51 protein-coding genes and 1 pseudogene (1 of these 52 running past the window's edge) are annotated in these 57,119 nt (G+C 65.1%); 18 read left to right on the forward strand and 34 right to left on the reverse strand.

The window, feature by feature from the left end:
• Positions 1-297 precede the first annotated feature (297 nt).
• Positions 298-1,287, reverse strand: coding sequence for a LysR family transcriptional regulator (locus HHL14_RS24800; RefSeq protein ID WP_169500336.1), 990 nt, complete (start codon positions 1,285-1,287; stop codon positions 298-300).
• 199 nt (positions 1,288-1,486) lie between these two features.
• Between HHL14_RS24800 and HHL14_RS24805 the strand changes: the two genes are divergently transcribed.
• The 3 genes from HHL14_RS24805 (at position 1,487) to HHL14_RS24815 (ending at position 5,760) form a co-directional block, all read left to right on the forward strand.
• On the forward strand, positions 1,487-3,685 hold the full coding sequence (locus tag HHL14_RS24805; protein WP_169500229.1) for an FUSC family protein: 2,199 nt from the start codon (positions 1,487-1,489) through the stop codon (positions 3,683-3,685).
• Positions 3,686-3,820: 135 nt separating this feature from the next.
• Positions 3,821-4,039, forward strand: coding sequence for a hypothetical protein (locus HHL14_RS24810; protein ID WP_169500230.1), 219 nt, complete (start codon positions 3,821-3,823; stop codon positions 4,037-4,039).
• 221 nt (positions 4,040-4,260) lie between these two features.
• Positions 4,261-5,760 carry an acetyl-CoA hydrolase/transferase family protein gene (locus HHL14_RS24815; protein ID WP_169500337.1) on the forward strand — a complete coding sequence of 500 codons (1,500 nt, stop codon included), beginning with the start codon at positions 4,261-4,263 and terminating at the stop codon, positions 5,758-5,760.
• A gap of 143 nt (positions 5,761-5,903) precedes the next feature.
• On the opposite strand, the gene HHL14_RS24820 is transcribed toward HHL14_RS24815, so the two are convergent.
• The 3 genes from HHL14_RS24820 to HHL14_RS24835 form a co-directional block, all read right to left on the reverse strand.
• Positions 5,904-6,158 (reverse strand): GlsB/YeaQ/YmgE family stress response membrane protein, encoded by a 255-nt coding sequence (locus tag HHL14_RS24820; RefSeq protein ID WP_169500231.1) that lies wholly within the window; start codon positions 6,156-6,158, stop codon positions 5,904-5,906.
• Between the two features lie 162 nt (positions 6,159-6,320).
• Entirely contained in the window at positions 6,321-7,028 is a 708-nt protein-coding gene (locus tag HHL14_RS24825) for an MgtC/SapB family protein (RefSeq protein WP_169500232.1), read from the reverse strand.
• Between the two features lie 674 nt (positions 7,029-7,702).
• Positions 7,703-8,866 (reverse strand): metallophosphoesterase, encoded by a 1,164-nt coding sequence (locus HHL14_RS24835; RefSeq protein ID WP_169500234.1) that lies wholly within the window; start codon positions 8,864-8,866, stop codon positions 7,703-7,705.
• A gap of 494 nt (positions 8,867-9,360) precedes the next feature.
• Here HHL14_RS24835 and HHL14_RS24840 point away from each other — a divergent pair, with 494 nt between their 5' ends.
• Positions 9,361-9,717 (forward strand): hypothetical protein, encoded by a 357-nt coding sequence (locus tag HHL14_RS24840; RefSeq protein ID WP_169500235.1) that lies wholly within the window; start codon positions 9,361-9,363, stop codon positions 9,715-9,717.
• 143 nt (positions 9,718-9,860) lie between these two features.
• Here the strand turns inward: HHL14_RS24840 and HHL14_RS24845 are convergent, their stop codons facing one another.
• On the reverse strand, positions 9,861-10,445 hold the full coding sequence (locus tag HHL14_RS24845) for a malonic semialdehyde reductase (RefSeq protein ID WP_169500236.1): 585 nt from the start codon (positions 10,443-10,445) through the stop codon (positions 9,861-9,863).
• Between the two features lie 163 nt (positions 10,446-10,608).
• Between HHL14_RS24845 and HHL14_RS24850 the strand changes: the two genes are divergently transcribed.
• From HHL14_RS24850 to yjfF, 5 genes are all read left to right on the forward strand, one after another.
• Positions 10,609-11,196: an alpha-ketoglutarate-dependent dioxygenase AlkB family protein gene (locus HHL14_RS24850; protein WP_169500237.1), complete on the forward strand. Its 588-nt coding sequence runs from the start codon at positions 10,609-10,611 to the stop codon at positions 11,194-11,196.
• 269 nt (positions 11,197-11,465) lie between these two features.
• Complete coding sequence (locus HHL14_RS24855) at positions 11,466-12,452, forward strand: ABC transporter substrate-binding protein (RefSeq protein ID WP_169500238.1); 987 nt, start codon at positions 11,466-11,468, stop codon at positions 12,450-12,452.
• 228 nt (positions 12,453-12,680) lie between these two features.
• Complete coding sequence (locus tag HHL14_RS24860; protein ID WP_169500239.1) at positions 12,681-14,312, forward strand: sugar ABC transporter ATP-binding protein; 1,632 nt, start codon at positions 12,681-12,683, stop codon at positions 14,310-14,312.
• Entirely contained in the window at positions 14,309-15,361 is a 1,053-nt protein-coding gene (locus HHL14_RS24865; RefSeq protein ID WP_169500240.1) for an ABC transporter permease, read from the forward strand. The genes HHL14_RS24860 and HHL14_RS24865 overlap by 4 nt, the downstream gene beginning before the upstream one ends.
• Positions 15,358-16,452, forward strand: a complete 1,095-nt coding sequence (gene yjfF, locus HHL14_RS24870; protein WP_169500241.1) for a galactofuranose ABC transporter, permease protein YjfF — start codon at positions 15,358-15,360, stop codon at positions 16,450-16,452. Before HHL14_RS24865 ends, yjfF begins: the two co-directional genes overlap by 4 nt.
• Positions 16,453-16,522: 70 nt before the next feature.
• On the opposite strand, the pseudogene HHL14_RS33305 reads toward yjfF, so the two are convergent.
• The 10 genes and pseudogenes from HHL14_RS33305 to HHL14_RS24910 all read right to left on the reverse strand — a co-directional run.
• Positions 16,523-17,425 (reverse strand): annotated as a pseudogene (locus HHL14_RS33305) (phosphatase PAP2 family protein); the annotation flags it as partial.
• A gap of 16 nt (positions 17,426-17,441) precedes the next feature.
• Complete coding sequence (locus HHL14_RS32895) at positions 17,442-17,708, reverse strand: hypothetical protein (RefSeq protein WP_206002498.1); 267 nt, start codon at positions 17,706-17,708, stop codon at positions 17,442-17,444.
• Positions 17,709-17,801: 93 nt separating this feature from the next.
• A complete protein-coding gene (gene mdcH / locus HHL14_RS24875) occupies positions 17,802-18,749 on the reverse strand; it encodes a malonate decarboxylase subunit epsilon (protein WP_169500242.1) in 948 nt (315 codons plus the stop codon).
• Positions 18,749-19,492: a malonate decarboxylase holo-ACP synthase gene (locus HHL14_RS24880; protein ID WP_169500243.1), complete on the reverse strand. Its 744-nt coding sequence runs from the start codon at positions 19,490-19,492 to the stop codon at positions 18,749-18,751. The genes mdcH and HHL14_RS24880 overlap by 1 nt, the downstream gene beginning before the upstream one ends.
• A complete protein-coding gene (mdcE, locus tag HHL14_RS24885) occupies positions 19,492-20,337 on the reverse strand; it encodes a biotin-independent malonate decarboxylase subunit gamma (RefSeq protein WP_169500244.1) in 846 nt (281 codons plus the stop codon). Before mdcE ends, HHL14_RS24880 begins: the two co-directional genes overlap by 1 nt.
• Positions 20,334-21,218 (reverse strand): biotin-independent malonate decarboxylase subunit beta, encoded by an 885-nt coding sequence (locus HHL14_RS24890; protein WP_169500245.1) that lies wholly within the window; start codon positions 21,216-21,218, stop codon positions 20,334-20,336. The genes mdcE and HHL14_RS24890 overlap by 4 nt, the downstream gene beginning before the upstream one ends.
• Positions 21,215-21,547 (reverse strand): malonate decarboxylase subunit delta, encoded by a 333-nt coding sequence (locus tag HHL14_RS24895; RefSeq protein ID WP_169500246.1) that lies wholly within the window; start codon positions 21,545-21,547, stop codon positions 21,215-21,217. Before HHL14_RS24895 ends, HHL14_RS24890 begins: the two co-directional genes overlap by 4 nt.
• Positions 21,535-22,584: a triphosphoribosyl-dephospho-CoA synthase gene (locus HHL14_RS24900; protein WP_169500247.1), complete on the reverse strand. Its 1,050-nt coding sequence runs from the start codon at positions 22,582-22,584 to the stop codon at positions 21,535-21,537. The genes HHL14_RS24895 and HHL14_RS24900 overlap by 13 nt, the downstream gene beginning before the upstream one ends.
• A gap of 2 nt (positions 22,585-22,586) precedes the next feature.
• Entirely contained in the window at positions 22,587-24,257 is a 1,671-nt protein-coding gene (mdcA, locus tag HHL14_RS24905; RefSeq protein ID WP_169500248.1) for a malonate decarboxylase subunit alpha, read from the reverse strand.
• Between the two features lie 4 nt (positions 24,258-24,261).
• On the reverse strand, positions 24,262-25,038 hold the full coding sequence (locus HHL14_RS24910) for a GntR family transcriptional regulator (RefSeq protein WP_169500249.1): 777 nt from the start codon (positions 25,036-25,038) through the stop codon (positions 24,262-24,264).
• A gap of 258 nt (positions 25,039-25,296) precedes the next feature.
• On the opposite strand from HHL14_RS24910, the gene HHL14_RS24915 reads away from it, so the two are divergent.
• Positions 25,297-26,595, forward strand: coding sequence for an MFS transporter (locus HHL14_RS24915; protein WP_206002503.1), 1,299 nt, complete (start codon positions 25,297-25,299; stop codon positions 26,593-26,595).
• A gap of 27 nt (positions 26,596-26,622) precedes the next feature.
• Here the strand turns inward: HHL14_RS24915 and HHL14_RS24920 are convergent, their stop codons facing one another.
• The gene (locus HHL14_RS24920; RefSeq protein ID WP_169500251.1) at positions 26,623-27,555 is read right to left on the reverse strand and encodes a DMT family transporter; all 933 of its coding nucleotides are present in this window, start codon (positions 27,553-27,555) and stop codon (positions 26,623-26,625) included.
• A 102-nt stretch (positions 27,556-27,657) separates the two neighbouring features.
• Here HHL14_RS24920 and HHL14_RS24925 point away from each other — a divergent pair, with 102 nt between their 5' ends.
• Positions 27,658-28,548 carry a LysR family transcriptional regulator gene (locus tag HHL14_RS24925; protein WP_169500252.1) on the forward strand — a complete coding sequence of 297 codons (891 nt, stop codon included), beginning with the start codon at positions 27,658-27,660 and terminating at the stop codon, positions 28,546-28,548.
• Positions 28,549-28,581: 33 nt separating this feature from the next.
• Here the strand turns inward: HHL14_RS24925 and HHL14_RS24930 are convergent, their stop codons facing one another.
• The 6 genes from HHL14_RS24930 to HHL14_RS24955 all read right to left on the reverse strand — a co-directional run bounded on the left by HHL14_RS24930 (position 28,582) and on the right by HHL14_RS24955 (position 36,602).
• Entirely contained in the window at positions 28,582-29,637 is a 1,056-nt protein-coding gene (locus HHL14_RS24930; protein WP_169500253.1) for an ABC transporter ATP-binding protein, read from the reverse strand.
• 54 nt (positions 29,638-29,691) lie between these two features.
• Positions 29,692-31,296, reverse strand: coding sequence for an ABC transporter permease (locus tag HHL14_RS24935; RefSeq protein ID WP_169500254.1), 1,605 nt, complete (start codon positions 31,294-31,296; stop codon positions 29,692-29,694).
• A complete protein-coding gene (locus tag HHL14_RS24940; RefSeq protein WP_169500255.1) occupies positions 31,297-32,328 on the reverse strand; it encodes an iron ABC transporter substrate-binding protein in 1,032 nt (343 codons plus the stop codon).
• 157 nt (positions 32,329-32,485) lie between these two features.
• On the reverse strand, positions 32,486-33,820 hold the full coding sequence (efeB, locus tag HHL14_RS24945; RefSeq protein ID WP_169500256.1) for an iron uptake transporter deferrochelatase/peroxidase subunit: 1,335 nt from the start codon (positions 33,818-33,820) through the stop codon (positions 32,486-32,488).
• A 36-nt stretch (positions 33,821-33,856) separates the two neighbouring features.
• Positions 33,857-35,008, reverse strand: coding sequence for a hypothetical protein (locus HHL14_RS24950; RefSeq protein WP_169500257.1), 1,152 nt, complete (start codon positions 35,006-35,008; stop codon positions 33,857-33,859).
• A gap of 229 nt (positions 35,009-35,237) precedes the next feature.
• Positions 35,238-36,602 (reverse strand): carbohydrate porin, encoded by a 1,365-nt coding sequence (locus tag HHL14_RS24955; RefSeq protein WP_407945303.1) that lies wholly within the window; start codon positions 36,600-36,602, stop codon positions 35,238-35,240.
• Here HHL14_RS24955 and HHL14_RS33310 point away from each other — a divergent pair.
• Both HHL14_RS33310 and HHL14_RS24960 read left to right on the forward strand, forming a co-directional pair.
• On the forward strand, positions 36,601-36,831 hold the full coding sequence (locus HHL14_RS33310) for a hypothetical protein (protein ID WP_230413186.1): 231 nt from the start codon (positions 36,601-36,603) through the stop codon (positions 36,829-36,831). The genes HHL14_RS24955 and HHL14_RS33310 overlap by 2 nt on opposite strands.
• A gap of 605 nt (positions 36,832-37,436) precedes the next feature.
• Positions 37,437-38,273, forward strand: a complete 837-nt coding sequence (locus tag HHL14_RS24960; RefSeq protein ID WP_169500259.1) for an arylamine N-acetyltransferase family protein — start codon at positions 37,437-37,439, stop codon at positions 38,271-38,273.
• A 37-nt stretch (positions 38,274-38,310) separates the two neighbouring features.
• Here HHL14_RS24960 and HHL14_RS24965 read toward each other — a convergent pair whose 3' ends face one another.
• Together HHL14_RS24965 and HHL14_RS24970 are read right to left on the reverse strand one after the other, a co-directional pair.
• Positions 38,311-38,565, reverse strand: a complete 255-nt coding sequence (locus HHL14_RS24965) for a hypothetical protein (protein WP_169500260.1) — start codon at positions 38,563-38,565, stop codon at positions 38,311-38,313.
• Positions 38,546-39,064, reverse strand: coding sequence for a DUF2778 domain-containing protein (locus HHL14_RS24970; RefSeq protein ID WP_169500338.1), 519 nt, complete (start codon positions 39,062-39,064; stop codon positions 38,546-38,548). Before HHL14_RS24970 ends, HHL14_RS24965 begins: the two co-directional genes overlap by 20 nt.
• A gap of 442 nt (positions 39,065-39,506) precedes the next feature.
• Here HHL14_RS24970 and HHL14_RS24975 point away from each other — a divergent pair, with 442 nt between their 5' ends.
• Positions 39,507-40,187, forward strand: a complete 681-nt coding sequence (locus tag HHL14_RS24975) for a methyltransferase family protein (RefSeq protein ID WP_169500261.1) — start codon at positions 39,507-39,509, stop codon at positions 40,185-40,187.
• A 261-nt stretch (positions 40,188-40,448) separates the two neighbouring features.
• Complete coding sequence (gene hutC / locus HHL14_RS24980; protein WP_407945304.1) at positions 40,449-41,303, forward strand: histidine utilization repressor; 855 nt, start codon at positions 40,449-40,451, stop codon at positions 41,301-41,303.
• Positions 41,304-41,354: 51 nt separating this feature from the next.
• Here hutC (HHL14_RS24980) and hutC (HHL14_RS24985) read toward each other — a convergent pair whose 3' ends face one another.
• The 5 genes from hutC (HHL14_RS24985) to HHL14_RS25005 all read right to left on the reverse strand — a co-directional run bounded on the left by hutC (HHL14_RS24985) (position 41,355) and on the right by HHL14_RS25005 (position 45,362).
• Complete coding sequence (gene hutC / locus HHL14_RS24985) at positions 41,355-42,206, reverse strand: histidine utilization repressor (protein WP_169500262.1); 852 nt, start codon at positions 42,204-42,206, stop codon at positions 41,355-41,357.
• Entirely contained in the window at positions 42,203-43,078 is an 876-nt protein-coding gene (locus tag HHL14_RS24990) for an amino acid ABC transporter ATP-binding protein (protein WP_169500263.1), read from the reverse strand. The genes hutC (HHL14_RS24985) and HHL14_RS24990 overlap by 4 nt, the downstream gene beginning before the upstream one ends.
• Before the next feature lie 13 nt (positions 43,079-43,091).
• Complete coding sequence (locus HHL14_RS24995) at positions 43,092-43,754, reverse strand: amino acid ABC transporter permease (protein ID WP_169500264.1); 663 nt, start codon at positions 43,752-43,754, stop codon at positions 43,092-43,094.
• Positions 43,755-43,785: 31 nt separating this feature from the next.
• Positions 43,786-44,436 (reverse strand): amino acid ABC transporter permease, encoded by a 651-nt coding sequence (locus tag HHL14_RS25000; RefSeq protein ID WP_169500265.1) that lies wholly within the window; start codon positions 44,434-44,436, stop codon positions 43,786-43,788.
• 98 nt (positions 44,437-44,534) lie between these two features.
• Positions 44,535-45,362 carry a transporter substrate-binding domain-containing protein gene (locus HHL14_RS25005; protein ID WP_169500266.1) on the reverse strand — a complete coding sequence of 276 codons (828 nt, stop codon included), beginning with the start codon at positions 45,360-45,362 and terminating at the stop codon, positions 44,535-44,537.
• A 311-nt stretch (positions 45,363-45,673) separates the two neighbouring features.
• Between HHL14_RS25005 and HHL14_RS25010 the strand changes: the two genes are divergently transcribed.
• The gene (locus HHL14_RS25010) at positions 45,674-46,672 is read left to right on the forward strand and encodes an isopenicillin N synthase family dioxygenase (RefSeq protein ID WP_169500267.1); all 999 of its coding nucleotides are present in this window, start codon (positions 45,674-45,676) and stop codon (positions 46,670-46,672) included.
• Positions 46,669-48,105, forward strand: coding sequence for an FAD-binding oxidoreductase (locus HHL14_RS25015; protein ID WP_169500268.1), 1,437 nt, complete (start codon positions 46,669-46,671; stop codon positions 48,103-48,105). Before HHL14_RS25010 ends, HHL14_RS25015 begins: the two co-directional genes overlap by 4 nt.
• Positions 48,106-48,188: 83 nt before the next feature.
• On the opposite strand, the gene HHL14_RS25020 is transcribed toward HHL14_RS25015, so the two are convergent.
• The 3 genes from HHL14_RS25020 to HHL14_RS25030 all read right to left on the reverse strand — a co-directional run bounded on the left by HHL14_RS25020 (position 48,189) and on the right by HHL14_RS25030 (position 53,653).
• A complete protein-coding gene (locus HHL14_RS25020) occupies positions 48,189-48,971 on the reverse strand; it encodes a substrate-binding domain-containing protein (protein ID WP_169500269.1) in 783 nt (260 codons plus the stop codon).
• Positions 48,972-49,158: 187 nt separating this feature from the next.
• Positions 49,159-52,584, reverse strand: coding sequence for an alpha/beta fold hydrolase (locus HHL14_RS25025; RefSeq protein WP_169500270.1), 3,426 nt, complete (start codon positions 52,582-52,584; stop codon positions 49,159-49,161).
• 277 nt (positions 52,585-52,861) lie between these two features.
• Positions 52,862-53,653, reverse strand: coding sequence for a hypothetical protein (locus HHL14_RS25030; protein WP_169500271.1), 792 nt, complete (start codon positions 53,651-53,653; stop codon positions 52,862-52,864).
• 451 nt (positions 53,654-54,104) lie between these two features.
• Between HHL14_RS25030 and HHL14_RS25035 the strand changes: the two genes are divergently transcribed.
• Positions 54,105-55,967, forward strand: a complete 1,863-nt coding sequence (locus HHL14_RS25035; protein ID WP_230413182.1) for an ATP-binding response regulator — start codon at positions 54,105-54,107, stop codon at positions 55,965-55,967.
• Positions 55,968-55,992: 25 nt separating this feature from the next.
• On the opposite strand, the gene HHL14_RS25040 is transcribed toward HHL14_RS25035, so the two are convergent.
• Positions 55,993-56,787, reverse strand: a complete 795-nt coding sequence (locus HHL14_RS25040) for a response regulator transcription factor (RefSeq protein ID WP_169500272.1) — start codon at positions 56,785-56,787, stop codon at positions 55,993-55,995.
• A 322-nt stretch (positions 56,788-57,109) separates the two neighbouring features.
• Positions 57,110-57,119, reverse strand: partial view of a hypothetical protein gene (locus HHL14_RS25045; protein ID WP_169500228.1) — the 3' portion only. 263 nt of this gene lie beyond the right edge of the window; only the last 10 of its 273 coding nucleotides appear in the window; its start codon lies off the right edge, out of view; its stop codon occupies positions 57,110-57,112.

The following is a 57,119-nucleotide window of genomic DNA, read 5'->3' on the forward strand; positions in this document are numbered from 1 at the left end:
GAACAGGACCGTGAAACGACTCTACGCCGATGATAGTGCGGATTGCCCGTGTGAAAGTAGGTAATCGTCAGGCTTCTCCTCAGTCAGAAACCCCACCCCGAAAAGGTGGGGTTTTTGCGTTTACGGCCGCCATAAAGCGGACGCTGAGCTGGCAACGACAACCCGACACCGTTGTGCCACAGCTCAAAAAGAGTGGCCGGCATGTGGCCGGCCATTTCGGGAATCGCCTGCTTGCACACTGTGCTATATGCACAAGCAAACAGGCCGAGGCAGAACATCCAACATCATCAACGACTACTACGCGGCAGTATTTCCGCCGTCACCGGTATCAGCCGACATCGGTCCTACAGAGTTCGTCTGCCCAACTTCCGCCAGCAATGCTTCATCGCGAGCAATGACTTTTGGCAGATGCGCGCGCAGGAATTCGACCCATGTCCGTGTCTTCGCATCGATGAACTTACGCGACGGATACAGCGCATAAACGTTCATTTTCTGCGCTGTATATTCCGGCAGCACGCGCACCAGCGTGCCATCGCGTAATCCGGAAATAGCTGAATAAAGCGGCACCATGCCGATTCCCATGCCTTCCCGAATCGCGACGATTAACGACTCCGCGATGTTCACGTGCACGGGACCATCCACTTCCATGATCTCGCTGCCGTTCGGGCCGTCGAGCGTCCATTCGTGCGGCGGAAATGCCGGCGTGTGCAGGATCAGACATTCGTGATGAGCGAGCTCGTCCGGCTTTTGCGGTGCACCATGCGCGCGGATATAAGCCGGCGATGCGCACAGGATGCTAAATGTCGCTCCCAGCGGAAACGACACGAGGTCGGAGTTCGGCAACGTTGACGCGCCGATCACCGCGACGTCGGCACTCCCTTCGAACAGATCCGGTATGCGTTGCGACAACGTCAGCTCGACGGTGACTTCGGGATAAAGCGTTCGATAACGCGAAATAGCCGGCAGGATGTAGTGCTGGCCGATACTCGCAAAGCTATGCATGCGCAAAGCGCCGGTCGGTCGCTCGTGCGCGCAACTGGCTTCTTCTTCGGCGATATCGACATCCGCGAGTATCTGCTGCGATCGCTTCAGATAACGTTCGCCCGCCGTGGTGAGCGCAAGCCGTCGTGTCGAGCGATTGAGCAGGCGAGTGCGCAGATGCGCCTCAAGTTCCGAGACCGCGCGCGACATCGCGCCGGTCGTTGAATTGAGCGACTGCGCGGCGGCGGTAAAGCTTCCCGCTTCGACCACCCGCACGAACACTCGCATATTTTGTAGCGTGTCCATCAAACCTTCTATTTCATGACCCAGGTCATATTCTCCGCCTGTCCCATAAACACATTGTTGTCCTTTCTGGAACAGATGTTCTGCACGCATCATCTTAATGCGCGTATCGCGGACTCCTACAATCGGCGCCTCGCCTATCGGTATCAGCGGTTTCAGCCGGTGGCTCTTTCAGCGACCAAGCGGGGCGCATTGTTTTCAGATGAAACGCGATCATGCGATCAAGCCGTCGACGGGATTCTTCCGCCCGCGCGGCCTTATGCGGCAACGATTCAACCGGCCTGTGTTCCATCAGGCCATGCGCGATTGGGCAAATAGCGACGGCCTGATCTGGCTGCATCTGCTGAAAACGGTGACCGCCGGCCTGCTGACGCTCGGCGTTGCGATGCTGCTCGATCTGCCGCAGCCGCGCATTGCCATGACCACCGTCTTCGTCCTGATGCAGCCGTTCAGCGGGATGGTTCTCGCGAAGAGCTTCTACCGGATTCTCGGCACGGCGGTGGGTACCGTGGCAGCCCTCCTGCTCGGCGGGCTGTTCGTGCAGCAGTCCGAACTGTACATGCTCGGCATGATCCTGTGGGTGAGCGCCTGTATCGCTGCTGCGGTCCGGTATCGGCATTTCAGGTGGTATGGCTTCGTGCTCGCGGGTTATACCGCTGCGTTGATCGGCATTCCAAACGTAATGGCGCCGCAGGGGCTGTTTCTCGCGGCGCTGACGCGCGCGGCGGAGGTCGCGGTCGGTATCGTGTGTTCGAGCGCGGTCAGCGCATTGATCCTGCCACAGCGCTCGAGCCTCGTACTGCGACGTACCCTGCGGAGTCGGTACGCGAATTTTAATGCGTTCGCTGCCGATGTGCTCGCACGCGGGCTCGAACGTAACCAGTTCGAGCGACGTTTCGCCAGCCTCATCGATGAAATCTCCGGCTTCGAGGCGACACGTACCTTCGTCGCGTTCGAAGATCCGACCTTGCGTTCGCGCGCCCAGCACCTTGCCCGCCTGAACAGCGGCTTCATGGATGCATGCGCGCGCCTGCACGCGCTGCATCAGCTGCTCAAGCGTCTGCGGTCGAGCGGTTCCGCATCGATACTCGCAGCAGTGGGGCCGTACTTCGACGAACTGGCCACGCTGTTGACCGCGCAAGCGCCGGAACGGCTTGATGCCTCCCGCATAGCCGCGGACCTGCGCCTCTTTCAGGCCAATCTGCCGCGCCGCATCCGCGAGACGAAACGGCCACTGGAGACCACCTCCGCCGACTCGCTCGCGGACTTCGATACGGCCGCGGAGTTGCTGTACCGCTTCGTCGCCGAGTGGATCAACTATTCCGACACCTACGTCTCCTTATCGTGGCGCAAGTCGGAAAGCTGGCCGCATGACGGCCGACGCGTCCCGTCTAAAAGCCGTCACCAGAGCCCAACCAACAACTTCTTCGTGCTGTTCGCGTTCGTGCGTTCGGCGATCGTCATCGGGATTGCCGGTTCGTTCTGGATCGCGACCAACTGGCCGAGCGGCGGCCTCGCGGTGATCGGCGCCACGCTGGTCTGCGCACTGACGTCGACCTCGCCCAATCCGACGAAGATGGCCACGCAGATGGGCCTCGGCGCGGTCGCGGCGACGCTGACCGGCTATCTGTTCATGTGCTACGTGTATCCGAACATCGACGGCTTTCCGCTGCTTTGCGCGGTACTCGCGCCGGTGCTCGCGCTCGGTGCGTTCATCGCGACCCGCCGGGGCGCGGCGGGCTATGGCATCGGCTTTTCGGTGTTCTTCTGCCTGCTGGCCGCACCGGACAACGTCGTCAACTACGCTCCCGATCTGCTGATCAATAACGGCATCGCGCTGACCGTCGCGATGCTGCTCGCAGCCGTTGTTTTTTCGGTGGTTTTTCCGGTCGATATGCCCTGGCTCACCGGCCGCATCATGGGCGATATGCGCGCCCAGGCGGTCGCCGCATGCAAGGACGCGTTGCCGGGTCTCAACCAGCGTTTCCAGTCGAACACGCACGACCTGATTTCCCAGTTGCGCATGCTGTTGACGCACCGCTCGCGACGCCGGCGCGACGCATTACGCTGGATGCTCGCGACGATCGAGGTCGGTCACGCAGTCATCGATCTGCGCAACGAAGCGGCGCGCGCGCAATACGTCGACACGCTTCAGCCGCGCTGGCGCGGCGTGATCGACCATACCTGCGACGATCTCGCCCGACTCTTCGAACGCCCCGAGCCACGCTCGCTCGAACGCGCGCAGAGCTCGGTACGCTCGGCCACGTGGCTCGCGCAGGACATCCTGCAAACGGTGCATGCGGATCGCGATAAACGTCACGATCTGCAACGTATTCTGAGCTGTCTGCACTTCATCCGTACCGCGTTGCTCGACAAGGACGCGCCGTTCAGGCCGCGCTAGCGATCCGCCGCGATCTTTCCTCCAGATGGAAAGATCCCTTCCGGACGGCCCCGTTTATCCATGTAGATGGCGGTCATATAGTTTCATCACTGCCTCGTAGTGATCGTCGCAGTCATCGTAAGTCTGGAGAACGAGATGAAAGTGTTGAAGATGGTTTTGATTGCCTGTTCCTTGTCCGCTACCGCCGCTGCCTATGCGCAAACGGCACCGGCCGCACCGGAACAACAGATTGCACAGGCCGCCAGCCCGCGCGCGAATAACGTCACGAAGCAACGCCACGTATGGGCGCCGAAGGCAAAAGCCGACGAGTGCGTCGGTCCGATGAGCTACTGCAACATCTACTTCGGTAGCTAAATCGCCGGCGAGGCTGCATCGTGCGTCATGCCCGCTTGCCTGCCTGCTGTGCAACTGATGTGCAACACCTGTCGCGAACCTTGTTACGCGACGAAACACCTGCTTGCGACGCCGTCCGATCGAGACGCCGCAGCGGGTGCGGCATCCGTCTTTCGAGCCAGGCACACCGCAGACGTGCGCACTCGTAGACGGAGTTGGTGACCATGGAGAGACTGAGTTTCATGTACGAAGACCGGATTCGTTGCGCCGCGCTGCGCGAAAAAATCACCACGGCCGCTGAGGCCGCGCTTCTGATTCAGGACGGCATGTGTGTCGGCGCCAGCGGCTTTACGCGCGCGGGCGACGCGAAGGCCGTGCCGGTCGCGCTCGCCGAGCGCGCGCGCCAGCAGGGCGAGCCGCTGCGCATCACGCTGATGACCGGCGCGTCGCTCGGTCACGATGTCGACCGTATGCTGACCGAAGCGCATGTGCTCGCTCGCCGTCTGCCGTTTCAGGTGGACAAGACGCTGCGCGACGCGATCAATCGCGGCGAGGTGATGTTTGTCGACCAGCATCTGTCCGAGACCGTCGAAATGCTGCGCGCGAACCAGCTCGGCAAGCTCGACGTCGCGATCATCGAGGCCGCTGCGATCACGGAGAGCGGCGGCATTGTGCCGACCACGTCGGTCGGCAATTCGGCGAGCTTCGCGATTCTCGCGGAGAAGGTCATCGTCGAGATCAATCTTGCGCAGCCGCTTGAGCTCGAAGGTCTGCACGACATCTGGATTCCCGGTCGCCGGCCGCATCGCGAGCCGCTGCCGATCGTGCGTCCGCGAGACCGTGTCGGCACGCCGACGATCGAGATTCCGCCTGAAAAAATCGCGGCGATCGTCATTACCAACATGGCCGACAGCTCGTCCACCGTGTTGCCGGCGGATCAGGAAACCGCGGCGATCGCCGGTCATCTGATCGAATTCTTCCAGCACGAAGTCGCGCACGGCCGCATGCCGAAGCAGTTGCCGCCGCTGCAGGCAGGCATCGGCACGATCGCCAACGCGGTGCTGGCAGGCTTCGTCGATTCACCGTTCGACGTGTTCGAAATCTATTCGGAAGTGCTGCAGGATTCGACCTTCGATCTGATGGATGCCGGCAAGGTCACGTTCGCTTCCGGCGCATCGATCACGCTGTCGGCCACGCGGCAGGCGCAGGTATTCGGCGAACTCGAACGGTATCGCGACCGCCTCGTGCTGCGGCCGCAGGAAGTCAGCAATCATCCGGAAGTGATTCGTCGCCTCGGTCTGATTGCGCTGAACACCGCGCTCGAATTCGACATCTATGGCAACGTGAATTCGACGCACGTGGGCGGCACGCACATGATGAACGGCATCGGCGGTTCGGGCGACTTCGCGCGCAACGCGTCGTGCGCGATCTTCGCGACCAAGTCGATTGCGAAGGACGGCCGCATTTCGAGTATCGTGCCGATGGTCCCGCATTGCGACCACAACGAACACGATGTCGACGTGGTGGTCACCGAGCAGGGCCTCGCCGATCTGCGCGGCCTCGCACCGCGCGAACGCGCTCAACTGATTATCGATCACTGCGTGCATCCGCTGTATCGCGATCTGCTGCGCGATTACTATCACGATGCGTTGCGCAGAGGCGGCCAGACGCCGCATTGTCTCGAACAGGCGTTCGCGTGGCATAGCCGGTTGCGCGAGACCGGTTCGATGCTGCCGGCCTGATTCGGCAGTACTGCCTGGTGGGCGAGCGCGCCCACCAGGTGCCCACTACGGCGCGCCCACCAAAGCGCGCCCACCAAAAGAAAAAAGCGCCAGCGGCATGCAGCCGGCTGGCGCTTCAGAACATCAGTACATCGGATGCGTGCTTAGGAACCTCGTCGCACGAGCCGGATGATAAACAGCAGAATGACCGCGCCGATCAATGCGGTGATGATCGAGCCGATCCAGCCGCCGCCGAGCGAAATGTGCAGCACGCCGGACAGCCAGCCGCCGATAAACGCGCCGACAATACCGACGATGATGTCGACGATCAGGCCGAAGCCGCCGCCTTTGACCAGCACACCCGCGAGCCAGCCCGCAACCGCGCCGATGATAAGCCATGCAATGATGCCGTGTTCCATATTCGAGACTCCATGGTTGAGTTTAAAAAAATCACGGTGATAGAGCTTAGTCGAAGGTCATGGGACAGTCCATTTTCAGGACGCGGAATTAACATTGTCTAAATTTGCTGCAAGCTAAGTGTAGACGATGCACACGAATAAAGTCGATTGGTGCCTCCTGCTTCACTCGGGCGTCGGCTCCGCTTCCCGCGCGCTCCAGCTGACGCTGGACACGCTTTTCTCCATGCTGAGGCGGCTCGCCATCTGTTCGAGCTTCGATTGATCCTTCGGATGCAGTTTCAGCGTCGCGGTGACGCGCATACGTCCGGGTTCGTTTTCGACGTCCTCGCTCGTCAGACTCTGAAACGACAGCGGTACCGAGTACATCGAGTTCGAGATCGCCGTGCGAATGTGGATCTCGTCGGCTTCGCGGCAGACGATCGTCAGCATGTACTCGCGCACGAGATCGGCATTGGAGACCGGCGTCGCATTGATCATGCGACTCACTTCGCGCAGCACCGTATTGGTCAATAGCACGATCGCCGTGCCCGCGAGCGCGGGTCCATAGTGTCCCGCGCCGCTCAGGACGCCGACCGCCGCCGAGCACCAGAGCGTCGCCGCGGTGTTGATCCCCTGGATCGAGCCTTTGTCGCGCATGATCACGCCGCCGCCGAGAAAGCCGACGCCCGACACCACGTAGGCGGCGATCTGCGTGATGCCGCTCACGCCGTTGCCGGTCAGTACACCGAGCGTGACGAACAGGCAGGCGCCGCTCGCGACGAGCGTAATCGTGCGCAGGCCGGCATTGCGTTGCCGCATCTGCCGCTCGAGGCCGATCGCGACGCCGCAGCCGAAAGCGGTCATAAGCCGCAGGAAAAATTCGAGTGTCATCGTTTAGAAAGGTTGGGGCGCGTGCTGTCGCAGTGTGAAGCCTACGCGTGACACCGTCGCGTCGTCCATCGTGTCGTGTGACGGCGAGGGACGGACGTGCGTCGTCAGGCACGACGCGGCATGCGGGCAACCGCGCGCTCGATGCGTGCGGAACCGGCATGGCGTCGAGCCACGCTGCGCTTTACTGGCAGTACGAAAACGTCAATGAAATGAGAACGACGTGCGCCATCGAGCCTGAAGGCAGGATGGCGACAGAAGAGGCTGACGCGGAAATCCTGCCGCTCAGGCAAGCGGGCAAATCGATACTCGGCGGCTACAACTGCTACTGTCCAAGATCGTGATTCCGGTTAAAAGAATTGGGCGCATTTTAGGCGGCTGCGTAAAGGCGAGTCAAGCCGCGATTCGATGAGCGTGCGTAACACGTATGCCGTGATGTAGCGATTGCTTTGCAGATTTCTTTGTCCTGCTTGCAAGATTAAAACGGACTCCGAATAGTATGGCGGTCGATTCGGCGCTCACTGCGGCGAGACTTTCATGATGGCTTGAATGGGCTTCCGCATGCGCGCGTCGTTTGCATATGGAAGTAAGGTTCAATGAATGTCTAAACGAATAGCCGACAATGACAATTCATTGACCTTGTCATGCCTGCTTCCGCTTTACTCCCTTTATTCCCTTTACTCAGGTTCACCCGGCACCAGTCGCAATCGCGTGATTTCCGATGGCGCGCCCAGACGCTTCGGCGGTCCCCAATAGCCGGTGCCTCGACTGGTGTAAACCCACAGTCCATTCAGACGCGCGAGACCCGCGGTAAAAGGCTGCTGAAGCCGCACGAAAAAATTCCACGGAAAGAACTGACCGCCGTGCGTATGTCCGGAAAGCTGCAGCGTGAATCCGGCCGCGGCGGCGGCTTCCGCCGAGCGCGGCTGATGCGCGAGCAGCACCTTGATCAGTACGTCGCCCGGTGCGCCCGCGAGTGCCGCAACCGGATCGCTGCGATGCGCCGGGTCGTGATGCCCGGCGGAATAATCGGTGACGCCGGCAATCACCGCGCGCGCGCCGTCATGATCGACGACGACGTGCTGGTTCAGCAGCACCCGCAATCCGAGTCGACGGAATTCGGCGATCCACGAGTTCGCGCCGGAGTAGTACTCGTGATTGCCGGTGACGAGGAACGCGCCATGCCGCGCGGCGAGTCGGGACAACGGCTGCGTGTGCCGGCTCAGTTGCGGCACGCTGCCGTCGACGACATCGCCCGTCACCGCGATCAGATCCGGCTTCAGACGATTCACCGCGTCGACAATCGCGTCGACGTAGCGGCCCTTGATCGTCGGGCCGACGTGGATGTCGCTGATCTGCACGATCGTGAAGCCGTCGAGCGCGGCGGGCAGATCGTCGATCGGTACTTCGATCGTCACGACGCGTGCGCGACGCCGCGCGTTGAAGAGGCCGATCAACGTCGACAGCAATGCGGCCAACGGTACCGCGATCGCCGAGCCAGTGCGCCAATGGGCCAGCGCGAGCGTGCGTGGCCAGATCGCATCGATCGTCAGCAGCGAAGCGAGCACGAGGTCGCGCACGAACGTCAGCACCAGCAACGACGAAAAGAAGCCCATCGCTAGCAGACCGACCCACGCGAGCCGGTCGCCGAGCGGCTGACGCTTGAAGCTGCGCGCCATCATGCCCAGAGGAATCAGGAAGATCGACAGCACGAGCCACAGCACGCAGAGCGCACGGCCGATGGCGTCGATCGGCATGTCGGGAATCAGGCGCAAGCCGACGTAGATATGCAGCAGGATGCCGATCGAAATGATGCGGACAAGGAACGATGAACGGCGCATAGAGTGGCTGGAAAAACGGGAAGGATGCGACGCGCCGACGTCAGCGAGGGCGCGCCGCCTGGTGAGCGGCAACGCATTGCGTGCACGACGCTTCACGAATGCGGCGAATCATTCTACCGAGATGTTCCGGCCCTTGCCGGAGCCGCAAAATTCGCGCCCCCGCACTGCACAATGCGTCGGATCCGGCGAGTGGAAGGAAGCCGCGACGCGTGCCAAGGCCAGCGGCACGCGCATCCGCGAACTCGGGCGTGATGACTGCCTGACGACGATACGGCAACGCCGAGCGGCTCGTATTTCACTGCCTATGCAAGTTAATTAAATGGGCTTTGAATTGTTTCGGAGCGTGGACTATGCTTGAACGAACCAGCTCGTTTTCGGGCCACTGCAGCATCCATGAGGGGCTGCGGCCGAGCGTGCCGCGTCAAGCCGCGCGGTTCGCACGACGGGTTATATCGCCGGCAAAGTACTCGGGCGAGGCAGAGGGGGAGGCACCTATGAAGCTGCTCAAATCGGGTCACCCGTGGCGCCATGCACATGATGTGCATGACGCGCCTCACCCTCATCATGCGCACCATGTCGGCCACGAGGGGAGCCACGTGATGCTGCCGCTCGTCGGCATCTCGCTGATGGCGATCGCGCTTTACGTCGGCGTGCGCAACATCGACTTCTCCGAGCTCGGCAGGAGCGCGCTATTCGACGTGGTGATGGTGTGCGTCGCGTTGGGTATCGCGGGATTATTCGGCGCGGTCGGCGCATGGCTGCGCTCGAATGGCGACGAGGCCGACGAAGGCTTCTGCTTCATCGGCGCATTGATCGGCACCGTGGTGTTTTATATCGCGCTGCTGACCTGACGTGGACGGGGCGAGTCGGGCGCGGTGCGTTTCAAGCCCTCGCGCCACGTTTCGAACCTGCGAATCGCACGCTGAAATCAGGCGCGCAATTATCAGACGCCACGCTCAATCACACGCCTGATCGCCTCTTCACCGCCGAACCGTCAAACGATTCGCGCCGCTTCGTCGAACGAAAAACGCGGGCTGCGCGGGAACAGCTTCGACGCGTCGCCATAGCCCAGATTGATCAGGAAATTCGACTTCACGGTCGTGCCCGCGAAAAACGCCGCGTCGACCTTGGCCGCGTCGAAGCCCGACATCGGTCCGGTATCGAGGCCGAGCGCGCGAGCGGCGAGAATCAGATAGCCGCCTTGCAGCGTCGAATTGCGAAACGCGGTGTCCGCGATCGCACGCTCGTTGTCGGCGAACCAGCTGCGCGCGTCCGCATGCGGAAACAGCTTCGGCAGATGCTCGTAAAACGCCATGTCCATCCCGACGATCACCGTGACCGGGGCGGCCATCGTTTTCTCGAGATTGCCCGCCGATAGCGCCGGGCGCAGCTTTTCCTTGCCCTCCGGCGTCTTCACGAACACGAAGCGGCCCGGGCTCGAATTGGCCGAGGTCGGGCCGAGCAGCACGAGTTCGGTCAGCTGTTTGAGGAGGGCGTCGTCGACCGGTTTGTTCTGCCAGCCGTTGTGGGTGCGCGCGTCGCGAAAGAGCTGGGCGAGCGCCTGATCGGAAAGAGTCATGAGGGTGGTCCGTGGCGGTAAGCTGAGAAAGAAACGCGCGGCGCGTATCGAATGACCGACATCGAATGACAAAGCAAGAGGCCCGCTTCGGCGGCCGCGCCGTTGCCGCCATAATAGCCGGGGTACTTACTCGTTCGCTCGTCGCCCGTATTCACGCCTCGCCATGACCGATCTTTTCAACGACCTGCCGATACCCGACGTCGACTGGTATCCCGACTGGCTCGCGCCGGCTGCGGCCGCGCAAATCCTTACGCGTCTGATCGACGAAGTGCAATGGCGTCAGGACATGATGGGCACGCCGGGCGGCCGTGTTGCACTGCCGCGTCTGACCGCCTGGCAGGGTGAAGCCGACGTGGTCTATATCTATTCGGGCATCCGCAACGTGCCGCAACCGTGGACGCCGGCCGTCGCCGAACTCAAGGCCGCCGCCGAAGCGACGAGCGGCGCGCGTTTTAACAGCGTGCTGCTGAATCGCTACCGCAGCGGCGCCGACAGCATGGGCTGGCATGCGGACCGCGAACCCGAACTCGGCAGGCAGCCGGTGATCGCGTCGGTGAGCCTCGGCGTCGCGCGCACGTTCGACTTGCGGCATAACCGCAGCGGCGTCGTGCAGTCGTTTTCGCTGAAGGGCGGCAGCCTGCTCGTGATGAAAGGCGATACCCAGGCCGAGTGGCGCCATCGGGTGCCGAAGGAGCCGCGCGTGAGCGGCGAGCGCATCAATCTGACCTTTCGCTGGGTTACACCGCGATAAGTCCGCGCTGATTCACGGCGAAATAAGGCCGGCCCATCCATCCGCAGGCGCCTGAAAAAAGCCACCCGAAGCCGCCGAAGCCCTCCGCAGCAATCCAAAACCCTCACTACGCCGACCCCGCGCGCTATATCAAAATTGGTATCGCCGTCGCGAATCATATGATTGGACGGTTAACGCGTCGCACAGTACGCTACATCACGATCCACGCACCGTGAGGGCCGCGAAGGCTGGCAGGTGGGTCGCTACACAACAACGATCAGGAGACAGTCATGGCGAATACACGACGTGCCGCGTGCCGCGCTCTGGGCGCGCTCGCGCTTTCCGCGAGTCTTGGCGTGCTGACGCTGGCCACGCCCGTCGCGCATGCCGAGGACAAGCAGATTACGCTAGGTTTTGCGCAGGTCGGCGCGGAGAGCGCATGGCGCACCGCGAATACCGAATCGGTGAAGTCGGCGGCGGCGGACGCCAAGATCAAGCTCAAATTCTCCGACGCCCAGCAGAAACAGGAAAACCAGATCAAGGCGATCCGCTCGTACATCGCGCAGAAGGTCGACGTGATTGCGTTCTCGCCGGTGGTCGAATCGGGCTGGGAGCCGGTGCTGCTCGAAGCAAAGGCCGCGAAGATTCCGGTGATCCTGACCGACCGCAACATCGACGTGAAGGACACCTCGCTCTACGTGACGATGATCGGCTCGGACTTCCTCGAGGAGGGCCGGCGCGGCGGCAAGTGGCTCGAAGATCACTACAAGAGCGACAAAGGCCCGGTCAATATCGCCGAACTGCAGGGCACGGTCGGCTCGGCGCCGGCAAACGATCGCCATTCCGGTCTGATCGAAGTGATCAAGAACGATCCGAAGTTCAAGATCATCGCGTCGCAAAGCGGCGACTTCACGCTCGCCGGCGGCAAGCAGGTGATGGAAGCGTTCATCAAGACCTACGGCAACAAGATCAACGTCGTGTACGCGCATAACGACGACATGGCGCTTGGCGCGATCCAGGCGATGGAAGAAGCCGGTATGCATCCGGGCAAGGACATCACCGTCGTGTCGTTCGACGCGACCAAGGGCGGCTTCCAGGCGATGGCCGCGGGCAAGATGAACGTCGATGTCGAATGCAGCCCGCTGCTCGGCCCGCAACTGATGTCGGCCGTGAAGGACGTGGTGGCCGGCAAGCCGCTGCCCAAGCGCATCCTGACGGAAGAGACCGTCTTCCCGATGAGCGTGGCCGCGCAGACGCTGCCGACGCGTAAATACTGACGCTATCGATGCAACCCGGGAACGCCGTCGCCATGACGTGCGTTCCCCACGCCGCGCGCCGGGGCCCAACACCGCCGACGCGCAGGAGGCGTACAGCACGGATAGATCGAACCGGTTTCTCCAGCGGTGCCTGACCGCCCGGGCTGCTTCGGCAGCGGGCGGTCTCTTTTCACCCGCACGCCGCTGGCGCAGCCTGCCGAACCACGCATAGCCGATCGAGCGAGGTCCATGACCCATTCCGCTTCCGAACCGAATCAGCCGGGCCAGCCGGCGCGCGGCACGCCGGCGTCGTCCGGCGTCGAGCGCGAGCCGATTCTGGAGACTTCCGGCGTCAGCAAGACATTTCCGGGCGTGAAGGCGCTGCAACGCGTCGACTTTCGCCTCTTTCCCGGCGAGGTGCATACGCTGATGGGCCAGAACGGCGCCGGCAAATCGACGCTCATCAACGTGCTCACCGGCGTGCTCGCACCCGACGCCGGCACGATCCGGCTCGGCGGCGAGATCGTCGCGTTCGCGTCGCCGCAGGAAGCCGAGGCGGCCGGCGTGCGCACGCTGTATCAGGAAGTGAACCTGTGTCCGAATCTGTCCGTGGCGGAGAACATCTTCGCGGGCCGGCAGCCGCGCCGCTTCGGCGCGATCGACTGGTCCGACATCAAGCGGCGTGCGCAGGAAGCGCTCGCGCGCCTCGACGTATCGCTCGACGTCACGCGCTCGCTCGACGCCTATCCGATCGCGGTGCAGCAGATGGTCGCGATCGCGCGCGCCCTGTCCGTCGACGCCCGCGTGCTGATTCTCGACGAACCGACTTCGAGCCTCGACGACAGCGAAGTCGCGCAGCTTTTCAAAATCCTTCGGCATCTTAAGCAATCGGGCATTGCGATCCTGTTCGTCACGCACTTCATCGAGCAGACCTACGCGATCTCCGACCGCATCACGGTGATGCGTAACGGCGAGCGCGAAGGCGAATACCTCGCGCGCGATCTGCCGGCCGATCAACTGGTTGCGAAGATGGTCGGCCACGAACGCATGAGCGCGCGTCTGCGCGAAGCGGCGCACGAAGGCCAGGCCGCCGACGATCTGCGGGAGTTCGCGCACGAGCCGGCCGAGGAGCACGCGAGCGCAGCGGCCGCGCAGCCGTTTGTCGAACTGCGCGGCGTCGGCCGGCGCGGCACTTTGCAGCCGATCGATCTCGACGTGCGGGCCGGCCAGATTCTCGGTCTCGCCGGGCTGCTCGGTTCCGGCCGCACCGAAACCGCGCGCCTGCTGTTCGGCGCGGACCGCGCGGACAGCGGCACGATTCTCGTCAACGGCCGGCCGGTGAAGCTGCGCTCGCCGCGCGACGCGGTGCGCCACGGCATCGGCTATTGCGCGGAAGACCGCAAGAAGGAGGGCATCGTCGCCGAACTGTCGATCCGCGAAAACATCGTGCTCGCGCTGCAGGCGCGGCGCGGCTGGTGGCGCAAGATCAGCCGGCAACGCGCGCGCGAACTGGCCGACGTGTGGATCGAGCGGCTCGGCATCAAGGCGTCCGACGCCGAGCAGCCGATCGCGCTGCTATCAGGCGGCAACCAGCAGAAGGCGTTGCTCGCGCGCTGGCTCGCCACCGATCCGAAGCTGCTGATCCTCGACGAACCGACGCGCGGCATCGACGTCGCCGCGAAGTTCGACATCATGGACCGGCTGCTCGCGCTGTGCGCGAACGGGCTGTCGATCCTGTTCATTTCGTCGGAGATCGGTGAGGTGCTGCGCGTGAGCCATCGCGTCGCGGTGCTGCGCGATCGCCGCAAGATCGCCGAGGTCGCCGGCAAGGCATCGAACGAGGACAACATCTACCGACTCATCGCAGGGAGCGGCGAATGAAGCTATCGAACTGGTTCGCGCGCGACGGCGCCGAGCGTCCGCTGCTCTGGCCATGCGTGACGCTCGTGCTGCTGTGCGGGCTCAATCTGCTGGTCAATCCGCATTTCCTCGCGCTGCGCATGCTCGACGGCCATCTGTTCGGCGCGCCGATCGACATCCTCAACCGCGCGGCGCCGCTCGTGCTCGTCGCGATCGGCATGACGCTCGTGATCGCGACGCGCGGTATCGACATTTCGGTCGGCGCGGTGGTCGCGATTGCCGGCGCCGCGGCCGCGACGATTCTCGCGACGCAGGCCGAGCCGAGCGGCGTGCTGGTTGCGCAGGCACTGGTGGCGGCACTCGTCGTCGGTTTGCTGAGCGGCATGTGGAACGGGCTGCTGGTGTCGTTCGTCGGCATGCAGCCGATCATCGCGACGCTGATCCTGATGGTCGCCGGCCGTGGCATCGCGCAACTGCTGACTGCCGGGCAGATCATTCCGATCGGCGCGCCCGCGTATCTGTTCGTCGGCGGCGGCTACTGGCTCGGCGTGCCGTGCTCGGTGTGGATCGCGACGGTGGCCGTGCTGGCGACCGCCGCGTTGGTGGAGGGCACCGCGCTCGGCCTGTTCATTCGCGCGATCGGCGTGAATCCGGTCGCGACGCGCCTCGTCGGCTTGCGCTCGAAGGCGATCGTGTTCGCGGTGTATGCGTTCTCCGGCCTGACCGCTTCGCTGGCCGGCATCCTGATCAGCTCGAACGTGCGCAGTGCCGACGGCAATAACGCGGGCCTGCTGCTCGAACTCGATGCGATTCTCGCGGTGACGCTCGGCGGCACCTCGCTGCTCGGCGGGCGCTTCAGTTTCGCGGGCACCGTGCTCGGCGCGCTGATCATCCAGACGCTCACGTACACCACGTATTCGATCGGCGTGCCGCCGGAAGCGACGCTCGTCGTGAAGGCGGCCGTCGTGCTTGCGGTCAGCGTGATCCAGTCGCCGGCGGCGCGCGCACTCGCGATGTCGGCGGTGTCGCGCGGCGCGTCGCTCGGCAAACATCGCGGGGTGGCACGATGACGCGCGTTCTCGAAGCCCTTTCTCGCGTGGTCGATCCGCGCACGCTGCCGATCGCGGTGACGATCCTGCTGTTCTGCGCGCTGTTCGGCTTCGGCTCGGTGATGTACACCGGCTTCTTCTCGTGGCAGGTGCTGCTCGATCTGCTGGTCGACAACGCGTTCCTGCTGATCGTCGCGATCGGCATGACCTTCGTGATCGTGTCGGGCGGCATCGATCTGTCGGTGGGCTCGGTGGTCGCGCTGACGACGATCGTCGAGGCGGTGCTGTCCGAGCATATGCATCTGTCGGTATGGCTGATCATTCCGATCGTGCTGCTGATGGGCACCGTGTTCGGCGCGGTGCAGGGCGCGCTGATTCACTTCTTCCGCCTGCAGGCATTCATCGTGACGCTGGCGGGGATGTTCTTCGCGCGCGGCCTGTGCTTTCTGATTACCACGCAGTCGATCACGATCACCGATCCGACGTTCAAGCAGATCTCCGCGTTCCGCTTGAATCTCGGCGTCGGCTCGGTCTCGGCGAACGTGCTGATCGCGTTGGCGACGCTCGCGGCCGCGATCTATGTCGCGCATTTCACGCGCTTTGGCCGCAACGTCTATGCGGTCGGCGGCAATCCGCGCTCGGCGCTGCTGATGGGACTGCCGGTCGCGCGCACGCGAGTCGGCGTGTATGCGCTGAGCGGCTTCTGCTCGGCGCTCGGCGGCGCGGTGTTCACGTTCTATGTGTTGTCGGGCTACGGCCTGCAAGGTCAGGGGATGGAGCTCGATGCGATCGCGGCGACCGTGATCGGCGGCACGTTGCTGACGGGCGGTGTCGGTTATGTGCTCGGTTCGCTGTTCGGCGTCGGCATTCTCGGCACGATCCAGACGCTGATCACGTTCGACGGCACGCTCAGTTCGTGGTGGACCCGTATCGTGATCGGCGCGTTGCTGTGCGCGTTCTGTCTGCTGCAGCGGTTGATCGAACGGCATGCGAAGTCGGTTGGTCGGACGGGTGGGACAGGCGCGGTGGCGACGGCGGGGCATGCGCATGCGCACGAGAAAACACCGGCGCCGGCTGCGGATTCGCAGGTGTTGGGGCGCGCGCCGGGTTAGGGGCGTTGTCTTCGCGGCTTCTTTCGATGCTTCGGGGGCGCAGGCCGCCCCTGAGCGCAACGATCGCGATGGCGCTAAGCAGCAGGCCCGCCAGCACGTCGGCGAGATAGTGGCCGCCCTGGGTCGGCGTCGACAGGATCATCGTCAGGTTGAGCGGAACGGCGATCGGCAATAGCCACGGTGTGCGGCGGAGCACGTAGATGTAGAGAATCGCGACGGTCGTATGAAACGACGGCATCGACACCATCCCTTGCGGCGGCACCATGTCGAATACGCGGAACGTGCCGTTACGCAGCGGATAAAAGTCCGAGACCGTGGACGACGTGTCCGGGTCCGTGATGCCGAAATGAAGAAACGCGCTCGCGGCGGGAAGCGGCGTCGAAATCAGCAGAAGCAGCAGGCCGGACAGCATGAAGAGCAGCACGAACTCCGATACCTGCTCGTATCGTCGCGCGAGTCCGAGGATGATTGGAATCGCGAGTCCTTGCGCGAGCATGCTCGCGTACGCGATCTGCAAGACGTGTTGAATCGCGGGGCGCGCGTGAATCCAGCGATAAACGCTTGGCCAGTGAAAGCCGAAGAGGCGGTCGAATGCCAGCAGATGCTCGTCGATGAGCGGTGCGTTGACGGTCGCGCACAGGTACTGAAGCAGATCGAAGGCCGCGACGAAGGAGAGCAGCAGCGTGAGCCACGCGAGCGTGCGTCCGAGGTCGCGACAGCGCAGCGCGCGGGTCAACGGCGCGTAACGGGACAGGCCCGCGAGCGCGATCAGGCCGATGGCCATCCCCAGCGAGACGGCGGCGCCTCGCGCCAGATTGGCGACGCCTTCTTCCGGCACGCGATAGTCGTGAGTGGAAACCCAGCGCCAGTCGAGCGCGATGATGGCGGCCACGATGACCCAGCCGATCAGGTATCGATTCAGGTAAGACGCATTGCCCGGTTTTTCCCCGATTTTCTGCTCGTGACGACGCATGGTGCTGGTCCGTTTTTTATCGACGTGGCGAGCATGAGCGGGGTCGGGCAATCAACGGGTTCGCGGGTGTTGAGTGCTCGACGCGCAGGCGCTCGGTCGCCGCCTCGTGATGGATAAGCACGGGTGATGCCAATCGTCCGTCGGCTTTGTCGCGGTTGGGTTCGCGGGTGTGCGGGCGATGCCGGGAACGCGCGGTGGTCCGGATTGTTGCAGGGGTGAGACGTGTGCGCTTCGAGTTCGGCTTCTTGTCGTCGCTGTGCTGCGTCGGATCGGCGAATGTCATTTTCGCCTCTTCCGTGTGGAGGCCTGACGAAGTGTTTATTGGCGGAATCCAGCTCGAGGACTCGGCGTAACTTCCGACGCGTGCCGCCTGCGATCAGCGATCGCGTCCCAACCGCCGGCGAATCGTCGGCACCAGCCGCTCGAACGGCAAGCTGCCGGATGCGATCGCGGTGGCGTCGGCGCAGTTCTCCCGCGCGATATCGGTCAGTACCTGCCCCGGCGGCGCTTCGACCAGCACGCTCGCGCCCATCTCCTGCATCGCGGTGAGCGCGTCGAACCAGCGCACGGTGTAGCGCATGTTGGTCGCGAGATCGTCGCGGATCGCGTCGGCGGTGTAGAGCGGACGTCCGCCGCGATTGCCGATGTAGCCGCTATGCGGTCGCTGAAAAGTCAGCTCGTTTGAATAGGCGAGCAAGGCGTCGCTGGCTTGTGCGAGCAGTTCGCAGTGCGAAGGCACGCTGACCGCGAGCCGCGTCGCCTTGCGCGCGCCGGCCGCCAACGCGCGGTCGATGAACGCATCGAGCGCGTCGTTTGCGCCGGCCATCACGATCTGGCGCGGCGCATTGACGTTACCGACATACACGCGTTGCCGCGTGTCGGCGGCGTGCTGTGCGGCATGTTCTGCGGCAAGCGCTTCCGCCTGATGTTCGGTCAAGCCGGAAATTGCCGCGAGACCATAGCCCGACGGATACGCGGTTTCCATCAATTCCGCGCGTCGCCGCACCATCTTCAACGCGTCGCCGAAACCGAGCGCGCCGCAACTGACGGCCGCCGGATACGCGCCGACCGACAGGCCCGCGCTGAACTCCGCCACCAGGCCTTCCTCGGCCAGCGCGCGGGCCATCGCCACGCCGGCGATCGTCAGCCCCAGTTGCACCGCGACGGTCGAATTCAACGCGTCGGATGAGTCGAGCGTCGACACGTCGACGCCGAGCGTGTCGGCGGCTTCGGCCAGCGTGTCGCTCACCGCGCGATGTCGCGGCAGACGATGCAGGAAGCCGTCGCTCTGCGCGCCCTGACCGGGAAACAGTAGCGCGAGCATCACCCGGCTCCGTCATGCCCGTCGGCGACGGCCCACGGATCGGCGATCAGGCGCGGGCCGCCTGCATCGCGCGCGAGCACACGTGTTTTGCCCGCCGCCCATTCGACTAGCGCGACGCCGCCCGCGGGCGTTTCGAGTTGCGCGTCGATCCGCATGCCGAGACGCGCGGCGAGCGTTTGCAGCTGTTCGAGCAATGCGCGTGCGGGGTCCAACGCAAGCGGGGCTGGCGCGCGGATCAGCAGATCGAGATCGCTTGCTTCGTTGACGGTCGGCGCGCGGGTGGCGAGTTCGAAACCGGTGCTACCGGTAGGACCCCAAACGAAGTCCGCGAGCGGACCGCACGAATCGCGCTGCAACGAAGCGAGCGCAACGAAGGAGGGCAGCGCAATGCGTTCGTCCGCAGGCTGCATCTGGACCAACGCTTCCGGCGACACCACTTCGACGATCTCGCCGGCATGCGCCCACGTGCCGTAACGCTGCGCGCGTTCGGCACCGCGCAGGCCAATCGCGACGAAACCGTCGGCGGTCAGTGCGCGTCGCACCACCGCATACGGGGCACGCTCGAACGCGTCGCGCACCCATGCGGGTTCACCGTCGAACGAACGCAGGCATCGTAGACGCAGCAGATCATGTGGCTGCCAGCGGGTATTGCTTGCTGGGGCCGTTGCCGCTGCGTTGGCAACCGACCCCTCCCGCGAAGCGCCACACGCAATCTCGAACGGCGCGGCCGCACACACCCGCATCACACCGCATCCCACTGTTCAGCCAACCGCCGCCGCACCTCGATCGAGGCCGCCCGGTTCTGCCGTGCCGCATCCGATGTGAGCCGATGCGCCAACGTGCGATCTCCCGCGCGGGCGCTGCGAATCTGCTCGATCAGCACCGTACGCACGCGCTCGATCTGCGCGGCATCCGGCGCATCCGCATCGATGCCTTCGATCAGCTGATCGAGCAGCCCCAGCTTCGCAAACGACGTCATCGAATACGACATCGGCACGATCGTTTCGCCGAGCGCGTCGAGTGCTTCGACCGTGCGACGCGTGACGCGCGCGGCCGCTTCCTTGCCCATCGCATGGACCATCGTGCCGGGTGCGTCGAGCGCGACGATGCGGTTCGCCTGATAGCCGTGCGCGAGAAACGCCCCCGACATCGCCGGTCCGACGATCAGCGCGATCACCGGATGGCCCGCGTCGCGCGCGCTCGCATACGCATCGACGGCCGCCGCGCACGCGAGGTGAATGCCGAGCATTTCCTCGCGATAGCCATACGCCTGGCTCTTCACGTCGACGATCGCGACGATCGGGCGGCGCGCGCCATTCGCCGTGCGGGTATCGGCGTCGGCATCCGCCTCGATCGCTTCGCGCACCGCGCGCGCGAGTCGCCAGCCCTGTTCGAGCCCAACCACGTTGCTGGTCGCGCGCGGAAAACGGTTGTCCGGATCGGGCACCACCGTGATGAAGCGCGCGGTCTCGCCGCCGAGCGTCGCATCGCCGCTCCAGACCGGCGCCGCGTTCGATGCTGTGCCCGATGCCGCGCCCGCGAGTGCGTTGAACCAAAGCACGCCGCGCGTGAGTGTCGTGTCGTTCATGCCTGCTCCCTGTTCGCGGTGCCGTGGCTGTCCGGCTGATAAAGCGCGCGCATGCTTTGCGGCGTCACGCTCGCGGGATCGACCTGCGCGAGCCGCTGCAAGAACGTCTCGACCTGCTCGCTGCGATGCGCGGCCGGCACGCCCTGCGCGAACGCGGCCTGCACGGCGGCGCGCACCGCGTCGCTGTCATCGTCGACGAGCCGGTCGGCGAGCGCGCTCGCAACCCGCTGCTCGCCGCCGATCAACTGCCACACACGGCGGCGATCGCTCGCGTCGAGTTCGTCGATACCGGCTTCCTGTTCGATTACTTCGGGACCGTTCATGCCGAGCCGCCCCTGTTTCGTCACGACCAGGTATGAGCACAGCGCGGCCGCGAGCGACATGCCGCCGAAGCAGCCGACCATCCCCGCGATCACGCCGACCACTGGCACATGGCGGCGCAGCGCGACGATCGCCGCCTGAATCTCGGCGATCACCGCGAGCCCGAGGTTCGCTTCCTGCAGCCGCACGCCGCCGGTTTCGAACAGCACGACCGGGCGCACGCGCTTGCCGCGCTCGCAGTCGCGCAGCGCCATTTCGAGCGCCGCGGCGATCTTGCTGCCCGACACTTCGCCGATGCTGCCGCCCTGGAACGCGGATTCGATCGCGGCGACCACGGCCGGCTCGCCGTCGATCGTGCCGCGCGCGATCACGCAGCCGTCGTCGGCCTGGCAGACGATGCCCTGCAACGGCAGCCACGGCGACTCGATGCGATCGAACGGTCCGAGCAGTTCGCGAAAGCTGCCCGCGTCGAGCAGCGCACGGGCGCGCTCGCGCGCGGGCAGTTCGATGAAGCTGTCGCGCAGCAGCGGCGCGCGCTGAATGCTGGCTGTCGTGCTCATACGTTGTCTCCTTCCTCGGCGGCTTCGACCGCTTCGGCGAGCCGCAACGCGACCACGCCGGGCGTCGCGCCGAAGTCGTTGATTTCGATGGCGGCGGCGCCGTCGTAGCGGGTGAAGAAGCGGTCGAGCACGCTCTTCCAGATATGGCTGTAGCCGTCGACGCTGGTGCGCACGACCACGTGCGCGGTGAGGGGCGTGCTATCAGCGCCGCCCGCGCCGGCCGGGGCCGGCGAGAGCAGCACTTCGAGATCGCCCGAGCCGACCACGCCGACGTGCGCGCGGGTCGTGACGGCGCGTTGCGCCGGATAGTCGAAGGTCAGATGTTCCATGAGGCTTGGCTCCGGCCGGCGTCGCGAGGCGCCAGCATGTCGAGAAAGAGGGTGGCGGCGAGCAGATCGGCGGCGCCGCCGGGCGACGCGTTCAGCGTCAGCAGTTCGCGTTCGAGCGCGTCGAGCGCGACGCGGCCCGTGGGGGTCGAGCTGCCGCCCGCGTCGAGCACGCGTTGCGCGCCGTGTCGGCCCGCCTGCAAACCGGCGAGGCCTGCGCGATGCAGCAGGCAGGTGTCGTCGAGCGTGGTCATGATGGCCAGCAGGGCGTCGACGCGCGCGGCGTTTTCGTCGATGCCGCGCGCGCGTGCCGCGTGCAGCGCCGGCAGGCCGATTTGCAGCGCGTGTGGGAAGCCGTCCTGTGCTTCGCGCCGCGCGCCGCCGACCTGATAGCGTTGCCGCGCGCGTTCGCCGTGGCTGTCCGACGGCGCGGCGAAGCGGTCGGGGAAGCCCGCGATTTGTGCGGCCAGTGCGCAGACGCGCGCCGCATCGGGATAGATCGGATTGCCAGGTATCGGTGCGTGGGTGGGCGAACCCGTGGCCGAACTCGCGTCAGAATCCGCAGCCAAACTCGCGGACGTTGCTAGCGCGACGCCGGCAACCAGTAAACCGACGATCCAGATCGCGCCGCGATGCGCATTGCTGCCGCCGGTCGCGCGCAGCATCTGCTGTTCGCCGGCGCGGCCGATTTGCGCGAGCTCGGTGCGCAGCAGCGCCGAGGGTTCGCCACGACGGCGCGCGGCGCGCGCCAGCGCCGCGAAGGTCGGCTCCAGCGCGTGCGCGGAGCGCAACATGAGCGCGAGATCGAGGTCGCGATGCGCGCCGCTGCCGCGCCGGTCGACCAGCGCGGGCTTCGGCGTAAGTTCGGCTTCGTCGATCAGCGCGGTGATCGCGTAGCGCGCGAGTCGCGCATCGGAAAAGAGCGGGGCGGACAGCAGCGCATCGGCACGCGGCACGGTGCCGACTTCACCACGCGCATCGAGCGCATCGATTGCGTCGGTCGACGCCGGCGGTTCGAGCAGGGCGGCAGCGAGCGCCATCGTCACCAGCTCCGGAAGCGCGCGGGCGGCGCGTACAGTCCGCCCGACGACGTGACCAGATCGTCGATGCTGCGCGCCGCGAGCAGCGAGCGCTTCGCTTCGCCGCGCCGGATGCCGAGGTCTTCCGGATACGCGACGATGCCGCGCCGGCGCAACTCGGCGGTCTTCTCCGGCTTCGCGCGCAAGCCGATCGGCGTGACGCCGGCCACCGCCGCGAGTGCCGCGCGCCGTTCGTCGATGCCCTCGGCCTTGTGCAGATGCGCGATGCCTTCTTCGGTGACCACGTGGCTGACGTCGTCGCCGTAGATCATCACCGGTGCAATCGGCATGCCGCTTTTCGCGCCGACCGCGACCGCGTCGAGTTCATCGACGAAGGTCGGCTCGCCGCCTTTCTTGTACGTCTCGGCCAGTTGCACGACCAGCTTCTGACCGCGCGCGACCGGCCCGTCGCCTTTCAGCAGTTTCAGCCACGCCTCGCTCGAATGACGCCGGCCGCGCGGATCGTGGCCCATGTTCGGCGCGCCGCCGAAACCGGCCAGCCGCCCGCGCGTGACCGTCGACGAATTCGCGTCCGCGTCGATCTGTAGCGTCGAGCCGATAAACAGATCGACGCCGTATTGCCCCGCGAGCTGACACAGCACGCGGTTCGAGCGCAGGCTGCCGTCGTTGCCGGTGAAAAACACGTCGGGCCGCGCCTCGATATACGCCTCCATGCCGACCTCGCTGCCGAAGCAGTGGATGCTGTCGACCCAACCCGATTCGATCGCGGGGATCATCGTCGGGTGCGGATTGAGCGTCCAGTTGCGGCAGATCTTGCCCTTGAGGCCGAGCGCTTCGCCGTAGGTGGGCAGCAGCAGTTCGATCGCCGCGGTATCGAAGCCGATGCCGTGATTGAGCGACGTGACGCCATACGGCTCGTAAATGCCGCGAATCACCATCATCGCGGTCAGCACCTGCAGGTCGCCGATATGGCGCGGGTCGCGTGTGAACAATGGCTCGACCGCGAACGGCCGGTCCGCCTGCACGACCACGTCGACCCACGAGCCGGGAATGTCGACGCGCGGCAGTTCGTCGACGATCTCGTTGACCTGCACGATCACGATGCCGTGACGGAACGCGGCGGCCTCGGCAATGGTCGGCGTGTCTTCGGTGTTCGGGCCGGTGTACAGATTGCCGTGGCGGTCGGCCTTTTCCGCGCAGAGCAGCGCGACGTGCGGGCTCAGATCGACGAACATCCGCGCGTACAGCTCGACGTATGTGTAAATTGCGCCGATTTCGAGCTGGCCGTCTTCGAGCAGTTGCGCGACGCGCAGGCTCTGCGGACCGGCGAACGAGAAATCGACCTTGTGCGCGATGCCGCGTTCGAACAGCGTCAGATGTTCAGGACGACTGATGCTCGAAATCAGCAGGTGCACGTCGTGCAGCTTGCCGGGGTCGACCTTCGCGAGCGAGCGCGACAGGAAGTCGGCCTGCTTCTGGTTGTCGCCTTCGAGCGCGACGCGCTCGCCGGGGCGAATCAGCGTTTCGAGCGCCTCGACGATGCGGTGCGCGGGCAGCACGCCGTCTTCGAGCCACGGGGCGATCGCGGCGAGACGGCGGTTCTTTTCGTCGCGACGGGTCGTCCACGAACGGGCGGCGGACAACGGCGCAGCGGCTTCGGCGGAATGGTTCATCGGCTCAATCGGCTCCGGTGGTGGCGCGCGGGCGTCGGCCGCGCGACTTCGGTTGATGCGCAAGCGCGGCTTCGTCGCGCGCGCGTTCGGTCAGAAAACGATGTAGCAGCTCGCCGGTGCCGAGCAGATGCGCGACCACGAGCGACTGCGCGGTCGCGATGTCGCGACGCTGCACCGCGTCGAGCAGCGCCGCATGCTCCTGGTCGGATTCGCCCTTGTACGACGGCAGGCCGAACTTCAGCCGCAGATAGCGTTCGCCGCGCCGATGCAGTAGCCCGATCATGTCCTCGAGTTGCGGGCGGCCGGCGGGCGCATACAGGCTCATATGAAACGCGGCGTTGCGCGCGACGTAGCGCGACGGGTCGGCTTCGCGTTCGGCGGCATCGCACAGCAGCGCGGCTTCGCTCAGGGTCGCGGCGGTGTGATTGGGGATCGCAAGAGCCAGCGCGAGGCTTTCGAGTGCCGAGCGGATCTCGTAGATTTCGCGCGCTTCGTCGGCGGACAGTGGGGCGACGGTGGCGCCCTTGTGCACGGCAGCGCGCGCCCAGCCCTCGCTTTCGAGCTGGCGCAGCGCTTCGCGCACGGGAATTGCACTCACGGAGAAATGCCGCGCGATCGCGTCCTGTCGCAACGGCGCGCCAGGCGCGAGCGTGCCGTCGACGATCGCCGCGCGCAGCGCCTCCGCGATCACGTGCGAGGTGCTCTCGCGTGGCGCCGCGGCGGGCAGAAGCGGGGCGCGTGCCGGCGCTTCCAGGGGAAAACCTTCAGTTGCGTCGCTCATGATTTCAAATATTGTATATAAAAAGACGCGTTTTACAGCGCGGGCAAACCCGCAAACCTGGTCGGGAAGCCCTTGCACGAACGTCGCAACCGGCGCCGCGATGCGCTGGAATCTGCTGCATGGAGATTGCTGGAAAGATTGCCTGAGCGCGCTCGCGGTCGTCCTCATCGTCAGTTGTACGAGGGCGTTGCCGATCATTCAACCTGCGCGCGCCTGTCGTTTTCGTTACGTTCGCCCACTGTAGGCTGGAGGAGCATGATGAATACATTGACCGACCGCAATGCGGTCGCCCGGCGGCGCACGCCGCTCAACCGTTCGCAGATCGCCGGGTTCTGGGGCGCGTGGGCCGGCTGGACGCTCGACGGCATGGACTCGTTCATCTACGCGCTGGTGCTCACGCCCGCGCTGACCGAGCTGCTGCCGCGCTCCGGCTTCGCGGCGACGCCGTCGAACGTCGGGCTCGCGGGCTCGATCCTGTTCGCGCTGTTCCTGGTCGGCTGGGGGCTGTCGTTCATCTGGGGGCCGCTCGCGGATCGCTTCGGCCGTACCAAGGTGCTCGCGGCGACGATCTTCACGTTCGCGATTTTCACGGGGCTCGCCGCGACCTCGACCAATGTGTGGCAGCTTGGTATCTATCGCTTCATTGCCGGTGTGGGCATCGGCGGCGAGTGGGCGTTGGCGGGTACCTATGTGGCCGAGGCGTGGCCGGAGGATCGTCGCAAGATGGGGGCCGGTTATCTGCAAACCGGCTACTACGCGGGCTTCTTTCTCGCGGCCGCGCTCAACTACACGATCGGCGTGCACTTCGGCTGGCGCGCGATGTTCCTGACCGGCGCGGTGCCGGTCGTCGTCGCGATTCTGATTCTGCTGCGCGTGAAGGAGCCGGAGAAGTGGCAGAAAGCCGACGCGAAGACGGTGCGCGTGAAGCCGCTGCGCGAAATTCTTGGGGCCGCCTACCGGCGTCGCACATGGGTCGCGTGCATTCTGCTGACGATCGCGATCATCGGTTTGTGGGCGGGCGCGGTGTATGAGCCGTCCGCGGTGATCCAGCTCGCGACGCGCGCCGGCATGTCGAAGAGCGACTCGATCCGCACCGCGTCGCTCGCCACCGGCTTGCTGTCGATCGGCACGATCCTCGGTTGTCTCGCGCTGCCGCCGATGGCCGAGCGAATCGGCCGCAAGAAGACACTGGCGGTGTATTTCGTCGGGATGGCGATCTCGATCGCGGCGAGCTTCGGCTGGGCGTTCTATTTGCCGAACGGACTCGCGCCGTTTATCGCGTGGCTCTTCGTGCTCGGCTTCTTCGGCGGCAATTTCGCGCTGTTCAGCCTGTGGCTGCCCGAACAGTTCGAGACCCGTGTGCGCGCGACGGCGTTTGCGTTCTGCACGTCGTTCGGGCGTTTCGTCGGTGCGGGCGTGAACTTCCTGCTCGGCGCGGCGGTGCTGCATATGCAGACGCTCGGGGTGCCGGTCGCGCTGACCGCGCTCGCGTTCGTGCTCGGCCTGTTCGTGATTCCGTTCGCGCCGGAGACGAAGGGCGAGACGTTGCCGCAGTGAGAAAGACGGCGTGGGACGGGCGGCGCGCTACTTCGCGTGACTGCGTGCCCGTCCGCCCGGATGCAGCAGCGACAGCAGCGGCCAGCCGAGGTTGACGCCGAGACTCGCGGCGACGATCAGTACCATGCCCGCGAGTTGCGGCAACGACAGCGCGCGGCTGTACACGAGCGCATCGACGACGATCGCGGTCAGCGGATAGACGAACAGCAGCACCGCGATCACCGGCGTGGTGAGCTTCGGCAGCGCGCCGTAAATCAGCACATACGACAGCCCGGTATGCAGCACGCCCATGCCGATCAGCCAGAACCATTGCATCGGGCCGATGTGCGTGAGCGTCAATGAGCCGACCAGCGGCGCGATCAGCGGCAGACACACCACGCCGACCGCGCATTGCGCGAGCGTCAGCAGATGCGGGCGCAATTCGCCGAGGCTCTTGGCGATCAGCGTGACACTCGCATACAGCAGCGAGCCGAACAGCGCTTCGCCGAGGCCGATCAGATAGCTGCTGTGGCCGTGCAACGTATCGGTAGTGATCACGCCCGACGCCAGCACGAGTCCGACGAATGCCGTTGCGATCCAGCCGAGCCGGTCCGCGCCGAGTCGCTCATTGAACAACGCCGCGCCGATCAGCACGACCCAGAACGGTTGCACATGAAACACGACGGTCGCGACCGCGATGCTGGTGCGATGAATCGCGTCGAAAAAGCCGACCCATTGCGTGACCATCAGGACACCTGAAATCAGCGCGAGCGTAACCGTGCGGCGCGTGAACTGATCGCGCGTGAAAAAGCCCTTCCACACGCAATACGCGGCCAGCGACAGAAAGCCGAACAGGCAGCGGAAAAACACCAGCGTCAGCACATCGAGCCGCGCTTCCTCGACGAACACGCCGATCGTGCCCATCAGCAGCCCGCCGCTCGCCAGCGTGATGGCGCCTTGTTGACGTGAGGTGAGGGACATGCGGGACGGCTCCATTGAATGATGCCTGCGAGTATCGCGCGGCTTGCGGGCCGATCACAAACGAATTAAATTGAGCAATTCCATAAGCTTGATTGATAAATCGTGAACCCTGAATTCGACGTCGATCTGTTGCGCAGCTTCGTCGCGGTCGTGGACGCGGGCAGTTTCACGAAGGCGGCGGCGAATGTGCATCGCTCGCAGGCGGCGGTCAGCATGCAGATCAAGCGGCTCGAGGCGATGCTCGGCACCACGCTGTTCACGCGTAATACGCGCAATCTGTCGCTGACGCGGCCCGGCAATACGCTGCTCGAATACGCGCGGCGCGCGCTGGCGTTGCAGGAGGAGGCGTGGTCGGCGATCGTGCGGCCGGAGGTGACCGGGCGCGTGGTGCTCGGCGCACCGGACGACTACGTGTCGTCGCTGCTGTCGCCGGTGTTGCGGCGCTTCGCGACTCTGTATCCGCGCGTCGAGATCGAGATCGTCTGCGCGCAGAGCACCGCGCTCGCGCCGATGCTTGCCGACAACAAGATCGACCTCGCGTTCGTCACGCGCGACCGCAAGCTGCGCGGCGAATTCGTGCGCAGCGAGCCGATGGTGTGGGTGGGGGCGTCGATCGATACGCCGGTGCTGGCGGCCTCGCCGTTGCCGGTGGGGCTGTACGAGCCGGGCTGCATCGCGCGGCAGCACACGCTCGCCGCGCTGGATGGCGCGCGCATCCGCTATCGCGCGGCGTTCAGCAGCGCGAGCCTGATGGGGCTCGTCGCGACGGTGGATGCGGGTTTGTCGGTGATCGCGCTCACGCGTTGCAGCGTGCCGTCGCGACTCGCGATTCTCGGCGACGCGCAAGGCCTGCCGAAAATCGCGCCGCTCGAAATCGTGGTCGCGCGTAGTGCGAAGTCGGATCGACCGACCTGCGATTATCTGGCCCAGCAGATGATGCAGGATCTGTCGTTACGCACGCCAGGGCGCGGGGCGGGGCGTAACGAGGGGTAGTGCAATGAAGGGTGGTTCGACGAAAGGCAGCGCTCACGCCCGTGCATAAGCGGTCACGTCGCCGTCCACCGCGATCCGCACCTGGTCGCCCGCGCGCGGGCTCAGATAACCCGGCACACGCGCGCGCACCATCGTGCGCGTCGCGGATTGCAGTTGTAGCGCGACGCTCGCGTCCTGGCCCTGGAAGATCACTTCGGTGACGAGCGCGGCATGCGCGGTGCCTGCCGGCGGCGTCTCGTCCGCGCGCAGCAGTCGGATCTGCTCGGGCCGCAGCATCACGTCGACCGCGCCGTTGCCGGGCGGTGCGGCCAGGCTCAATTCGCCCAGCTCGCAATGCACACGTTGCTCGCGCGCGTCGCCCGGCAACAGCACCGCCTCGCCGACGAACGACGCAAGCTCGCGCGTCACCGGCCGCCGGTACAACGCCTCGGGCGTCGCGGTCTGGATCAGCCGGCCGTTCCACAGCACCGCGACTTCATGCCCGAGCGACAGCGCCTCCGACTGATCGTGCGTAACCAGCACAGCAGTCGCGCCGGCCGCGGCGAGCGCGTTCGCGACCGCCTGGCGGGTTTCGACGCGCAACGCGGCATCGAGCGACGAGAACGGTTCGTCGAGCATGACGAGGGTCGGCGCGGGCGCAAGCGCACGCGCGAGCGCGACGCGCTGCTGCTGACCGCCCGACAGTTGCTGCGGTGCGCGTTCGCCGAATTGCGCGGGCAGGCCGACCAGTTCGAGCAACTCAGCGACGCGATGGCGCGCGCGCCGCTGCGCGCGCGGCAGCCCGAACACGATGTTGTCCGCCACCGACAGATGCGGAAACAACGCGCCTTCCTGCGGGACATAACCGATGCGGCGCTGCTCGGACGGCACATGCAGGTCGTCGCCCACCACGCGCCGGCCGTCGATCTCGACACTGCCGCCGTCCGCGCGCTCGAAGCCGCACAGGAGGCGCAGCAGCGTGGTCTTGCCGCTGCCCGACGGCCCCAGCAGTGCGAGCAGCGTGCCGCGTTTGACCGCGAGATCGATGCCGTGCAGCACCGGGTGGCCGTCGAACGATTTCTGCAGTCCGCGGATACGAAGTTCGCTCATGAAAATCCGAAGGAGGTCGAAGTAAAAAGCGGCGAGTTGAAAAGCCCGCGCAGTCTAGCCGCGTTCGCCGAGCAGCGCCGATTTGCCGAGCAGCGCGAACAGCAGCCCCGACGCGCACAGCGAGATACCGGTCAGCAGCGCCGCATACGGCGCGGCGGCGGCAAACGCCATCGTCGACGTATCGGCCCATACCTGGGTCGCGAGCGTTTGCGTGTCGAGCGGCGACAACAGCAGCGTCGCGTTCAGTTCGGTGACGACCGAGATAAACACCATTGCCGCAGCCGCGCCGAGTCCCGGACCGGCGAGCGGGAGAACCACGCGCACGAGCGTCTGCGTCCAGGTGAGGCCGAGCGCACGCGCGGTTTCCTCGAGACGAGGCTGCGCCTGCATGAACGCCGCGCGCACGCTGACCAGCGCGACCGGCATGAACAGGATCGCGTACGCGACGACCAGCAGCGTCGCGCTCTGATAAAGCGGCTGCAACGCATGCACGGCGAGTGACACGATCGCGAGCGCGATCACCAGCCCCGGCACGCCCTGGGCGAGAAACACGGTGCGCTCGAACAGCGTCGCGAAACGCGTCGGATAGCGCACCAGCAGAAACGCGAGCGGCACCACCAGCAGCGTGGTCAGCGCCGCCGCCGCGAGGCCGAAACCAAGCGACGACAACGTCGCATTCCACAGTAGTTCGGGCGAGACGTCGGCGGGCGTGACCGCGGCCGCGCCCGGCTGCGTGAGCCAGAAACCGATCATGCCGAGCGGCACGCCGAGCGTAGCGAGCGTCAGCAGCGCAAAGCCAGCGACCACGAGCCAGCGCCACGCGCCGAGTTCATAGCGCAGCACCGCGCGGCGGGTGCCGCGATCGACGCGCTCATAGCGCGCCGCGCCGCGCACGCGAAACTCGAACGCGAGCACGACGAGGCAGATCGCGATCAGCAGACACGCGAGCAGCGACGCGCCGCCGCCATCGAAACTGGTGCGGAATTCCGCGTAGATCTGCGTGGTGAAGGTATGGAAGCGCAGCAGCGTAAACGCGCCGAATTCGGACAGCACGCCGAGCGCCACCAGCAACATGCCGCCGAGCAGCGCCGGGCGCAATTGTGGCAGCACCACGCGCACGAAGCTGCTCCAGCGATTGCAGCCGAGCGCGCGCGCGCTTTCTTCGAGCGCCGGGTCCATGCCGCGCAACGCGGCGGCGACCGGCAGATAGACGAGCGGAAAATACGCGCAGCTCAGCACCAGCAGCGCGCCGTTGAAGTCCTGCAGATCTTCGCTCAGCGACACCCATGCGTAGCTGGAGATGAACGCCGGCATCGCCAGCGGCGCGGCGCACAGTACGGCCCACGCGCTGCGTCCGGGTAGATGCGTACGCTCGACGAACCATGCGGCCGCGGTGCCGAGCACCGCGCACACCAGCGTGGTCGCGACGGTGATCAGCACCGTGTTGATCAGCAGTTCGCCGACGAGCGGCCGCCAGATCAGATCGAGCGCTTCGCCGACGCCGAAGCTCGCCGCGCGCCAGAACGTAAACGCGATCGGCAGCAGCACCAGCAATGCGCTGAGTGCCGCCGCCGCGAAGAGGCCACGCGGCGCGCGCGTACGCACGCGTGCCGGGGCGGGGGAGACAGCCGGCGGACCGGCTGACAGTGCTTCGCTCATTTACAGCAGACCGGCCTGGCGCAGCAGCTTGCCGGCCTGACTATCGTCGCCGAGCTGCTGGATCGTCAGCGCGGGCGGAGTCAGTTCGGCGAACGGCTTGAGCGCCGGGTCCGGCGCGACGCCCGCGTGCAGCGGATATTCGAACATCACGTGGCTGTTCGCCATCAGTTGCTGCGCGCGCTCGCTGACCAGATAGGCGAGAAACTTCTGCGCGCCGTCGGCGTTATGCGCGGACTTCAGCACGCCCGCGCCCGATACGTTGACGAGCGCGCCCGCATCGCCGTGGCCGAAGTGATAGATCGCGCTGCGGGTTTTCGCGTCGCCGATTTCCGCGTGCAGACGCGACCAGTAGTAGTTGTTGATCAGACCGGTCGCGACCGCGCCGCGATTCACCGCGGCGACCACGCCTTCGTCGTCGTCGAAAATCTGCGAGTTGGCCTTCAGGCCCTTCAGCCAGGCCACCGTCTGCTCTTCGCCCTTCAGTGCGAGCACGGCGCTCACGAGCGGCAGGAAGTCGGCGTCGCTCGGCGCGATGCCGACCTTGCCTTTCCATTCCGGCTTCGCCAGATCGAACAGCGATTGCGGCAACTGCGACGGTTGCAGCTTCGCCGTGTTGTACGCGAGCACGCTTTCGCGCGCGGTCACCGCGACCCATGCGCCGCCCGGCGAATTGAAGCGCGCCGGCACCGTGGCGAGCGTCGCCGCGTCGACCTTCGCGAGCAGGCCTTTCTCTTCCAGCAGCATCAGCTCCGGCGAGTTCTCGGTGAAGTACACGTCGGCGGGCGATGCCGCGCCCTCCGCGACGATCTGCGCGGCCAGCGCCGGGCCTTCGCCGTTGCGGATTCTCACCGAAATGCCCGATTCCTTTTCGAAGTCCTTCGCGAGCAGATTGACGACCTGCTCGTGCTGCGCGTTGTACAGCGTGATCGACGCCGCGTGAGCCGCCGACGGCACCGTCGCGAGCGCGGTGAACGAGAGCGCGGCCACGCCGGCGAGCGCGCGCAGGCGGGTGGCAAACCAGGAATAAGCCATGTTGCGGAAGTCCGTTTTAATGGTGTTGGAGTGGGGCCGGGCGGCGCGCGCCCGGCGTGCTTCATTTACTTCGGATGCCTGATGGTGCCGGATGGCGTGTGCCTGGCTGCACCCGCGAGTGCGGGGCAGTTCACATGCAAAGCCATCGGCGGCCGCATCACGTCTCGAACAATCCCGCGCCGACATACGAACCCGGCTTCGCCCCCGGCGGCACGACGAAAATCGCGCTGCCGACGTGGGTCGTGAACTGGTTCATCATGTCGAACTTCGCGAGCCGGTCGTTGATCGGGATGAAGCCGGTGCGCGGGTCGCTCTGATGCGCGACGAAAATCAGCCCCGCGTCGTACTCGGTTTCCTGGCGCCATGGCGGCCAGCGCTCGATATAGAAGTTGGTGCCTTCGTTGTACGAATACGAGCGGCGCAGGATCTGCGCGCCGTTGTTGCTCGCCTGATTCGACAGCCGCACGTGCGAGTTCTCGGGAATCAGCGGATTGCCGTCCTTGTCCTCGGCCTTCAGGTCCACCGCATCGAATTCGTTCTTGCTGCCGATCGGCGCGCCGCTGTACTTGTGGCGGCCGAACACCTGCTCCTGGAAGCCGAGCTCGGTGTTGTCCCAGTGTTCGAGCGTGATGCGAATGCGGCGCACGACGGTGTAGGTGCCACCTTCCATCCACGGCGCGTCGTCGGTGGCGCGGGCCCACACGAACTGGTTCATCAGCTCCGGCTTCGCGGTCGACGGATTGTTGGTGCCGTCCTTGAAGCCCATCAGATTGCGCGGTGTCTGGTTGCGCGGCCCGGACAGGAAGCCGGCCTGACCCCAGCGCATCGCCGCGACGCCGTACGCGCGGCGCGACAGTTGCCGCACCGCGTGAAACGCGACCTGCGCGTCGTTCGCGCACGCCTGGATGAACAGGTCGCCGCCGGTCTTCTCCTTGATCAGCTGATCGCCGTTAAAGCGCGGCAGATCGACGAGCGCGGCGGGGCGGCGCGAGGCGAGTCCGTAGCGGTCCTTACCGTCTTTGCTGAAGAGGCCGGGGCCGAAGCCGAACGTGATCGTCAGACCGTTCGGGCCGAGTCCGAGCACGTCGCCGGAATCGGGCGCGGCCTGGTTGTCGCCGGTCTCGCCCACGGGCAGCGCGACGGCCGTGCTGCCTTGCGTGAGACGCGCGGCCGCCTCGGTCCATGCGCGCAGCAGCGCGATCACCTCGTCGCGCTTGTCGGTGGTCAGATCGAGCGCGGCGACATAGGTGTGACTTTGCTGCGGCGTGACGATGCCGCCTTGATGCGCGCCGTAGAACGGCTCGACCTGCAACTGCGGGTCGGGGTTCGGCGCGCTGTGCGCGGGGGCTTTCGCGAGCGCGGGCTGAGCGGTCGCGAGACCGGCGCCGAGCGTCGCACCCAAGCTCGCCCCGGCGGCGACCGCGGCGCCGCCGGCTTTCAGAAAGCCGCGCCGCGAGGGCCGCGGCGGCCGTGGGGGGTGATCGTTGCTCATATCACTTCACCTTGCTGAAGCTGGCGGGTGCGTCGCTTACTTCGCGAGCACCAGCGTGTTCACGTCGTCTTCGACGTAGTAGAAGCCGTCGCCTTCCGGCGTCATCGCGATGCCGAACAGGTCGCCGTTGCCGGGCGGCGATTGCGCCTTGTCGGTATCGATCCAGCGTGCGTAGAGCTGCTTGCCGGTCGCCGGGTCGATCTCGACGACCTGGCCATTCAGCGCGTTGGTCACGAGCAGGTGACCGTTGGGCGCGGTGACCATCGCGAGCGGACGATGCAGCAGGCCGTCGGCGGTCAGCTGGCGGCCGACGCCCGCGCTGGTGTCGCGCGTGAGCGGATCGTCGATCTCGGTGATGCGGTTGCCGATCGCGTCGGACACGTACAGCAGTTTCTTATCGCCCGACAGCGCGAGGCCGGTCGGCCCGACGAGGAACACGCCCTTGTCGGCCTGCGCGCCGAAGCCGCTGCCGATCACGGTTTCCTTCTGCACGACGGGCGGCTTGCCGTCCGGCACGTCGAGGTCGAGGCGCAGCACGGTGGCCTGCTTGAACACCGGCGGATTGCCGTCCGCGCCGCCGACGCCGAAGCCCGCGTTGCTGACGAACAACGTCGCGCTGGTGCCGTTGTCGACGACCGCCATGTTGCCCCACGGGTCGTTGATGTTCGGCGTCGAGATCGTCGAGGCGATCTTGCCCTGCGGGTCGATCACGATCAGACAGCCGGCGCCCTTGGTGCCGGTCGTACCGTCGTTGCTCGGCGTGCTGCCGACGATCACCCAGCCCGACTTCAGCATCGTCATCGCGGTCGACAGGCCGATGCCGCCCGGGCATTCCTTCAGATCGCGCGGCACGGTCGCGAACACCGACATCTGTCTGGTGTCCGGGTGATAGTTGATGATCGTGCTGCCGGTGCCTTGCAGATTGGTCGAGTTGTTGAAGTTGCCGACCAGCACGTCGCCCTGCTTCACGGCGCCGGCGCTGACCGGCGCGACCACGATCGCGTACGGGTTCTGGTCGCCGTTATCGGGCACGGTGTTGATCAGCGTCGTGTGATGCTTGACGGTTTCGAGAAAGCCTTGCGGCTCGGCATAGGCGCTGCTGGCCGTCGCGAGTGCGAGCGTGCCGAGCGTGGCGGCCGTCGCGGCGAGCAGTGCGCGCGACGAAAACTTGCGCGAGAACGGGTTCACGATTGGGCCTCCGTGCGGGCGCACAAAGCGGGAGTGGCGGTGACGATGGAGTGCATGGAAGTGCGGGTCCGATTGCGTGTGGTTGCGTGTGGTTGCGTGAGTACGTGTGTATGAGTACGTGTGTATGAGTACGTGTGTATGAGTACGTGTGTATGAGTACGTGTGTATGAGTACGTGTGTATGAGTACGTGTGTATGAGTACGTGTGTATGAGTGCGTGGCGCGCGGCGTCAGAAATTGATGATGGTCCGCACGCCGACGACGAACGTATTGCGCAGCGGCTGCGTCGGGTCGTTCGGGTTCTGGCCGGCGCCGGCGTTGAACGTGTATTGCGCATCGGCCTGCACCTGCCACCACGGATTGACCTGGTACTGATAGGTCGCCTCGAGCGCGGTTTCGCTGGTGCGCACGCCGTACGGACCGCCGCTGAATGCCAGGGTGTCCTGATCGAGTCCGTTCACATGGCTGCCGATCTTGATGTAGGTGAGCGCGAGACCGGCGCTGTCGTTGTCGCGGCCCTTGAACGGCGCCTTCAGCACGACGCCGAGGTTGGCCGCGACCTGCACGAGGTTGCGGTCGCCCGGCGCGCCCATCACGCGTGCGAACACGCCGAGGCTGCGCGCCTCGTCGGGGTCCGGACGCCAGATCATCTGGTCGGCGACCGCATAGAAGCTGTAGTTGCCGCGATGATTCGCGGCAATGCCGGTCGATGCCGGGTTCGCGAGCGACAGACCGTTATTGTCGAAACGCTGATCCGCGAAGCTGTTGCTGTTGTACCAGACACCGATCTTGTAGGTGCCCGGCAGACCACCGCCGCCCACGCCGACCATTTCGCCTTCGGCCGGCTGGTTGATCGCGTACTGCAATTCGCCGATCCACAACGCGCCGTTATGCAGGTTGAAGTTCGTGCCGCTCATGTTGTTCGGGTTGTTGCCGAGCGGATCGCCCGAATACACGCCGGCAAGCGCGGTCAACGAAGGGGTGATCTGGCCGCGCACGCGCACGCCGAGACCGGACAGCGGATACGCCGGACCGCCCGAAGGCATGTCGTAAGAGGGCAGCGCGGGCCAGCCGAACATCGTGTTGAGGAACAGCGCCGCATACGAACTCACGATGAATTCCTGGTCGAGACTCTGCTGACCGATCTTCACGTCGACGCGCTTGTTCAGGAAGGACTGCTGATACCAGAGCTCCCACAGACGCGTCGCGTCGTCCGCTTCGATGCCGCTCGCGGTGTTCAGCGTGCCGAGCTTGTTGGCGCTCAGGTTGGCGCCGTGAATCTGCAGCGCGCTGACGTTGAAGAGGCCGCCCGGCAGACCGAACGCTTTTTGCGTATCCATCTGCACGGTGGCGGTGGTGAGGCCGTCGTAGTCGGCGCCGCGTGCGAGACCGCCGCGCAGATTGGCGAGCACTTCGCTGGTTTCGGTCAGCGTGAAGGTTACGCCGTATTTGCCGAGCCACGGACGCAGGCCACCCATGTCGCCGAGCATCTGCTGACGATTCCAGAAACCGGTCCACTGACTGGTCTGGGTCGCCTGGATTTTCAGGTCGGCTTCGGGCGCTTCCGGGTTCGCATCGGGATTGGCTTCGGCCATGGCCGCGCCGGCGCTCAGCGAGGCCCACGCGAAGGCGGTGCACAGCGCGACGCGACGCAGCGAAGGCAAACGCGTACGAGAGATTGCGCGGGAACGGGCAGGGGAGTCGCAAAAAGGACGCGCATCGACGCGCGGTCCGTTGAGTTGGGCGAACTTCATCGAAATCCTTATTGGTGTTGTTTCGACCGATGTGATCAGCATTGCGACTGCCTGGCGCGAATTCGCGTGATATCCCGGGATGCCGAAGCAGTAGATGGCGTGATCGTACGTAGGGTAATTAAGAGAGTCAACACAAATGAGAACGATTCTCATCAATATTACTGACACGTAATGCTGATATTTACAAATCAATTTCAGTACCTATAGATAGGCAAATCGATGTTAATAAAAACGTAATTCGATCGTATTGATGTGGTTAGACAAAACGCGCTGGGGGATAGTGTGTGGACACGCACGAGTTGACCCGAAAGGAAAAGTAAGGAGGTCGAAGTGAACGGGCGCACGCTGTTGGTTTTGTTGCTGATGAGCGGGGGTGTGTTTCCGTAGATCGTGCAAAGCGCGTCGTGTATCGCGCTGTCGGCGCTAAAGAGTAGCTAGAGGGTATGCCGGGAGCAGATAGCGGGAATGGCATCGCCGCAGCAACGGTTGAACAACGGCTGCGCAAGGATTGCGGGCGACGCGCACGCAGTGCTTCGCAAATAAAGAAGACGTCGCATGAACGTCGCGATGGATCGGCTATGATCGTCTCGCCGAGTACCCGGTCGGCCGCGCATGCAAACGCTCACGCTCGCGGCCGACCGGCGTCGATCCCGCAACCCTATCGGAACCACGCCGATGTCCGACACCATCAATCTGGAAAACTACTTCGCCCGCATCGGCTATCAGGGCCCGCGCACGGCCACGCTGGACGTGCTGCAGGCGATTCACCGGCTGCATCCCGCCGCGATTCCGTTCGAGAATCTGAATCCGTTGACACGCTGTCCGGTCAGGCTCGACCTCGAATCGATCCAGCGCAAGCTCGTCACGGCCAAACGCGGCGGCTACTGTTTCGAGCAGAACATCCTGTTCGCGAACGTGCTGATGCAACTCGGCTTCAAGGTCACGCCGCTGCTCGCGCGCGTCGTGTGGGGCCGCGAGCCGGGCGCGATTCCGCCGCGCACGCATATGGCGCTGCGCATCGATATCGGCAACGACGCGTGGATCGCCGATGTCGGCTTCGGCGGCGTCACGCTGACCGCGCCGTTGTGTCTGAGTGCGGGGCTCGCGCAACCGATTCCGCTCGGCACGTTCCGGCTCGCCGACGCGGGGCACGACACGCTGTACCTGGAGGTGCAGACGCACGACGGCAATTGGGCGCGTGTCTATCACATCGATCTGGGGCCGGTCGAATGGGTCGATTACGAGACCTCGAACTGGTACACGTCGACGTCGCCGGATTCGGTGTTCGCGCATAACCTGATGGTGTGCCGCGTGCTGCCCGAGTTGCGGCTCGCGCTATTCAACGATCAGTACACCGAGCGCGACGGCGAAGGACAGGTCGTTCTGGAGCGGCGTCTCGCGAGCGCCGCCGAACTGGCCGACTGTCTGCGCGAGCGGTTCGGTCTGAACCTGGAGGATATCGACGTTGGCGACGTGTTCGAGCGTGTGCGTACGCGCGATGGGGCGGCTTGAGGGGAGGCGTGACGAAGGCCCGTCGCTGGGCCTTCGTTTAACGTGGGCGATACCATCGCCATAGTTTCATGATCCCGATATAGGCCAGCACCGCCACAATCAGTTCGATCGTTACCCACACCAGGAAATACAGATCGTCGGGATCGTGCACGCCGAGCAATGCCGAAGCTGCGAACCATGCACGCGCTTCGCGTGGTGACCACTCGTACGAGAACGGGATATAGCGAATCGAGAGCAGGCACAACCCAATGAAAAGGACTACCTTGAACGCCCTATGGGCAAGTGTTGCCATAAGTGACGACCTCGATGGTTCCGTATGCGTGAAGGCCTGAGTTGCGAACGGGGATAGTCATGGTATGCAGCAGTGCCGCGCGGATTTTAAAGAAGTCGTCACGGCTGCGCAGGGTGATACAGCCAAGAGATAGACCACCGCCGCCTGCAGGATGCAACCGGAACTGCCCGCGCTTGACACCGCTAACCCACGTCACATCATCAATCGCCCCATCATTCCGATACAGAGCGAACCACTCACTGTGATCGGTCGGGCTGCCCTTATAAAAATTCCACTCATCTTTTAGCCACGCGATAGCCTTCGAGCCTACGCCACCCGTAGGCCGCGCGACGATCCAGTATTGACCGGCAGGGATGGGGCCGTTATCGGGCACCATCGTGCAGCCGCCACGGTTGCGGTATTGATTGTTGCCAGAGTAGGCGTCGAACGTGCCGACGCCGAAAATGGTAAGAGGTGAAAAAGTATCGTTATTCACCAGAAATTTACCTTGATAAGGCACTGCTCCCCCTTTATCCGCGCTGATGCCAAGATTCGGCCAACGCCTTAACGGGGTAATTCCCCGCCGCCTTACGGTTTTGCTGGCGCTGGCCAAACGTCATTGCTTCCTGCATTGATTTCCTCCCGTTGGTGAAAGCGTTCAACATAGGCGCCACGCTAATCGCGCGTAATCGGATAACTCCGAAATTCGTCTCCCCTTGATCGTCGCAAAAGAAAAGCCCGCAAAAGCGGGCTTTTCTTTGCGACACAGCGTTATTTGAAATTGATGAGTGCGGTGCGCTGAGAATGTTTCGTGGTTTCATGGCGTGGGCCCTCGTTATCCGGCTATTCTGAGTAGGTCGGCAACGCGGTGCGGTTGGCGACAGCGTACGGCGACGCGTCCCCCCCGCTGCAAACGGAAAGCACCGCAGTAAGCACATGAGAGCGCACAACGGAGCACTACAATGGTCTCGCGCCTGATCCTGCAATCGCTTGCATGGCTCGTGTTCATGGGCGTGCTGCTATTCGGCGCGGCCGGCACGTTGGCGTGGCCGGCCGCATGGTGGTATCTGCTGGAGCTCGCATTGTTGAGCCTGTGGCTCGGCTTGTGGCTTGCGCGTCACGATCCCGCGCTGCTTGCCGAGCGGCTCGCGCCGTTCGTGCAGGCACAGCAGAGTCGCTGGGACCGGCTATTCGTCGTCGCGGTCGGGCTCGTGTGGGTCGGCTGGATGATCCTGATGAGCTTCGACGCGATGCGCTTTCGCTGGTCGGCGCCGTTGCCGCTGTGGCTCACGGGCTGCGGTGCACTGTGCGTGCTGCTGTGCATCGTGTGGTGCCGCGACGTGTTTCGCGCGAACAGTTACGCGGCGCCGGTCGTGAAGATCCAGGCCAGCCGCGGACACAAGGTCGCCGACACCGGCCCCTATGCCTATGTCCGTCACCCGATGTACGCCGATGCTCTGCTGTTCTTTCTCGGCACGCCGCTGATGCTCGGCTCGTGGTGGGGGCTCGTGGCGCTGCCGGTGATGGCGTACGGCTTCGGCTGGCGCGCGGTGCGCGAGGAGCGCGTGCTGGCTGAGCAGCTCGGCGGCTACGCGGAGTACATGGCGCGCGTGCGCTATCGCTTCGTGCCGTTTATCTGGTAACACTCGCTGGTAACACCCGCTGGCAGCATGGCGCGGCATTGCCGATGGCCGGCACATAGTGGCCAAAACGCGCGGACTCAATGCATAGGTCAAACGCAGAGACCAGACGCAGGCGCCAAACACAAAGCCCCACCGCAAACCCACCGCACGGGACAAAACCCTCGCCGTCAGCGCTGAACCGGGTAAGATTGGGACCGGCCGCCGGAGAACCGGCCACGGTGTACCACTCGTATCACCGGCGAACCATGCATGAGGTTTGGAGTGAAAACAACGACACACGCGCATCACGTACCTGCGGTACCTGCCCCATCCGCCGCGCCATCCGCCGCGCCGGCCGAATCGATCGAGCCGGGCGCGCAGCAGCAGAACCCCGTCGAACGTCATCGCGACGGTCGCGATAGTCGCGATGGTCGTGATATGCAGCCCAAGGCGATGCCCGCGTACGAGCAGATCAAACGCTACGTGGTCCAGCGCATCAGCGATGGCGCCTGGAAGCCGGGCGGTCTGATTCCTTCCGAAACGGAGCTGGTCAAGGAGTTCGGCGTCGCGCGCATGACGGTGTCGCGCGCGCTGCGCGAGCTGACCGCCGAGCGCGTGCTCACGCGCGTGCAAGGCTCGGGCACCTTCGTCGCGCCGCAGCGTTATGAATCGACGGTGCTGGAAATTCGCAACATCGCCGACGAAATCGCCGCGCGCGATCATCGTCACGCGGCGCGCGTGCTGACGCTCGAACCGAGCGACGACCCCGATGCGCTCGAAGCGCTCGGTCTCGCGAGCGGCCCCGCGTTTCATTCGTGCATCGTGCACAGCGAGGAAGGCGAGCCGATCCAGTACGAGGATCGCTTCGTCAATCCGAAGGTGTTTCCCGAGTACCTGCAGCAGGACTTCTCGGTCGAAACGCCGAATCACTACATGGTGCGGCTCGCGCCGGTGCAGCGCGCCGAGTTTCGCATCTACGCGCAGAAGCCCGACGCCTATGTACGCCGGCATCTGATGATGGATATCGGCGAGCCCTGTCTGCTGCTGTGGCGGCGCACGTGGGTCGGCGAGAACGTCGCGACGTCGGTGCGGCTCTGGCATCCGGCGTCGCGGTTCCATCTGGCGGGGACCGTCTAGTCCGGCTCCCGTCCTACAGATAACGCGCTCGTTACGCGCGCGTTATCTGCGTTATCCCTGACGCTGCGACGTATCCGGCGAGAAGCGGCAGCCGAGCCGGTAGCGCGAACCCGGATGCACGAAGCGCGCGAACGTCACCGCGACGCCGCTCGTCCATGTGCGGCGCGTCAGCGTGAGGCACGGTTCCTCGTGCGGAATTTCGAGCAGTTCCGCTTCGGTGGGCGTGGCCAGCGCGGCGTCGACCACGTGTTCGAGATCGTGCATCGGCACGACCGTCAGCAGATATTCCGACGGCTTCAGCGCCGAGAAATCGTGCTGCAGAAAATCCGGCGCGACGGCCGGATTCACGTAGCGATCTTCGAGTTGCACTGGCAGACCGTTTTCGCGGTGCACGCAGATCACATGAAACACCGACGCCCCCGGCGCGAGCCCCAACGCATTCGATACCGTCACCGACGCGCTCTCGCGCTGCAACAGCACCACGTCGCAACGGTACGCATGACCGCGCGAGCGGATTTCGTCGCCGATATGGGCGATCATCAGCAGCGTCGATTGCGGCTTGTTCGGTGCGACGAAGGTGCCGACTCCGGACACGCGCGTGACGAGCCCCGCATCCGCGAGTTCGCGCAACGCGCGATTGACGGTCATGCGCGACACGCCGAGCGTGGCGACGAGGTCGAGTTCGGAGGGCAGGCGGTCGCCCGCCTGACGCTCGCCCGAATCGATGATCTGGCGGATATGCTGCTTGACCTGTTTGTAGCGCGCGGCCGGCGCGTTGTCCGCGCCGCGCGCACCGACGGGCGCCTGGGCGCGGGTGCTGGTGTGCCTGGTCGCGGCACCGGGCGTAGCACCGGCCGCGGCGGCGGGTTGGCTCCGGGGCTTGCCGCGCACGGTCGGGCTCATAGCGGTTGGGCGTCGTCGGGGCCGCGCGTCCAGAACGCATTGCGGTCGAAATAGTTTTGCAGGAACTGCCGCAGACGCGGCTGCGCGGCATCGTGGAACACGTCGCGCGGCTTGCCCTCGACGGCGATGCGGCCTTGATCGATGAACACGACCTTGTCGGCGACCTGCGCGGCGAAGCCCATTTCGTGCGTGACCACGGCCATCGTCATGCCGTCGCGCGCGAGCTGCTTCATCACCTGCAGCACTTCGCCGACGAGTTCGGGATCGAGCGCCGAGGTCGGCTCGTCGAACAGCATGATGTGCGGTTCCATCGCGAGCGCGCGTGCAATCGCGACGCGCTGTTGCTGACCGCCCGACAGCTTCGCCGGATACGCATCGCCCTTGTGCGCGAGGCCGACCGTCTCCAGCATCGCGTTCGCGCGGCGGCGCGCTTCGTCGTGCGACAGGCGACGCACGCGCAGCAGCGCTTCCATCACGTTGCCGAGCGCGGTCATGTGCGGCCACAGGTTGAACTGCTGGAACACCATGCCGACGTTGCGGCGCACGCGGTTGATCTCGCCGTGCGATGCACGCACGCGGCGGCCGTTGCGCTCGGTATAGCCGAGCAGTTCGCCTTCGATGCGCACGTCGCCGTGGTCGTAGGTTTCGAGCGCGGCGAGGCAGCGCAAGAGCGTGCTCTTGCCCGAGCCCGATGGCCCGATGATGCAGACCACTTCGGAGCGCGCGATCTCGAGATCGACGCCGCGTAGCACCTCGACGTCGCCGAAGCGTTTGCGCAGATCGCGCACCTGGATCAGCGGCGCGGCGGACGCTGAGTGAGCGGAAGGCGCGGCGGATTGCACGGAAGAGGGCATATCGGCGATGGCGTTCATAAGTGCTCCTGAATCATGCCATGAAGCGTGCGAGACGGGCTTCGGCCCACATGCCCGCGCGCGAGGTCAGCTCGACCAGCGCGAGGTAGCACACGCACAGCACCAGCAGGGTTTCGACGAAAGCGAAGGTGGCCGAGCCGATGCCGGTCATCACGAACGTCAGCTCGGGCACGGTGACGATCGACAGCACGGCGGTTTCCTTGCTCAGCACGATGATCAGATTGGTCAGCGCGGGCACGATCAGCACCAGCATCTGCGGCGCCTGAATGCGCAGGATCGCTTGCCAGCGCGACAGGCCGAGACACGACGCCGCTTCGAGATGGCCTTTCGGCACCGACTGGAAGCCGGAGCGGAACGCCTCGGCGAAATACGCGCTGCCGTAGAGGCCCAGACCGACGATGCCGGCCGTCATCGGTTCGAGCGTGAGCCCGATCGACGGGCCGCCGTAGTACAGCAGAAACAGCTGCACCAGAAACGGCGTGCCGCGCAGCAGTTCGATATAGACGCGCAGCGCCGCGCGCAGCCACGGGCCGCAGAACAGTTGCAGCACCGCGATCAGAAAGCCGATCGCGAGACCGATCGCGACGCCCGCGGCCCAACTGCCGAGCGTCGTCGCGAGACCGGCGGCGATCGGCTGCAGGTTGCGCGTAATGACGGTGGGATCGAACGTTTGCATGGCGGCGGATTGAGCGTGGGGGTCGGGGCGATCAGGCGTGCTGCAAACGATATTCGGCCGCGTGCGCGACGAGCGCGAGCGTGCCGCAGATCACGAAATAGATGAACCCCGCCGCGAGATACGCTTCGAGCGGACGGTAGGTGCTCGCGGCGATGTTCTGCGCGGTGCGCGTGAGTTCGGCAACGCCGACCACCGAGATCAGCGACGAGGCCTTGATCAGCAGCACCATTTCGTTGACGAGCGACGGCAGCGTCAGACGAAAGGCCTGCGGCACCAGAATGCGCCGCAGCATATCGAGCGGCGACAGGCCGAGCATGCGCGCGGCCTCAAGATGGCCCGGTGGAATGCTCAGAAAGCCGCCGCGCAGAATCTCGGCGATATACGACGCGGAGCACAGCGACACCGCGCTGATCGCGGCGACGATCGGCGACACGTTGATGCCGGCGAACGGCAGCAGGTAGTAGACGAGCAGCAGTTGCACGAGCATCGGCACGCCGCGAAAGAAGAACACGTACGCGCCGCCCGCGAGACGCGCGGCACGATGTTGCGAAAGCCGCGCGCTGCACACGCCGATGCCGACGAAGAAGCCGATCACGAGCCCCGTCAGCGAAATGCCGATGGTGGCGAGCGCCGCATGCATCAGCAGCGGCAGGCCCTGAACGAAGACAGTCGTGTTGAACATGACGGTGACGGCCGGGGAGTGGAAAGGGCGGCGCGCTCTGCGGCGCTGCTATCGCAAAGCAGCGCGCATCGCCCGTGCTGTAGAAGCTGTAGAAGCGATCAGTAATTCGGCGTCGGCAGCGTACTCGGCATGTCCATCGCGACGCCGAACCATTTCTTCTGCAGCGTGGCGAGGCGGCCGTCCTTCTGCATCTTCACGAGCGCCGCGTTGAACGCATCGGCGAGCGGTTTGCTGTCGGCGTCCTTGCGCAGCGCGTACGCGAAGTACACCTTCGCGCCGAACGGCGGCTGCACGACCGCGAACATCTCGGGACGCTGCTTCGCGACATACGCGATGTTGGTCATCGAGTTCGCGACCGCCGCGATGCGGCCGGCGGCGAGGTCCGCGTAAGCCTGGTTGTTGTCGACGTACTCGCGGATTTCCGGCGGCTTCGGCAGCGTAGCCACATAGCTCTTCAACTGGTCGAGTTGCGCGGTGCCCTTGCCGGCGCCGACCGTCTTGCCGGCGATATCCGACGATTGCTTGAGCGCCGTATCGTTGGCGCGCTTGAGCAGCGCGTCGGTCGCATCGGCAACCGGCAGCGTGTACGTGTAGCGTTCCATGCGCGCCTTCGTGACGGTCAGCGGGCCGCCCACCATGTCGAACTTGCCCGCTTCGAGACCGGGCAGCACGCTTGGCCACGGCAGATCGATGAAGCGCACCTTCACGCCGATTTCCTTGCCGATCTCCGCGAACAGATCCTTGTTGAAGCCGGCCTGCTGACCGTTTTCGAGGAAGTCGAACGGCGCGAACTGCATTTCGGTGCCGACCACCAGTTCGCCGGATTTCTTCACTTTGGCGAGCTGGTCGTCGGCATGGGCGGAAACGCTTGCCGCGCACAGCGCCAGCATGGCCAGACGACATTTCCAGCCTGCAAGGATACGCATGGGGTTCTCCGGGGCGAGTAGATTCGGTGGTTGAAATGTTCTGGTCCGAACGCACGATGGCGCTTGCGCGTCGCAGTGCCTGCAGGGCAGTATATACCGCGTTTCCGGCAAAAAATAAATGCTGTCGCGAGTAGAGAAAAGCCCTGATATGAAGGAGCGCGAAGCAACTTGCCGCGATGCTTTTGGCGGTATATACAACTGCAATGCAGGCGGTGCGGCGTAAGTGTCGAAGAGGCTCGCGCCGCGTCTTTCGTCAGCGGAAAGCCGCCGTGGCCGGAACCCGTTCAATCGATTCCCGAAGGAGCAGCGCGATGTCCGTGACCCGCATTCCGATCATCGATCTTGCCGGCGTACGCGCGGGCGATCCGCACGCGCTGCAACGCGTCGCGAAGCAGATTCACGACGCGTGCACGACGATCGGCTTTTTTTACATCGTCAATCATGGCGTGCCGCAAGCGATGATCGACGCGGCCGCGCAAGCCGCGCGCACGTTCTTCGCGTTTCCGGTCGAGACCAAGCGGCGCGCGGCGGTCAATCTTCGGCATCGCGGCTTCAATGCGCTCGGCGACGCGACGATGTATCAGGCGAAACGCCCCGACTACAAGGAGTTTTTCAGCATCGGTCTCGAACTGCCCGAAGACGATCCCGACGTGCTCGCGGGCCAGGCGCTGCGCGGGCCGAACAACTGGCCCGACTTCATGCCTGAATTGAGGCCGGCGCTGTACGACTACTACGAGGCGGTCGGCGCATGCGGCGCCGATCTGCTGCGCGCGGTCGCGGCGAGTCTCGGTGTCGATGAAAATTTCTTCGCGCCGCGCTACACGAAGCGGATGCAGCGCACGCAGATGGTCTACTATCCGCCGCAGCCGCCGCAATCGGATCAGGACCAGTTCGGCGTCGCGCCGCATACCGACTACGGCTGCATCACGCTGCTGTGGCAGGATCAGGTGGGCGGCCTGCAGGTGCGCGAAATCGCCAACGATACGTGGATCGATGCGCCGCCGCTCGAAGGCAGCTTCGTCGTCAACGTCGGCGATCTGCTCGCGCGCTGGACCAACGACCGCTTTCGCTCGACGCTGCATCGCGTGATTAATGCATCGGGGCGCGAGCGCTATTCGATCGCAACGTTCTACGATCCGACCTACGGCGCGCTCGTCGATCCGCGCGAACTCGGCGCGGGCGATGCGCCGGGCGCGCAGGTCGAATATCCACCGGTCGCCGCCGGCGACTACATACTCGGGCGCATCAACGACTCGATGGGCTATCGCCGGAAACTCGCCGCGGCGGCACAGCAAGGAACCGTTGCATGACAGAGCAGAGCAGCACGCACGATAAAACCACCGCCGCTGTTACGGCCACCGCGCCGCTCGCGGCGACACTCGACGCATTGCGAGCCGTCCTCGGCGACGATGGCGTGCGCGTCGGCGCGCAGATTGGCGAACGCGCGATGACCGACTGGACGCGCCACGATCCCACGCGCCCGGCCGCGCTGCTGGTGCCGCGCACTGTCGACGAAGTATCGCGCGCGCTCGCGATCTGCCACGCCGCGCATCAGCCGGTGGTGCCGCAAGGCGGCATGACCGGACTCGCGGGCGGCGCGATCGCACGCACGAGCGATCTCGCGCTGTCGCTCGAACGACTCAGCGGCGTGGAGGAACTCGACACCGCGTCGGCGACGCTGACCGTGCGCGCCGGCACCACGTTGCAGGCCGCGCAGGAAGCGGCGGAGCAGGCGGGCTTCGAACTCGCGCTCGATCTCGGCGCGCGCGGCTCGTGTCAGATCGGCGGCAATCTGGCGACCAACGCGGGCGGCAATCGCGTGATCCAGTCCGGTACTGCGCGCGATCAGGTGCTCGGGCTCGAAGTGGTGCTCGCGAATGGCGACGTGCTGAGCTCGCTCGGCAAGATGGTGAAGAACAACACCGGCTACGATCTGAAGCACTGGTTCATCGGTTCGGAGGGCACGCTCGGCGTGATTACGCGTGCGGTGTTGCGGCTGCATCCGCGGCGCGCCGCGCGTCATACGGCGCTCGTCGCGCTCGGCGATTACGATGCGGCGGTGAGTCTGCTGCGGCGACTCGCGACGCGCTTCGGCAACGACATCGGCGCGTTTGAGATCATGTGGCCGGATTTCTACGACTTTGGCGTGAAGCTGACGGGCGCACGCTCGCCGTTCGACACCGCGCATCCGCTGTATGCGCTGATCGAGCACGCGGGCTTCGATGCGAACGACGACGGCTCGCGCTTCGCGCAAGCGCTGACTGACGCGCTCGAAGCGGGCGCGTTGCGCGACGCGGTGATCGCGCAGTCGGTGGCCGATGCGCGCGCGTTGTGGGCGATTCGTGAATGCACGGCCGAGTTTCCGATTAAACTCGATCCGATCAACTTCGACGTGAGCCTGCCGATCGGCGAGATCGGTGCGTTCGTCGAGCGTTGCCGCGCGGCGCTCGATCAGCGCTGGCCCGGCAACGAAGCGTATTTCTTCGGCCACATCGGCGACTCGAATCTGCATCTGACCGTCGACGGCCGTTCGGTGCCCGGCGTCGATCATCACTCGGTGTATGCGTTCGTCTATGAGATGCTGGGGCCGTTGCGCGGCTCGGTGTCGGCCGAGCATGGGATCGGTTCGCTGAAGCGCGAGTTCCTGCCGATCTCGCGCTCGCCGGTGGAGCTGGCGGCGATGGTCGCGATCAAACGCGCGCTCGATCCGCACGGCATTCTGAATCCGGGCAAGCTGTTCTGAGTCGGCGGTGCGTGGTTGAACGAAGCGGCGCGTACGCCGCTTCCTGAAGCAACGATCTTTGAATTAACGAGTCGTCACTGCACTCAGTGCGCGGCAACCGGCTCGAGCCCGGTCGCGCGCACCGTGTCCTGCGCCGCCGGCGATGACAGATACTCGAGCAGCGCCTTCGCTTCGCGCGGATGCGGCGCGTTCACCGGAATGCCAGCCGCGAAGCGCGTGACCGATTGCACCGAATCCGGAATCTTGCCGACGAAGGTCGCGCCCTTCACCGGCAGCAATTCGCTGACCTGCTGGAAGCCGATTTCGTATTCGCCGCTCGCGACCACCGACGCGACCGGAATCTTCGGCACCATCTTTGCCTTCGCGCCGACCTGATCCTCGATACCGAGCTTTTTGAACAGCTCGCGCTGGATATAGACGCCGCTCGCGCTATCCGAGTACGCAATCGACTTCGCGTGCAGTAGCGTTTGCTTCAGGCCTTCGATGGTGCTGATGTCCGGCTTCGGCGCGCCGTCGCGTACGACCATGCCGATCGGCGAATCGGCGAGTTCGACGCGCGAGCCGGGAATGACCTTACCCTGTTTGATCAGATCGTCGAGCGCATAGCCGACCATGATGACGACGTCGGCGGGCTCGCCGCGCGCGAGCCGGTTCGGAATCGCTTCCGGTGCCTGACCCATCGACGGGCCGAGGATCGTCTCGAGCGTGTTGCCGCTCGATGCCGCGAACTGCGGCCCGAGCTGTTTGTACGCGGCGGTGAAGCCGCCGGAGGTCATTACGCGAAGTTCGGCCGCCTGCACCGGCATGGCGGCGACACTGTTGCCGAGCAGTCCGGCGGCACACAAGGCCAGCAAGAATTTTTTCATCGGTATGCGGGGAGAGAGCGAAAGGGATGTCAGCGCGACGAAAGCATTGATGTGCTCGCGTCGCGCAACAGGTACCATACCGGAAGATGGGCGCGGCGAGAACCCGTCGCGCGTGGATCACGCGTGGCGCATCAACGAGCGGCGGGCCGTGCGTGGCAGTGTGAGTGTGGCGCGTACCGCGCCGCGCTCAGTGTTCGTCCAGATAGCGGACGATCAGCGGATAAACGTCGACCGCCGCGTTCTTGCCGAAGATGCAGTCGATATGGCCGTAGCCGGGAATCAGATGCCGTTCGTACGGCTGCTCGGGGAAGCGGTTGCGCAGCATCTCGAACGTGAGTTCGGTGCTCCGCGGCAGATAGGTTTCGTTTTTCTCGCCGTGAATAAAGCCGATTGGCAAACGCATGCCTTCGAGTCCTTTCATGCCGTTCGCGCCGGTGAGATACACGTTCCCGCCCTGCGCATCGACGACATGGCCGGCGCGCACCATCGCGGCCAGATGCTGGAACACGGCCATATCGTGAATGCCGAACAGCTCCTGCAGGTTCGCGTGCAGCGTTTCGTTCAACTGCTCGTGCTCGTAGAGCAGCCCATACAGGAACGTCGCGCGATGACAGATCGGACTGCCGCAGCCCTCGTCGTGATCGAGCGGATAGAGGCGCAGTGCTTCGTCGAACAGATTGGCGGGCCATGAGGCGTGCTGCGTGTAGGCGGTGAGGTCGTGCACGCGCAGATGCTGCATCAGATCCGGGATATGCAAGCCGGCTTTGACGCGTTGCAGCGTGCCCGGCACCGGATGCGCGGAGACCTGCGAGATGACCGCCGAGCGCACGCCCGCGAGCCCGTACAGCAGCGACATGCTGAGCGCGAGTCCGCCCATGCAGTGGCCGAGCACCTGGATCGCCGGCGCGCCGGTCAGTTCGCGAATCTTCGCGACCGCGGCGGGGAGGTCCTCGCGCGCGACCTTGTCGACGTTGGTCGGCACCAGCACGCTCGGCAGTTCGATGCTCACACGCAGATCGACGAGCCACACGTCGTAGCCGGACGCGCACAGATATTCGACGAGATTGGTCGGAATCAGATCGGTCGAAAAGATTCGACTCGATACGCCCGAGCCGTGCACCAGCAGCACCGGCTTCGCGTGCTTCGCGCCGGCTGCGTCGCAGTAGCGCGTGAGCTTCAGTGACGTGCCGTCGGGCGTCGTGAAGAACGTGATTTGGGGCGCTGGCGCGCGCAGCGTGCGCTTCGCGCGCGGCGGCAGGTTCGGGTCGTAGAACTGCAAGGGCGCAGCGACGCCGCCGTATTCGGTGAACAGCACGCCCGCGAAGAACCGGCCGAACTTCAGCGTCCATTCGAGGCGTGTTTTCAGATCGGGCGCATGCGTGACTTCGAGCGTGCGCTGCTGCTTCAGGAAGTTTTCGGGCGTGATGATCAGCGTCGCGGTGCCGAGCACGGGCGCGGTGTCTTCGGCCGATGCGCGGATTTCCGCATACAGCGTGTTGGTTTGCTCCCACAGATTGATCGGCGACGTGTGCGTGATGATCTTCTTGCCGGTCAGATAGAAGGTGTTGCCTTCGGCCGCGTCGAGCGTCATGTGGTAAGTCATGTTGCGCTCGTCGACATCCGATGCATCGACGATGAACAGGTTGAACGTGCCGTCGGTGATCGTTAGCGGTTGCGCGGAGAGTGCGGGGCAGGTGAGCGTGCCGGCGGTGCGCGCCAGATGATTCGGGTTGCTGAGCATATCGGCGAGATCGTCGGACTCGACGGTCAGCGTGAATTCGATCGGGCTTGATGCTGCGCCTGCGCCGGTTCCTGCGCCGTGGCCTGTGTAAGTGCCGACCATCGTCTCGGTGAAACGCAGACCGATTTTCTGCGCGGGCGGCGCGGTGGCCGCGCCTTTCGCCGCATAGTCGATCGACCAGCCATGGCTTTGCGCAAGCAGCGCGCAGTTGCGCTCGGCGAGCGCGGAGATCGTCAGCAGCGGATTCACGCCGAGCGACATCGGCATCACCGCGCCGTCCATCACGTAGAGGCCGTCATGCACCGCTGCGCCGGTCGTGCCGCTGAACACGCGGCCCAGATGATCGACGACGCCATGCTCCGCATCCTCGCCCATCCCGCAGCCGCCGAGCGGATGCACGGTGACGGTGCGTCGGCCGAGCAGCGGCGTCGAGATCGGGTTGCGCAGATACTTGCCGCCGAGCGGCGCGGTGGCCTTGATCAGCACGTCCTCGATGGTTTGATAGAGCGGCTGCTGTCCGGCGTTTTTCCACGCGATGCGCGCGCGGCCGCGCTCGTCGATCTTGATGTGGCCGTCTTCGTCGTCGTGCGCCATCACGAGGTAGCTTTGCGTGTGATGCAGCGCGCCGTGATACGGGCCGCGCAGCAGGCTGTCGAGCGTGCGCGCGTCGTAGGCGAGTCGCTCGTGCAGCGGCGGCGCGCCGGTCGGGTCGACGCCTTCGAGCGGTGCGACCGCGCCGAGCATGCCGACGAGCGCTTCGCCGACCGCGCCGGCGAGCGAGCCTTCCTCGATCACATAGCCATCCTTAACGTTATCGGCCGATGCGCGATTGTCGATCAGACCGGTAATGGTCGGCCCGACCGGCTCGATCTCGCCGGCGTGGTGCCCACCCCAGCCGACGCCGTTGATCGTGTCCCGGGTGTTGTACGCGAACGCGAGCACGTCGCCATTGCCGGTGAAATGCCGGCCGAGCATCTCCGAGGTGCCGAGGCCGGCCTCACGCGAGCGCAGCAGTAGCGCGGTCGAGCCGAGCGTGCCCGCCGCGACGATCACGATGTCGGCCAGCACGAACAGATCGGGCGCGCCGTAGCTTTCGCGTCCCAGCTCGACGAGCTGGAAATCGACTTTCCACTGCTGCGTGTCCGGATCGCGCTGCACCGAATGCACGGCGGTGCCGGTGAAAATCTGCGCGCCGTGCGCGACCGCGTCGGGCAGATAGTTCATATGCGTCGAGTTCTTCGCGTCGTAGTTGCACCCCGAGTTGCAATCGCCGCAACCGACGCACGCCTGCTGTTCGACCCCCGCCGCGTTCGCACCCGCCTTGAAGGTCACCGTGATCGGCGGACGGCTGAAACGGTCCGCCATGCCGAGCGCCTGGGCCGATTTTTCGAGCGCCTGCAATTTCGGCAGCGTCGGGAAAGCGGCCGGCACGGGCGATGGCGACAGCATCTCCCACGCGAGCGCATAGCCCTTGTCGCGGCCGCTCTGGTCCGCGCGCAACGCGGCCGGCCAGCGCGGATCGTCCCACAGACGCGGATCGGCGCGCAGCGCGACGTTCGCATTGATCAGCGACGTGCCGCCGAGCCCGCAGCCGACCACCGCGTTGACGTCTTCGTTGACGTGCACTTCGAGCAGCGCGAGTCGCGAGCCGATCTGCGCGGCGGCGGTGTTGTACTGGATCTGCTCCGCGCCTTGCACGGCCGTGCGCGGATACTCGCCGGCCATGAATTCGCGGCCGCGTTCGAGCACGCACACCCGGCGCCCGGCACGCGCCATCCGGCTCGCGGCGATCGCGCCGCCGTAGCCCGAACCTATCACCACCACCTCGTAATGCGCTTGCAGCGCCGTCGGCGCGCTCGATAAGCGGTTCATCAGGACCACCTCGTCTGGAGTCGGATGCGGGGAACGGAGGCTGTACTTCGGAACAAAGACGGCGTGCGGCGGCAGCTTTTTTATCGTAGGCGGAATGCGCACACAAAAAAAGCGCGCCGTGAAGGGCGCGCAACCGTAGCGTGCGATGTGTCGGCGGGCGTGACGGCGCGGACCCTTGCCGGTGAGCGCCGGCCGTGCCGTCGTGCGGCGCCGACATCGCTTCTTGTGCGGCCTGCTGGTTTGCAGGACTAATGGTTCGTGATATCAGGCCAGTGTATTACGCGGCCACTTCATTCATTTCGCTGTCGTTCGATTCCGCCGCGAGCAGGTTCAGCGCGACCAGGATCGCCGCGCGATTATCGAGGTCGATCTCGATGCCGAGCACGTCGGTCAGCCAGCGGCCGATCTTCGTGTTGGAAAAATCCCCGGCATCGGCCGTCTTTTTCATCGTGACGCCCAGTTTGACCGCACGATAGTGATAAGAGGGGACCCGATGCCGAGCCGCCACCGCCGAGAGCCCGCCTTTGCCTTCCGAACACCAGCCGAGGCTGCCGGCCAGCACGATGCGCTCGGGTTCGTCGAGTCCTTCGATGAACTCGCGCGCCGCGAGCCGCACGCGCTGCTCGTTCAGCCCGTATTGCAGCAGCACGCTTTGCACCGGATCTTCGAGCGCCTGCGCGTGCAGATCGATTTCCTGCGCCATGCCGTCGTTTTCCATCGACACATTGCGCTGATGGCACGCGCTGCGCAGACAGTCGATCAGATAACGGCGGAAGTAAGCGCACAGTGCATAACCGTTGGACGGCGCGCTGTCGGCGCAGGCGCTCGTGTCGGTGTGGCCGGGCGCGAGGCGCAGCACCTTCGCGTAGATGAACTGCGCGACCAGTTCTTCCTTGTCTTCGCCGAGCGCCTGCAATTCGAGCGGGTGATAGGTCCGCAATGCGCGCTTGACCAGTTCGACCATCGACACCATTTCGTCGGCTGACAGCCGGGTGCGTTTGCGCCATAGCTCGGGCAGAACTGCATCGTCGAGTTGGCGGGCGAACTCGTAGCTCGGGACTGCGCCCATGAAAACCTCCGTCGGAGTTGGCGGAACAGGTTGGCGGGAAGCGCGCAAAACAGCGGCGGATGACGGCGCACGGTAACGATAAGGACCGCGAAGCGTGGGACGGTGCCGGTGAGGCCGCGCTGGAACGTGAATGCAGTATGGTTCGCGGCAATGCCTTCGCCTATATGGATTAAGTGTTAGCTGATGGGTAAACTGCCGGGTAAACCTTCTGACGGATGACGCACTATTCGTCTGAAGAGTCGGCCTTCGCTGTAGAAGAAAACCGTGCGGGTGCTGCGTTGCGACACCCGGCTCGACCCGCGGTTTTGCCGGAGCGCCGGGGCGCCGCCTTGTCGGTGGTACTTCGTCTGCGCTTCGATTCGACGAAATTGCCATGCCCATGGCGATAAAAATGCATGAGATCGGAGTGGGGGCTGAAGCGCCGGCGCCGATCGACACAGGAGACCGCCCCATGCGGGCCGACCCGATCCAGCGTGCCATCGACGAAGACCTCGTGCGGGTGCTGTACGCGCAGGACCCGATCGCGTTCTTTTCGCACTGGTTTTCGATTGCGGTGCTGGTGGCGATCTATTGGCCGCATGTGCCGTCGCCGCCGCTTTTCATCGCGTGCTTCGTTTTTTATGCGCTCGCCAATTGTGCGGGACTTGCGCTGTGGATCTGCAATCGCCGCTATCCGCAACGGGTGTCGCCGCGCGACTGGATCTATCTGCACGCGCTGCGCGGCGTGCTGCTTTACAGCGGACCGGGCTTTGCGGTGTGGTTCGCGTTCCAGAGTCCGCAGGCCGATCTGCCGCTGCTGCACACGGTGATGCTCGTGACGCTGGCGGCCGGCGTGTTCATGTCGAATGGTTTCGACCTCCTGAATTTTTCGACGTCGATTCCGTTTCTGCTGTTGCCGTCGATCGTGCTGCATTTCGGTTCGCACACGTTCGATCGCACGATTCTGGCCATCGTGCTCGCGTTCTTCTTCTGCGCGATCAACGTCTACGCGATGAGCTATCGCAAGCTGTTTCGCCAGGTCGTGCAGGCGCGCGTCGATCAGCAGTACCTCGCGGAATCGCTGGCGGCGCAAAAGCGCGTCGCCGAAGAGGCGAGTCTCGCGAAGACGCGCTTTTTCGCGGCGGCGAGCCACGATCTGCGCCAGCCGCTGCATGCGATCGGACTGCTCGCGGCGTCGCTGAACGATCCGGCGGCGACGCCCGCGCAGCACGCGAAGACCTCCGGGCACATCGTCTACAACGTCGAAGCGCTCAATCAGCTGTTCAATCAGGTGCTCGATCTCGCGCGCCTCGAAAGCGGCGTGACCCAGGTGATCCGGCTGCATTTCCGGCTCTCCGAACTGTTCGAGCGGGTCGGCAGTCAGTATCGTCCGCAGGCGGCGGCCAAGGGGCTCGCGCTGCGCATCGCGCCGACCACGATGGTCGTCTACGACGATCCGGTGCTGCTCGAACGCGTGCTCAGCAATCTGCTGTCGAACGCGGTGCGTTATACCGAGGAAGGCGCGATCTGGCTCGGCTTGCGGCGCGCGGGGCGACAGAAGGGTGGTTATATCGAGGTGCGCGATTCGGGTGTCGGCATTGCGCCGGAAGAGCACGCTCGTATTTTCGAGGAGTTTTATCAGGTCGAGAATCCGCAGCGCGATGCGCGCCAGGGGCATGGTCTCGGGTTGCCGACCGTCAAGCGCCTCGTCGGTCTGCTCGGCGGCGAGCTGCAACTGCGTTCGGCGCCGGGACGCGGCTCGGTGTTCCGCTTTGCGGTGCAGGCGGGCGACGCGAGCGGCATCGTCGCGAGTCTGGACGATACGGTGGCGGGCGGACCGGCCGCGCAGGGGCGACGCGTGCTGTGCATCGACGACGATCCGTCGATACTCGAAGGGCTCGCGAGTCTGCTCGAACGCTGGGGCTGCGAGGTACGCGGCACGCACGACGAAGCCGAGGCGCTCGCCGCGCTCGCGAGCGGCTTCGTGCCCGACGCGGTGCTGTGCGACTACCAGCTCGCCAATCGTCGCACCGGCGCGCAGGCGCTGACGGCGATGCGCGGCGCGCTCACGCGCGCGGGGCACGCGAATGTCGTGACGGTGCTGATTACCGGCGATATGGCATCGGCGGAACTGGCGGCGCTCGCGTTGCAGGGGATTCCGGTGCTGCACAAACCGGTGACGCCGGCGCGGTTGCGGCGCACGTTGGAGATGCTGTGGCAGCAGGCGGAGCTGGATAGCGGGCGAGCGGTGGTGGGGGGCGAAGGGCAGGCGGTGGATCGCACGGGCGACTCCGTCGGCGAATCGCGCCGGGCTGCGGGGGGCGTGGTGGATTGAAGCCGGTGCAAGTTCAGGCAACCGCCTACAACGTCCTCCCCGCCTCCAGCCATCCATTGATCACCGCGATCGCGGTCGAGCGATTGTGCACACCGAGCGCCCGAAAGATCACCGATAGATGGACCTTGACCGTGCCCTCGGCGACGCCGAGATCGCGCGCGATCATCTTGTTGGTCCAGCCGCGATGCACGAGCCGCATGATGTCCTGCTGACGCGGCGACAGATTTTCCAGCAGATGCTGCTGATGCGGCTGCAGCGCTGGTAGCGTCGTGAGCGGTTCGATCTGGCCTGATGCGTTGGGCGCGGTCTGAGCGGCGACGCTGCGGGCTGCGCCTGCTACGCCCGCCACATCGCTATCCCTATGAGCTTGCGCATTCGCGCCCGCTGCACCACCGCCACTTGCCTGCGTCTCCCGCGACCCGAGCAGACTCAACGCCTCCATCGGCACATACGCGCCGCCTGATAGCACCAGCTCGATGGCCTTCAGCATCACGCTGGCCGGCTGCCGCTTCGGCACGAAGCCGAGCGCGCCGGCGGCGAGCACCGCGCGCATTTCGTCGGGCGATTCTTCCGCCGACAGCACCACCACCGGCAGCGCCGGATTGGCCTTGAGCAGCGTTTCGAGTGAGCTCGCGCCGTTCATCCCCGGCATATGCAGATCGACGATCGCGAGATCGTGATTGGCGTCGGGGCGCGCGGCGCTTGCGAGGGTTTCCCAGCTATCGGCTTCATCGAACTGCGCGTCGGCATCGAAGCCGCGCAACATGCCTTTGACGCCTTGCCGGATCAGTTCATGGTCGTCGGCCACAAGAAACTTCATGATGTCTCCGCGAGTCGAGCCTGTCCGTTGAGGGCTGCCGCCGTTTCTGGAGTGCTTACTGCTGGTCCTCGTGACACGCATCATGGCCGGTCTTGCGCGCTGCCGTGCCGGTCGTCGGACCGGTGGCAGGCCGACTCGTCTGTCGCGAGCCGTGCGGTCTTTTCATCCTGTTCCGGATGTTAATGCAGGGAGGTCTCCCGCGCATAGGCGTCGGTTTGCTACGTAGACGAGCCGCACGGTCCGTTTTTTAAGCGCGGCGGCGCGCGTGTCAGCGGTTTATGCCGGCCGGATCGACGCGCGAGGCCGGGCTGAAATCGCGCCGCTATTTGACG

This window comes from Paraburkholderia antibiotica, assembly GCF_012927125.1.
Taxonomy (GTDB): Bacteria; Pseudomonadota; Gammaproteobacteria; order Burkholderiales; family Burkholderiaceae; genus Paraburkholderia; species Paraburkholderia antibiotica.

Coding starts and splice junctions, on each gene's coding strand:
- efeB (WP_169500256.1), bottom strand. CDS start 33,820: ATGAGCAACGATCACCCCCCACGGCCGCCGCGGCCCTCGCGGCGCGGC.
- HHL14_RS24880 (WP_169500243.1), bottom strand. CDS start 19,492: ATGCGGGTGTGTGCGGCCGCGCCGTTCGAGATTGCGTGTGGCGCTTCG.
- HHL14_RS24890 (WP_169500245.1), bottom strand. CDS start 21,218: ATGAGCACGACAGCCAGCATTCAGCGCGCGCCGCTGCTGCGCGACAGC.
- HHL14_RS24955 (WP_407945303.1), bottom strand. CDS start 36,602: ATGGCCGAAGCCAATCCCGATGCGAACCCGGAAGCGCCCGAAGCCGAC.
- HHL14_RS25000 (WP_169500265.1), bottom strand. CDS start 44,436: ATGTTCAACACGACTGTCTTCGTTCAGGGCCTGCCGCTGCTGATGCAT.
- HHL14_RS24915 (WP_206002503.1), top strand. CDS start 25,297: ATGAATACATTGACCGACCGCAATGCGGTCGCCCGGCGGCGCACGCCG.
- HHL14_RS33310 (WP_230413186.1), top strand. CDS start 36,601: ATGGCCGCGCCGGCGCTCAGCGAGGCCCACGCGAAGGCGGTGCACAGC.
- HHL14_RS24820 (WP_169500231.1), bottom strand. CDS start 6,158: ATGGAACACGGCATCATTGCATGGCTTATCATCGGCGCGGTTGCGGGC.
- HHL14_RS24975 (WP_169500261.1), top strand. CDS start 39,507: ATGGTCTCGCGCCTGATCCTGCAATCGCTTGCATGGCTCGTGTTCATG.
- HHL14_RS24960 (WP_169500259.1), top strand. CDS start 37,437: ATGTCCGACACCATCAATCTGGAAAACTACTTCGCCCGCATCGGCTAT.
- HHL14_RS24990 (WP_169500263.1), bottom strand. CDS start 43,078: ATGAACGCCATCGCCGATATGCCCTCTTCCGTGCAATCCGCCGCGCCT.
- HHL14_RS25010 (WP_169500267.1), top strand. CDS start 45,674: ATGTCCGTGACCCGCATTCCGATCATCGATCTTGCCGGCGTACGCGCG.
- HHL14_RS24865 (WP_169500240.1), top strand. CDS start 14,309: ATGAAGCTATCGAACTGGTTCGCGCGCGACGGCGCCGAGCGTCCGCTG.
- HHL14_RS24910 (WP_169500249.1), bottom strand. CDS start 25,038: ATGAGCGACGCAACTGAAGGTTTTCCCCTGGAAGCGCCGGCACGCGCC.
- HHL14_RS24900 (WP_169500247.1), bottom strand. CDS start 22,584: ATGGCGCTCGCTGCCGCCCTGCTCGAACCGCCGGCGTCGACCGACGCA.
- yjfF (WP_169500241.1), top strand. CDS start 15,358: ATGACGCGCGTTCTCGAAGCCCTTTCTCGCGTGGTCGATCCGCGCACG.
- HHL14_RS24810 (WP_169500230.1), top strand. CDS start 3,821: ATGAAAGTGTTGAAGATGGTTTTGATTGCCTGTTCCTTGTCCGCTACC.
- HHL14_RS24850 (WP_169500237.1), top strand. CDS start 10,609: ATGACCGATCTTTTCAACGACCTGCCGATACCCGACGTCGACTGGTAT.
- mdcH (WP_169500242.1), bottom strand. CDS start 18,749: ATGCTCGCGCTACTGTTTCCCGGTCAGGGCGCGCAGAGCGACGGCTTC.
- HHL14_RS32895 (WP_206002498.1), bottom strand. CDS start 17,708: ATGACATTCGCCGATCCGACGCAGCACAGCGACGACAAGAAGCCGAAC.
- HHL14_RS24935 (WP_169500254.1), bottom strand. CDS start 31,296: ATGAGCGAAGCACTGTCAGCCGGTCCGCCGGCTGTCTCCCCCGCCCCG.
- HHL14_RS24965 (WP_169500260.1), bottom strand. CDS start 38,565: ATGGCAACACTTGCCCATAGGGCGTTCAAGGTAGTCCTTTTCATTGGG.
- HHL14_RS25005 (WP_169500266.1), bottom strand. CDS start 45,362: ATGCGTATCCTTGCAGGCTGGAAATGTCGTCTGGCCATGCTGGCGCTG.
- HHL14_RS25025 (WP_169500270.1), bottom strand. CDS start 52,584: ATGAACCGCTTATCGAGCGCGCCGACGGCGCTGCAAGCGCATTACGAG.
- HHL14_RS24920 (WP_169500251.1), bottom strand. CDS start 27,555: ATGTCCCTCACCTCACGTCAACAAGGCGCCATCACGCTGGCGAGCGGC.
- HHL14_RS24800 (WP_169500336.1), bottom strand. CDS start 1,287: ATGGACACGCTACAAAATATGCGAGTGTTCGTGCGGGTGGTCGAAGCG.
- HHL14_RS24930 (WP_169500253.1), bottom strand. CDS start 29,637: ATGAGCGAACTTCGTATCCGCGGACTGCAGAAATCGTTCGACGGCCAC.
- HHL14_RS24840 (WP_169500235.1), top strand. CDS start 9,361: ATGAAGCTGCTCAAATCGGGTCACCCGTGGCGCCATGCACATGATGTG.
- HHL14_RS25040 (WP_169500272.1), bottom strand. CDS start 56,787: ATGAAGTTTCTTGTGGCCGACGACCATGAACTGATCCGGCAAGGCGTC.
- HHL14_RS24825 (WP_169500232.1), bottom strand. CDS start 7,028: ATGACACTCGAATTTTTCCTGCGGCTTATGACCGCTTTCGGCTGCGGC.
- HHL14_RS25015 (WP_169500268.1), top strand. CDS start 46,669: ATGACAGAGCAGAGCAGCACGCACGATAAAACCACCGCCGCTGTTACG.
- HHL14_RS24815 (WP_169500337.1), top strand. CDS start 4,261: ATGTACGAAGACCGGATTCGTTGCGCCGCGCTGCGCGAAAAAATCACC.
- HHL14_RS24855 (WP_169500238.1), top strand. CDS start 11,466: ATGGCGAATACACGACGTGCCGCGTGCCGCGCTCTGGGCGCGCTCGCG.
- HHL14_RS25030 (WP_169500271.1), bottom strand. CDS start 53,653: ATGGGCGCAGTCCCGAGCTACGAGTTCGCCCGCCAACTCGACGATGCA.
- HHL14_RS24895 (WP_169500246.1), bottom strand. CDS start 21,547: ATGGAACATCTGACCTTCGACTATCCGGCGCAACGCGCCGTCACGACC.
- HHL14_RS24805 (WP_169500229.1), top strand. CDS start 1,487: ATGAAACGCGATCATGCGATCAAGCCGTCGACGGGATTCTTCCGCCCG.
- HHL14_RS24835 (WP_169500234.1), bottom strand. CDS start 8,866: ATGCGCCGTTCATCGTTCCTTGTCCGCATCATTTCGATCGGCATCCTG.
- mdcA (WP_169500248.1), bottom strand. CDS start 24,257: ATGAACCATTCCGCCGAAGCCGCTGCGCCGTTGTCCGCCGCCCGTTCG.
- HHL14_RS25035 (WP_230413182.1), top strand. CDS start 54,105: ATGCGGGCCGACCCGATCCAGCGTGCCATCGACGAAGACCTCGTGCGG.
- HHL14_RS24860 (WP_169500239.1), top strand. CDS start 12,681: ATGACCCATTCCGCTTCCGAACCGAATCAGCCGGGCCAGCCGGCGCGC.
- HHL14_RS24940 (WP_169500255.1), bottom strand. CDS start 32,328: ATGGCTTATTCCTGGTTTGCCACCCGCCTGCGCGCGCTCGCCGGCGTG.
- HHL14_RS24845 (WP_169500236.1), bottom strand. CDS start 10,445: ATGACTCTTTCCGATCAGGCGCTCGCCCAGCTCTTTCGCGACGCGCGC.
- mdcE (WP_169500244.1), bottom strand. CDS start 20,337: ATGAACGACACGACACTCACGCGCGGCGTGCTTTGGTTCAACGCACTC.
- HHL14_RS25020 (WP_169500269.1), bottom strand. CDS start 48,971: ATGAAAAAATTCTTGCTGGCCTTGTGTGCCGCCGGACTGCTCGGCAAC.
- HHL14_RS24995 (WP_169500264.1), bottom strand. CDS start 43,754: ATGCAAACGTTCGATCCCACCGTCATTACGCGCAACCTGCAGCCGATC.
- hutC (WP_169500262.1), bottom strand. CDS start 42,206: ATGAGCCCGACCGTGCGCGGCAAGCCCCGGAGCCAACCCGCCGCCGCG.